Source organism: Pantoea sp. Sc1 (assembly GCF_000255315.1).
Lineage (GTDB): Bacteria > Pseudomonadota > Gammaproteobacteria > Enterobacterales > Enterobacteriaceae > Pantoea > Pantoea anthophila.
On record NZ_AJFP01000001.1, the window covers coordinates 2,415,130 to 2,472,800 of the forward strand.

General features: G+C 53.4%; 52 protein-coding genes and 4 pseudogenes (2 of these 56 only partly in view). 11 read left to right on the plus strand and 45 right to left on the minus strand.

The features are described 5' to 3' along the window. The 3 genes in view from prmC to hemA are tightly spaced (at most 42 nt apart) and all read right to left on the minus strand, a layout consistent with a single transcriptional unit that may run on beyond the window. Positions 1–521, minus strand: the 5' portion of a protein-coding gene (prmC, locus tag S7A_RS11150; protein WP_009090626.1) for a peptide chain release factor N(5)-glutamine methyltransferase. The gene continues 313 nt to the left of window position 1, outside the view; only the first 521 of its 834 coding nucleotides appear in the window; its start codon is at positions 519–521; its stop codon lies beyond the left edge, outside the window. Further along, complete coding sequence (prfA, locus tag S7A_RS11155; protein ID WP_009090629.1) at positions 521–1,603, minus strand: peptide chain release factor 1; 1,083 nt, start codon at positions 1,601–1,603, stop codon at positions 521–523. Before prfA ends, prmC begins: the two co-directional genes overlap by 1 nt. A 42-nt stretch (positions 1,604–1,645) precedes the next feature. Then, entirely contained in the window at positions 1,646–2,902 is a 1,257-nt protein-coding gene (hemA, locus tag S7A_RS11160; protein WP_009090632.1) for a glutamyl-tRNA reductase, read from the minus strand. A 216-nt stretch (positions 2,903–3,118) separates the two neighbouring features. Here hemA and lolB point away from each other — a divergent pair, with 216 nt between their 5' ends. The 4 genes from lolB to S7A_RS11180 all read left to right on the plus strand — a co-directional run bounded on the left by lolB (position 3,119) and on the right by S7A_RS11180 (position 7,045). Then, positions 3,119–3,742 (plus strand): lipoprotein insertase outer membrane protein LolB, encoded by a 624-nt coding sequence (gene lolB / locus S7A_RS11165; protein WP_009090634.1) that lies wholly within the window; start codon positions 3,119–3,121, stop codon positions 3,740–3,742. After that, complete coding sequence (gene ispE, locus S7A_RS11170) at positions 3,739–4,596, plus strand: 4-(cytidine 5'-diphospho)-2-C-methyl-D-erythritol kinase (RefSeq protein WP_009090636.1); 858 nt, start codon at positions 3,739–3,741, stop codon at positions 4,594–4,596. The genes lolB and ispE overlap by 4 nt, the downstream gene beginning before the upstream one ends. Positions 4,597–4,732: 136 nt before the next feature. Further along, entirely contained in the window at positions 4,733–5,680 is a 948-nt protein-coding gene (gene prs, locus S7A_RS11175; RefSeq protein ID WP_009090638.1) for a ribose-phosphate diphosphokinase, read from the plus strand. Between the two features lie 213 nt (positions 5,681–5,893). Continuing rightward, on the plus strand, positions 5,894–7,045 hold the full coding sequence (locus tag S7A_RS11180; protein ID WP_009090640.1) for a GGDEF domain-containing protein: 1,152 nt from the start codon (positions 5,894–5,896) through the stop codon (positions 7,043–7,045). Here S7A_RS11180 and ychH read toward each other — a convergent pair. Further along, positions 7,042–7,317, minus strand: a complete 276-nt coding sequence (ychH, locus tag S7A_RS11185; RefSeq protein WP_009090642.1) for a stress-induced protein YchH — start codon at positions 7,315–7,317, stop codon at positions 7,042–7,044. The two genes, S7A_RS11180 and ychH, sit on opposite strands and share 4 nt — an antisense overlap. Positions 7,318–7,572: 255 nt before the next feature. On the opposite strand from ychH, the gene pth reads away from it, so the two are divergent. The 3 genes and pseudogenes from pth to S7A_RS11200 form a co-directional block, all read left to right on the plus strand. Beyond that, the gene (gene pth / locus S7A_RS11190) at positions 7,573–8,160 is read left to right on the plus strand and encodes an aminoacyl-tRNA hydrolase (protein ID WP_009090644.1); all 588 of its coding nucleotides are present in this window, start codon (positions 7,573–7,575) and stop codon (positions 8,158–8,160) included. A 108-nt stretch (positions 8,161–8,268) separates the two neighbouring features. Further along, positions 8,269–9,360 carry a redox-regulated ATPase YchF gene (ychF, locus tag S7A_RS11195; protein WP_009090646.1) on the plus strand — a complete coding sequence of 364 codons (1,092 nt, stop codon included), beginning with the start codon at positions 8,269–8,271 and terminating at the stop codon, positions 9,358–9,360. A gap of 223 nt (positions 9,361–9,583) precedes the next feature. Beyond that, positions 9,584–10,765, plus strand: a pseudogene (locus tag S7A_RS11200) (tyrosine-type recombinase/integrase); the annotation flags it as partial. A gap of 117 nt (positions 10,766–10,882) precedes the next feature. Here the strand turns inward: S7A_RS11200 and S7A_RS11205 are convergent. From S7A_RS11205 to S7A_RS20825, 3 genes are all read right to left on the minus strand, one after another. Then, on the minus strand, positions 10,883–11,065 hold the full coding sequence (locus S7A_RS11205) for a hypothetical protein (RefSeq protein WP_009090650.1): 183 nt from the start codon (positions 11,063–11,065) through the stop codon (positions 10,883–10,885). 209 nt (positions 11,066–11,274) lie between these two features. Beyond that, a complete protein-coding gene (locus S7A_RS11210; protein ID WP_009090651.1) occupies positions 11,275–11,607 on the minus strand; it encodes a hypothetical protein in 333 nt (110 codons plus the stop codon). A 203-nt stretch (positions 11,608–11,810) separates the two neighbouring features. Beyond that, positions 11,811–12,440: a Shedu anti-phage system protein SduA domain-containing protein gene (locus S7A_RS20825; protein WP_141629816.1), complete on the minus strand. Its 630-nt coding sequence runs from the start codon at positions 12,438–12,440 to the stop codon at positions 11,811–11,813. 670 nt (positions 12,441–13,110) lie between these two features. Here S7A_RS20825 and S7A_RS11220 point away from each other — a divergent pair. From S7A_RS11220 to S7A_RS20835, 3 genes and pseudogenes are all read left to right on the plus strand, one after another. Beyond that, a pseudogene (locus S7A_RS11220) lies at positions 13,111–14,243 on the plus strand (IS3 family transposase). A gap of 111 nt (positions 14,244–14,354) precedes the next feature. Further along, positions 14,355–14,612 (plus strand): hypothetical protein, encoded by a 258-nt coding sequence (locus S7A_RS21265; RefSeq protein WP_141629817.1) that lies wholly within the window; start codon positions 14,355–14,357, stop codon positions 14,610–14,612. Positions 14,613–14,798: 186 nt separating this feature from the next. After that, complete coding sequence (locus tag S7A_RS20835) at positions 14,799–15,743, plus strand: BsuBI/PstI family type II restriction endonuclease (RefSeq protein ID WP_237712312.1); 945 nt, start codon at positions 14,799–14,801, stop codon at positions 15,741–15,743. A 98-nt stretch (positions 15,744–15,841) separates the two neighbouring features. On the opposite strand, the gene S7A_RS21630 is transcribed toward S7A_RS20835, so the two are convergent. The 6 genes from S7A_RS21630 to S7A_RS21510 form a co-directional block, all read right to left on the minus strand. Beyond that, positions 15,842–16,582: a hypothetical protein gene (locus S7A_RS21630; RefSeq protein ID WP_237712313.1), complete on the minus strand. Its 741-nt coding sequence runs from the start codon at positions 16,580–16,582 to the stop codon at positions 15,842–15,844. A 156-nt stretch (positions 16,583–16,738) separates the two neighbouring features. Beyond that, positions 16,739–17,383 (minus strand): hypothetical protein, encoded by a 645-nt coding sequence (locus S7A_RS21635; protein WP_237712314.1) that lies wholly within the window; start codon positions 17,381–17,383, stop codon positions 16,739–16,741. A 245-nt stretch (positions 17,384–17,628) separates the two neighbouring features. Further along, positions 17,629–19,317, minus strand: coding sequence for a DUF4365 domain-containing protein (locus tag S7A_RS20840; protein ID WP_083837633.1), 1,689 nt, complete (start codon positions 19,315–19,317; stop codon positions 17,629–17,631). A 167-nt stretch (positions 19,318–19,484) separates the two neighbouring features. Next, positions 19,485–20,666 carry a hypothetical protein gene (locus tag S7A_RS21640; protein WP_009090661.1) on the minus strand — a complete coding sequence of 394 codons (1,182 nt, stop codon included), beginning with the start codon at positions 20,664–20,666 and terminating at the stop codon, positions 19,485–19,487. A 960-nt stretch (positions 20,667–21,626) separates the two neighbouring features. Continuing rightward, positions 21,627–21,875 carry a hypothetical protein gene (locus S7A_RS21505; RefSeq protein ID WP_050544656.1) on the minus strand — a complete coding sequence of 83 codons (249 nt, stop codon included), beginning with the start codon at positions 21,873–21,875 and terminating at the stop codon, positions 21,627–21,629. 5 nt (positions 21,876–21,880) lie between these two features. Next, entirely contained in the window at positions 21,881–22,387 is a 507-nt protein-coding gene (locus S7A_RS21510) for a hypothetical protein (protein ID WP_009090665.1), read from the minus strand. 193 nt (positions 22,388–22,580) lie between these two features. On the opposite strand from S7A_RS21510, the pseudogene istA reads away from it, so the two are divergent. Then, positions 22,581–23,390 (plus strand): annotated as a pseudogene (gene istA, locus S7A_RS11250) (IS21 family transposase); the annotation flags it as partial. A gap of 213 nt (positions 23,391–23,603) precedes the next feature. On the opposite strand, the gene S7A_RS11260 reads toward istA, so the two are convergent. The 32 genes and pseudogenes from S7A_RS11260 to dgcN form a co-directional block, all read right to left on the minus strand. Continuing rightward, the gene (locus tag S7A_RS11260) at positions 23,604–24,923 is read right to left on the minus strand and encodes a hypothetical protein (protein ID WP_009090668.1); all 1,320 of its coding nucleotides are present in this window, start codon (positions 24,921–24,923) and stop codon (positions 23,604–23,606) included. Then, positions 24,916–26,718, minus strand: a complete 1,803-nt coding sequence (locus tag S7A_RS11265) for an acyl-CoA dehydrogenase (protein WP_009090669.1) — start codon at positions 26,716–26,718, stop codon at positions 24,916–24,918. The genes S7A_RS11260 and S7A_RS11265 overlap by 8 nt, the downstream gene beginning before the upstream one ends. After that, the gene (locus tag S7A_RS11270) at positions 26,711–27,688 is read right to left on the minus strand and encodes a hypothetical protein (protein ID WP_009090670.1); all 978 of its coding nucleotides are present in this window, start codon (positions 27,686–27,688) and stop codon (positions 26,711–26,713) included. Before S7A_RS11270 ends, S7A_RS11265 begins: the two co-directional genes overlap by 8 nt. Beyond that, the gene (locus tag S7A_RS11275) at positions 27,681–28,202 is read right to left on the minus strand and encodes a hypothetical protein (protein WP_009090671.1); all 522 of its coding nucleotides are present in this window, start codon (positions 28,200–28,202) and stop codon (positions 27,681–27,683) included. Before S7A_RS11275 ends, S7A_RS11270 begins: the two co-directional genes overlap by 8 nt. Then, on the minus strand, positions 28,199–29,026 hold the full coding sequence (locus S7A_RS11280) for a hypothetical protein (protein WP_009090672.1): 828 nt from the start codon (positions 29,024–29,026) through the stop codon (positions 28,199–28,201). The genes S7A_RS11275 and S7A_RS11280 overlap by 4 nt, the downstream gene beginning before the upstream one ends. Then, a complete protein-coding gene (locus S7A_RS11285) occupies positions 29,019–30,083 on the minus strand; it encodes a hypothetical protein (protein WP_009090673.1) in 1,065 nt (354 codons plus the stop codon). Before S7A_RS11285 ends, S7A_RS11280 begins: the two co-directional genes overlap by 8 nt. Further along, on the minus strand, positions 30,070–31,218 hold the full coding sequence (locus S7A_RS11290) for a hypothetical protein (protein WP_071987808.1): 1,149 nt from the start codon (positions 31,216–31,218) through the stop codon (positions 30,070–30,072). The genes S7A_RS11285 and S7A_RS11290 overlap by 14 nt, the downstream gene beginning before the upstream one ends. Before the next feature lie 22 nt (positions 31,219–31,240). Beyond that, positions 31,241–32,716: a class I adenylate-forming enzyme family protein gene (locus tag S7A_RS11295; protein WP_083837635.1), complete on the minus strand. Its 1,476-nt coding sequence runs from the start codon at positions 32,714–32,716 to the stop codon at positions 31,241–31,243. A gap of 42 nt (positions 32,717–32,758) precedes the next feature. Next, the gene (locus tag S7A_RS11300; protein WP_141629819.1) at positions 32,759–33,655 is read right to left on the minus strand and encodes a hypothetical protein; all 897 of its coding nucleotides are present in this window, start codon (positions 33,653–33,655) and stop codon (positions 32,759–32,761) included. A gap of 276 nt (positions 33,656–33,931) precedes the next feature. Then, entirely contained in the window at positions 33,932–34,843 is a 912-nt protein-coding gene (locus tag S7A_RS11305; protein ID WP_158000252.1) for an alpha/beta fold hydrolase, read from the minus strand. A 5-nt stretch (positions 34,844–34,848) separates the two neighbouring features. Continuing rightward, complete coding sequence (locus S7A_RS11310; protein ID WP_009090678.1) at positions 34,849–35,625, minus strand: outer membrane lipoprotein-sorting protein; 777 nt, start codon at positions 35,623–35,625, stop codon at positions 34,849–34,851. Continuing rightward, positions 35,618–36,781 (minus strand): ABC transporter permease, encoded by a 1,164-nt coding sequence (locus tag S7A_RS11315; protein ID WP_158000253.1) that lies wholly within the window; start codon positions 36,779–36,781, stop codon positions 35,618–35,620. Before S7A_RS11315 ends, S7A_RS11310 begins: the two co-directional genes overlap by 8 nt. 59 nt (positions 36,782–36,840) lie before the next feature. Beyond that, positions 36,841–37,740: an alpha/beta fold hydrolase gene (locus S7A_RS11320; RefSeq protein WP_009090681.1), complete on the minus strand. Its 900-nt coding sequence runs from the start codon at positions 37,738–37,740 to the stop codon at positions 36,841–36,843. A gap of 50 nt (positions 37,741–37,790) precedes the next feature. After that, positions 37,791–38,468: a hypothetical protein gene (locus S7A_RS11325; protein WP_141629820.1), complete on the minus strand. Its 678-nt coding sequence runs from the start codon at positions 38,466–38,468 to the stop codon at positions 37,791–37,793. After that, complete coding sequence (locus tag S7A_RS11330) at positions 38,461–39,147, minus strand: ABC transporter ATP-binding protein (RefSeq protein ID WP_009090685.1); 687 nt, start codon at positions 39,145–39,147, stop codon at positions 38,461–38,463. The genes S7A_RS11325 and S7A_RS11330 overlap by 8 nt, the downstream gene beginning before the upstream one ends. Continuing rightward, positions 39,140–39,886: a hypothetical protein gene (locus tag S7A_RS11335; protein WP_158000254.1), complete on the minus strand. Its 747-nt coding sequence runs from the start codon at positions 39,884–39,886 to the stop codon at positions 39,140–39,142. The genes S7A_RS11330 and S7A_RS11335 overlap by 8 nt, the downstream gene beginning before the upstream one ends. Before the next feature lie 16 nt (positions 39,887–39,902). Further along, positions 39,903–40,145 carry an acyl carrier protein gene (locus S7A_RS11340; RefSeq protein ID WP_009090691.1) on the minus strand — a complete coding sequence of 81 codons (243 nt, stop codon included), beginning with the start codon at positions 40,143–40,145 and terminating at the stop codon, positions 39,903–39,905. Between the two features lie 13 nt (positions 40,146–40,158). After that, entirely contained in the window at positions 40,159–40,437 is a 279-nt protein-coding gene (locus tag S7A_RS21810; RefSeq protein ID WP_009090692.1) for a 2TM domain-containing protein, read from the minus strand. 32 nt (positions 40,438–40,469) lie between these two features. Continuing rightward, positions 40,470–41,018, minus strand: a complete 549-nt coding sequence (locus tag S7A_RS20845; protein WP_141629821.1) for an isoprenylcysteine carboxylmethyltransferase family protein — start codon at positions 41,016–41,018, stop codon at positions 40,470–40,472. A 325-nt stretch (positions 41,019–41,343) separates the two neighbouring features. After that, positions 41,344–42,705 (minus strand): annotated as a pseudogene (locus S7A_RS11355) (IS66 family transposase); the annotation flags it as partial. Between the two features lie 153 nt (positions 42,706–42,858). Beyond that, on the minus strand, positions 42,859–44,016 hold the full coding sequence (locus S7A_RS11360; RefSeq protein ID WP_009090697.1) for a transporter substrate-binding domain-containing protein: 1,158 nt from the start codon (positions 44,014–44,016) through the stop codon (positions 42,859–42,861). Between the two features lie 43 nt (positions 44,017–44,059). Next, positions 44,060–45,766: a nitrilase-related carbon-nitrogen hydrolase gene (locus S7A_RS11365; RefSeq protein ID WP_009090698.1), complete on the minus strand. Its 1,707-nt coding sequence runs from the start codon at positions 45,764–45,766 to the stop codon at positions 44,060–44,062. Next, on the minus strand, positions 45,766–47,259 hold the full coding sequence (locus S7A_RS11370; RefSeq protein ID WP_009090700.1) for a cytosine permease: 1,494 nt from the start codon (positions 47,257–47,259) through the stop codon (positions 45,766–45,768). The genes S7A_RS11365 and S7A_RS11370 overlap by 1 nt, the downstream gene beginning before the upstream one ends. A gap of 310 nt (positions 47,260–47,569) precedes the next feature. Further along, the gene (locus tag S7A_RS11380; protein WP_009090702.1) at positions 47,570–48,478 is read right to left on the minus strand and encodes a LysR family transcriptional regulator; all 909 of its coding nucleotides are present in this window, start codon (positions 48,476–48,478) and stop codon (positions 47,570–47,572) included. Positions 48,479–48,648: 170 nt separating this feature from the next. Beyond that, complete coding sequence (locus tag S7A_RS11385; protein ID WP_009090703.1) at positions 48,649–49,470, minus strand: M55 family metallopeptidase; 822 nt, start codon at positions 49,468–49,470, stop codon at positions 48,649–48,651. Beyond that, positions 49,467–50,510, minus strand: a complete 1,044-nt coding sequence (locus tag S7A_RS11390) for a P1 family peptidase (RefSeq protein WP_009090706.1) — start codon at positions 50,508–50,510, stop codon at positions 49,467–49,469. The genes S7A_RS11385 and S7A_RS11390 overlap by 4 nt, the downstream gene beginning before the upstream one ends. A gap of 2 nt (positions 50,511–50,512) precedes the next feature. Then, the gene (locus S7A_RS11395; protein WP_009090707.1) at positions 50,513–51,397 is read right to left on the minus strand and encodes an ABC transporter permease subunit; all 885 of its coding nucleotides are present in this window, start codon (positions 51,395–51,397) and stop codon (positions 50,513–50,515) included. After that, complete coding sequence (locus S7A_RS11400; protein ID WP_009090709.1) at positions 51,394–52,326, minus strand: ABC transporter permease; 933 nt, start codon at positions 52,324–52,326, stop codon at positions 51,394–51,396. Before S7A_RS11400 ends, S7A_RS11395 begins: the two co-directional genes overlap by 4 nt. Before the next feature lie 84 nt (positions 52,327–52,410). Continuing rightward, complete coding sequence (locus S7A_RS11405; RefSeq protein ID WP_009090711.1) at positions 52,411–53,952, minus strand: glutathione ABC transporter substrate-binding protein; 1,542 nt, start codon at positions 53,950–53,952, stop codon at positions 52,411–52,413. Positions 53,953–53,974: 22 nt separating this feature from the next. Further along, complete coding sequence (locus S7A_RS11410; RefSeq protein WP_009090713.1) at positions 53,975–55,840, minus strand: ABC transporter ATP-binding protein; 1,866 nt, start codon at positions 55,838–55,840, stop codon at positions 53,975–53,977. Between the two features lie 15 nt (positions 55,841–55,855). Then, positions 55,856–56,821, minus strand: coding sequence for an N-acetyl-D-Glu racemase DgcA (gene dgcA / locus S7A_RS11415; protein WP_009090715.1), 966 nt, complete (start codon positions 56,819–56,821; stop codon positions 55,856–55,858). A 1-nt stretch (position 56,822) separates the two neighbouring features. After that, on the minus strand, positions 56,823–57,671 hold the 3' portion of the coding sequence (gene dgcN / locus S7A_RS11420) for an N-acetyltransferase DgcN (RefSeq protein ID WP_009090716.1). Its footprint extends 159 nt past the window's final position; the window shows 849 of its 1,008 coding nt (coding positions 160–1,008); its start codon lies beyond the right edge, outside the window; the stop codon is at positions 56,823–56,825.

Sequence of the window (57,671 nt, forward strand, 5' to 3'; positions counted from 1 at the left end):
GGCGGCAGTGAGCGAAACCAGTGACTGAGCAGAAAGGTGGTATTGGTGAGGTTAAGCGCCTGCGCATTCGTGCGGGCCAGTGCGACGGCGGCGTCAATCCGGTCCACGCCCGTCACCTGGCAGTCGGGACGCTCGCTGGCCAGCGCCAGTGCAATCGCCCCGGTGCCGGTGCCCATATCCAGAATCGCCGCCGGGGTGGCAGGCAGACGCGTCAGTGCCTGCTCCACCAGCAGTTCAGTATCAGGACGCGGGATCAGCGTGGCGTCATTGACGCGCAGAGGCAGCGACCAGAACTCCCGTTCGCCCACCAGATGCGCCACCGGTTCGCCCCGGGCACGACGTGCCAGCAGGCTATCCAGCTGCGTGCGCTGTGCTTCCGTGAGCACGGTCTCATCGAAGGCGATCAGCCAGCTGCGCGATTTACCGGTCACGAAACCTAACAGGATCTCCGCGTCACGCTTCGGGCTGTCGCCACCACACAGCGTGGCGGTCGCCTGTTTCAGCCAGTGACGAATATCCATTAATCCTGACCAGCCAGCGCCGCCAGCTGATCCGCCTGGTACTCCTGCACAATCGGTTCGATCAGGCTGTCGATTTTACCTTCCATCACTTCATCCAGACGGTAGATGGTCAGGTTGATGCGGTGGTCGGTCACGCGCCCCTGCGGGAAGTTATAGGTACGGATGCGGTCGGAACGATCGCCACTGCCCAGCAGGTTGCGGCGGGTGCTGGCTTCCGCCGCGTGACGGCGGGCCATTTCGGCGGCGTGAATGCGCGCGCCCAGCACGGCCAGCGCTTTGGCTTTGTTTTTATGCTGTGAACGTTCGTCCTGACACTCCACCACGATGCCGGTTGGCAGGTGGGTAATACGAATCGCGGAGTCGGTGGTGTTGACGTGCTGACCGCCTGCGCCCGATGAGCGGAAGGTGTCAATCTTCAGATCGCCGGCATTGATCTCCGGCAGTTCCGCTTCCGGGATCTCCGGCATTACGGCGACCGTACAGGCCGAGGTGTGGATACGACCCTGCGATTCCGTTTCCGGTACGCGCTGCACGCGGTGTCCGCCAGATTCAAATTTCATGCGGCCATAGGCACCCTCTCCGGTCACCCGGGCAATCACCTCTTTGTATCCGCCGTGCTCACCGTCGTTGGCACTGACGATCTCCACACGCCAGCGGCGGCCTTCAGCATAGCGGCTGTACATGCGGAACAGATCGCCCGCGAAGATCGCCGCTTCATCACCGCCGGTGCCGGCGCGCACTTCAACGAAACAGGCGCGTTCATCATCGGGATCTTTTGGCAGCAACAGCACCTGCAGCTGCTGCTCCAGGGTTTCGCCCTTCTCGCGCGCCGCCTGTAACTCCTCCTGCGCCATGTCGCGCATTTCGGGGTCATCGAGCATCTGCTGCGCGGTTTCGATATCTTCCTGCACCTGCTGCCAGTCGCGGAAGCAACGGGTTACATCGGTCAGCTGAGCATATTCGCGTGACAGCGCACGGAAACGCTCCTGATCGGCAATCACGCCAGCATCCCCCAGCATCGCTTCCACTTCTTCGTGGCGCTCCTGCAGGGCTTCCAGCTTGGCAACTATAGAGGTCTTCATTAAATGTGGGATTCCCGTAAACAGGTGGCGACAGCAGTGTGCCTAATCGAGACCCAGGCTGTCGCGTAAAATCTGCAGGCGTTCATTATCGCCGTCGCGGGCGGCCTGCTGAAGTGATTTGGTTGGGGCATGTATTAAACGGTTGGTCAGCTTGTGCGCCAGTTCCTGCAGAACTTTCTGCGGATCGGTGCCCTGCTGCAGCGCCTGCAGCGCACGGCCTTCCAGCTCAGCGCGGATCTCATCCGCCTGAGAGCGATATTCCCGGATGGTGTTCACCGCGCCCTGCGAGCGCAGCCACGCCATAAATTCGCTGCTTTCCTGCACCACGATGCTTTCGGCCTGCACTGCCGCCGCTTTGCGCTGCGCCAGGTTCTGCTCGATAATCGCCTGCAGATCGTCCACGCTGTAGAGATAGGCATTAGGCAGATCGCCCACTTCCGGCTCGACGTCGCGCGGCACGGCAATATCCACCAGCAGCATCGGCTTATTACGACGCGCTTTCAGGGCGCGCTCCATCATCCCCTTACCGATAATCGGTAACGGACTGGCGGTAGAGGAGATGATAATGTCCGCCTCCGCCAGACGGGCGTCGATCTCCGCCAGGGTAATCACCTCGGCACCCACTTCCGATGCCAGCGTTTCGGCGCGCTCGCGGGTGCGGTTGGCGATGATCAGATTTTTGACCTGGTGTTCGCGCAGGTGGCGGGCCACCAGCTCGATGGTCTCACCGGCGCCGACCAGCATGACATTGACGGTGGAGAGTGATTCAAAGATCTGACGGGCCAGCGTACAGGCCGCGAACGCCACCGAGACGGCATTGGCACCGATGTCGGTTTCCGTGCGCACGCGTTTCGCCACCGAGAAGGTTTTCTGGAACATGCGCTCCAGTTCGCTGCTCAGCGCCTGACCGCGTGAGGAGTCGGCAAACGCTTTTTTCACCTGACCGAGGATCTGGGGTTCGCCCAGCACCAGGGAATCGAGTCCGCTGGCGACCCGCATCAGGTGGCTGACCGCCTCATTATCCTGATGCCAGTAGAGGCTGTTACGCACATCCTCTTCATTCAGCTGATGATAATTGCACAGCCAGCTCACCAGACGCGCCTGTAAATCCGCCTGCTGCTCTACACTCAGGTAGAGCTCAGTCCGGTTACAGGTGGACAGCACCACACCGCTCTGCACCATTGGCTGTGACAACAGGCTGTTTAAGGCCTGCTCAAGCGTCTCCGGCCCGAACGTAACACGTTCGCGCAGAGCAATGGGGGCGGTCTTGTGGTTGATTCCGAGAGCGAGCAGCGTCATGGTGATTTTGGTTGGGATGTCCCAATAATGTCAGGGTTTTGTGAGGCGCATTCTACAAGATGCGACAGATCAAGAAAAGCCATACAAAGGCTATGACTGTAATAAGATTAACCTGATCATGCGCAATTTGCTGCATAACAGCATTGACGGTTAAAACCGTGACGGTTAGCGTTATCCGTTGCCAATAATAAATGTGTCCGAGGAGATGACCACTTGATGCTTACTTCACCACGCAATCTGTTGCGCCTTTTGCCCCTTGCCAGCGTGCTGCTGGCGGCCTGTAGCGTCAACAAACCGCAGGGTCCGGGCCCCAGCGTCACCGCGCCGCAGTGGCAACAGCATCAGCAGGCGGTCTCAAAGGTCACGCATTATCAGACCCGCGGCGCCTTTGCCTACCTCTCCGATAAACAGAAAGTGTATGCCCGCTTCAACTGGCAGCAGACCGCGCCTGACCGCTATCGCCTGCTGCTGACCAATCCGCTGGGCAGCACCGAGCTGCAGCTGGATGCGCAGGGCTCGGTCGTGCAGATTGTCGATAACAAGGGCAAGCGTTACGTCAGCAACGATGCACAGAAGATGATTTCTCAGCTAACCGGCATGGACATCCCGCTGGCTAATCTGCGTCAGTGGATGATGGGTCTGCCAGGCGATGCCAGCGACTATCAGCTCAACGAGAGTTATCAGCTGCGCAGCCTGAACTACAGCCGCGACGGTCAGACCTGGCAGGTCTCCATCGCCGGTTACGACAGCAAAGTGACTCCGCCACTCCCTTCCAGCCTGGAGCTGAAAGAGGGTGACCAGCGGATTAAACTGCGCATGGACAGCTGGACCGTTCAATGATCACCCACTGGCCCGCCCCGGCAAAACTGAATCTTTTTCTCTACATTACCGGCCGTCGTCCCGACGGCTACCACAACCTGCAGACGCTGTTTCAGTTTCTCGATTATGGTGACGAGTTGCAGATTCATGCTGACCAGAGCGGTCGCATTCAGCTGCTGACGCCGCTGGCGGGTGTGGCAGACGAGGACAACCTGATTGTGCGCGCCGCGAACCTGCTGAAACAGGCGGCGCTGCAGAGTAATCGCCTCTCTGCCAGCGCGGGTGCGCAGATTGCTATCGAGAAGAGACTGCCCATGGGGGGCGGCATCGGCGGCGGCTCGTCTGATGCCGCTACCGTGCTGGTGGCGCTGAATCATCTGTGGCAGACCGGCTTTTCGACAGAAGAACTGGCGGCGATGGGTGTGACGCTCGGTGCCGATGTCCCGGTGTTTGTCCACGGCTTCGCGGCGTTTGCGCAGGGCGTGGGCGAAGAGCTTCAGCCTGCCGACCCGGCTGAAAAATGGTACCTGGTTGCGCACCCTGGCGTGCATATCAGCACCCCGGTGGTGTTCGGCGATCCCGACCTGACGCGTGACACCCCAGCGCGCAGTTTATCGACACTTTTAGCCTCCCCCTTCGCCAACGATTGTGAAGCAGTGGTAAGAAAACGTTTTCGCGAGGTTGATGAGCTTGTTTCCTGGCTGCTAGAATACGCGCCGTCACGCCTGACTGGCACGGGCGCTTGTGTGTTTGCGGAATTTGACACCGAGTCTGCTGCCCGCCAGGTGCTGGAGCTTGCCCCGAATGGGGTGCGCGGATTTGTAGCCCGGGGCGTTAACGTGTCGCCGCTACAGCGTACCCTGCGAGGCGATTAGCAAAAGCGTGACAGTGTCACCACGTTCCGGACACTGCACCTTTTGCATCAACACACCCGTGTGAACGCCCATGACCGTGCACGCCGGTTACGGTCATGTCGTTCATTCTCTGGACGCAAAGCCTGAGGTTCTTCTCGTGCCTGATATGAAGCTATTTGCTGGTAACGCCACCCCGGAACTAGCACAACGTATTGCCAACCGCCTTTACACCAGTCTGGGAGACGCCGCTGTCGGACGTTTCAGCGATGGTGAAGTGAGCGTACAGATTAACGAAAATGTACGCGGTGGTGATATTTTCATCATCCAGTCCACCTGTGCCCCCACCAACGATAATCTGATGGAACTGGTTGTGATGGTCGACGCGCTGCGTCGTGCTTCTGCTGGTCGTATTACCGCAGTCATCCCCTACTTTGGCTATGCCCGTCAGGATCGCCGCGTGCGCTCTGCGCGTGTGCCGATCACCGCTAAAGTTGTGGCTGACTTCCTTTCCAGCGTCGGTGTTGACCGTGTTCTGACGGTTGACCTGCACGCCGAGCAGATCCAGGGCTTCTTCGACGTCCCGGTTGATAACGTATTTGGCAGCCCGATCCTGCTGGAAGATATGATGCAGATCGGACTGGAAAACCCGATTGTTGTTTCTCCCGATATTGGTGGCGTAGTACGTGCCCGTGCTATCGCTAAACTGCTGAACGACACCGATATGGCTATCATCGATAAACGTCGCCCGCGCGCGAACGTCTCTCAGGTGATGCACATTATTGGTGACGTTGCTGGCCGCGACTGCGTGCTGGTCGACGACATGATCGACACCGGCGGCACGTTGTGCAAAGCGGCTGAAGCGCTGAAAGAGCGTGGTGCCAAACGCGTGTTTGCTTATGCAACCCACCCAATCTTCTCCGGCAACGCGGTTGAAAACCTGCGTAAATCGGTGCTCGATCAGGTGATTGTCTGTGACACCATCCCTCTCTCTGAAGAGATCAGGGCGCTGCCGAACGTGCGCACACTGACCCTCTCAGGCATGCTGGCTGAAGCCATTCGCCGCATCAGTAACGAAGAGTCCATCTCGGCGATGTTCGAGCATTAATCTTCGCGGAAACCGGGCCCTGTGCCCGGTTTTTTTATGCCTGTTTCTGCCCGCTTAACTCTCTTCTTTTTCTGAGATTAGCGCGATAAATTTTCCCGTTCGCCCCGGTTTGCAACGCCACGCACTCTTTTCATCAATGGCCTCGTTTCCCGCTTCTGCCCGCTGCCGTTAAATGGTAATTTGCTGCCCATTTCTCATCAGAACCCGGCCATCATGACTCTCGATATCTATACCCTGTTTATTTGCGAGCTCTATGTGCTGGGCTTTTTAAGCCTGATCATGATTTTTGCCTGGGTCGGATCGCAGTACGATCGCGTGCTGGGCTTTACCCTGCTGTCGCTGGTCCTGACGCTGGTGGCGGTCTTTTTAAGCAGCCTGCGCAGCAGCGGCTTCCATTTTCTGCCGGTGGCCGTCGGGAACGTGCTGGTGATGCTGGCCTATGGCGGGTTGCTGAATGCCTTTCGCCGCTTCTGTGACAAACCCATCGGCAGCCACTGGCTGCTGGGTGCCCTGCTCTGGGCGCTGCTTTGCTGTTTCCCGGCATTTTACGACAGCCTGCCGAAACGGGTAGTGGTGCTCTGTCTTGCCTGCGTCGCCTATACCGCCGCCCTGATCCAGCTGGTCTGGCTGGCTCGTGACACGCTGAAAGCCACCTTCTGGCCGGCCCAGCTGCTGCTCTGGATCCATCTGCTGTTCCATCTGGCCCGGCTGTTTCTGGATAGCGCCGTTGCCAGCGGGCTGCCAGGCGCGATTGGCGGGTCGGCTTTCTCGGTTTACGTTATCCTGGAGTCGATTCTGTTTGTTATTGGCCTCACCTTCACCATTCTGGCGATGGTGAATGAACGGATGCAGCAGACCCTGAAACATGCTTCCCTGCACGACCCGCTGACCCGCGTCTGGAACCGCCGCGCCCTGTTCAGCGAAGCAGAGAACATTGCGGCGCGTTGCCATCGCCAGAACCGGCCCTTCAGCGCCATCCTGTTCGACCTGGACCATTTCAAAAGCATCAACGATCGCTACGGGCATCAGCAGGGCGACCAGATTCTGATCCACTTTTGCGAGGTGGTGAGCGCACTGATTCCGGCGGGAGGACGTTTTGCGCGACTGGGCGGAGAGGAATTTGCGGCCATCATTCCGGCGACGGCACAGGAGACAGAAGCGTGGTGTGAGACAATCCGGCTGGCGGTCTGTGCATCACAACATAATGCGATTGCCTATTCGGTCAGCATCGGCTTTGCTACGGCCACACATCATCAGCAGGGTTTTGAAGCGTTACTGGTGCAGGCGGATGCGGCGCTCTACCACGCCAAGGCCAGCGGCCGGAACCGCACCGCGCAGCATCCGCTGCCTGCTGCCATTATTTAGTGGTGTGAGTTATGTGACCGGCGGCAGCGCTGGTCATAGTGACGCACCCAGTAATAACGATCTTCAATCTTTTCCCGGCCACTGACCCGGGCGCCCACCAGCCAGAGCAGCGCACCAATAAAGATGCTGAAGATAGCGCCCTGCGCCAGAGACTGGGGCAGATCGAGCGCGGGCAGCTGGTTCATAATAGAGAAACCGACGCCCAGAACCATGGTAACTAATCCCAGTACCATTAGCGTGTTACCCGCTACACGGCAGTGATGATGTTTCATAATGCACCTCCATCCATAAGAGCCAATAACCGCACACAATGTTAAGTGTCATAAGTTTAGGCAATGGCTCAGCCCCGCGATGCGGGCTGGATCACACATCAACCATAAAGCTTCGCCTGGTCCTGATTGCAGACTGTTGATTCCGATAGAAAATGATTAATCACGCTGATGAACCATTTGACTGCTTCTGCTTTGTCATCTCGCCTGTCGCGAAGTAAACTAACGCCCTTTCGCGATAACAGCAGGATAATCATTGTGAGCAGCATTAAACTGATTGTGGGACTGGCCAATCCTGGCGCTGAATATGCCGCCACGCGCCATAATGCGGGTGCCTGGTATCTGGATTTACTGGCGGAACGCCACAATCAGTCTCTGAAAGAGGAAGGCAAATTCTATGGCTACACCGCCCGTCTGGCGATAGCCGGAGAGGATGTCCGCCTGCTGGTGCCGACCACCTTTATGAACCTGAGCGGTAAAGCGGTGGCGGCGATGGCGACCTTTTATCGCATCGCGCCTGAAGAGATTCTGGTGGCGCATGATGAACTCGATTTACCGCCCGGCGTCGCGAAATTTAAGCAGGGTGGCGGACACGGCGGCCATAACGGTCTGAAAGACATCATCAGCAAACTGGGCAACAACAACAATTTCCACCGCCTGCGCATCGGTATCGGCCATCCCGGCGATCGCAATAAGGTGACCGGATTTGTGCTGGGTAAACCGCCCGTCAGCGAGCAGAAGCTGATTGATGAAGCCATTGATGAGGCGGCGCGCTGCACTGAGCTGTGGCTCAAAGAGGATCGCATCAAAGCCATGAACCGGCTGCACGCCTTCAAACCTGCTTAAACGCCCGAATCGTCGCGATTCCGTGTATAATGCGCGGAATTTTTCAATTCTTCTCCGACAGCTCGCCATCGGGCGCACTGTCCATCCAGTTATAAAGGGTATCAAACCATGGGATTCAAATGCGGTATCGTGGGCCTGCCGAACGTCGGTAAATCCACTCTGTTTAACGCGCTGACCAAAGCGGGTATCGAAGCGGCTAACTTCCCCTTCTGCACCATTGAGCCTAACACGGGCGTGGTGCCCATGCCTGACCTGCGTCTCGACCAGCTCTCTGAGATTGTTAAGCCGCAGCGCGTGGTGCCGACTACCATGGAATTCGTCGATATCGCGGGTCTGGTGAAAGGCGCGTCTAAGGGTGAAGGCCTGGGTAACCAGTTCCTGACCAACATCCGTGAAACCGAAGCGATCGGTCACGTGGTGCGCTGCTTTGAAAATGACAACATCATCCACGTCGCGGGTAAAGTAAACCCGGCGGAAGATATCGACGTGATTAACACTGAGCTGGCACTTTCTGACCTTGATACCTGTGAGCGTGCGATTCAGCGTGTGCAGAAGAAAGCCAAAGGCGGCGACAAAGATGCGAAAGCCGAGCTGGCTGCGCTGGAAAAATGCCTGCCGCACCTTTCTGAAGCGGGCATGCTGCGCTCTCTGAATCTGGATGCCGATGAGAAAGCGGCGATTCGCTATCTGAGCTTCCTGACCCTGAAACCGACCATGTACATTGCTAACGTTAATGAAGACGGTTTTGAGAACAACCCCTATCTGGATCAGGTTCGCGCTATCGCAGCATCGGAAGGTTCAGTGGTGGTACCGGTGTGTGCCGCAGTGGAATCTGATATCGCCGAGCTGGAAGATGAAGAGCGTGACGAGTTCATGGCGGAGCTGGGACTGGAAGAGCCGGGCCTGAACCGCGTGATCCGCGCCGGTTACGCCCTGCTGAATCTGCAGACCTATTTCACCGCAGGCGTGAAAGAAGTGCGTGCCTGGACTATCCCGGTGGGCGCGACTGCCCCTCAGGCTGCCGGTAAAATTCACACCGACTTCGAAAAAGGCTTTATCCGCGCGCAGACCATTGCATTTGATGACTTTATCGCCTGCAAGGGTGAACAGGGTGCGAAAGAAGCTGGAAAGATGCGTTCAGAAGGGAAAGAGTACATCGTGAAAGATGGCGATGTGATGAACTTCCTGTTTAACGTCTGATTAAAATCTGCTGTTTCATGGGGTTTGATTGAGTCTCATGAGCGCCGGAAAAAACTTTAAATCCACGCAATTGCGTGGATTTTTCATTTAACAGTGTCTCGAATCATCTCTTCGCAACGCAGTTAAAAACGAGTAGGTTGATGAGTGCGATTTTCTTCCATTTTCATTTAAGTGAGTACAATAACGGCATAATGAATAAACATGGCCCCGTTATGCTCACCATACCCAATGCCGCGCTGCCAGACCGAAAGAAAAACTCCATCGACTCGAAGATTTAAATGGTCTCTACCTCGAAGTGAAACCCAATGGCAAAAAGGCCTGCCGCTATCGGTTTCCACTCAACGGCAAATCCAGCATGTTCGCGTTGGGTGAGTGCCCGAAGGTCAAATGTGCCAAAGCTCGCGAGAAATGTGAGCAAGCGCGTAAACAAGTCGCGAATGGAGTTAGCCCGATACAGACTCGCTAATTAGATAAGATCCGTAAGGTCAACGACGCATCCAACACCTTTGAGTTAATAGCCAAAGAGTGGTTGCAGATGAAAGACTGGGCCGAAATCACCAAAACACGCCGACTGGATATGCTTGAACGTGTGGTTTTCCCCGCAATCGGTAAGCTCCCTGTCAGAGATATCACCCCACACCACATTCTTAAGATTCTTCAGGAAACCGCTAAACGCGGCGCTCCGACTGTTACCGCTGAAGCCCGACGTACCATTTCATCGGTTTTCGAGTTGGCAGTAGCAACGCTTAGAGCTGACAGCGATCCTGTCTGGCCTGTACGCAAGGCGCTTCCGGCGAATAAGACACAGCACAAACAGGCATTGAACCCACAGCAAATCGGGAAGCTATTAAGCTGTTTTGATAACAGTCGCGGCTCATATCAGGTTAACTATTGCATGTGGCTAATGTGGTGGACGCTGGCGCGGCCAGCCGAAGCCACCGAGGCTGAATGGGCAGAATTCGATCTCGATAATGCGCTATGGACCATTCCGGCGACGCGCATGAAAGCTCGTAGGGAACATGTTATTCCCCTCCCCTCTCAAGCCGTCAACATGCTCAAAACGCTACAGGGATTAACCGGGCACCGACAGCACCTTTTTCCGGGACGAGATAACCCACGTGGCCCGATGACATCACACTCGCTGCGTCAGCTACTTAAAAGCCTCGGCTGGAGCGGAACTTATAGTCCACATGCAACCAGAACTACAGGAAGTACCCGTTTAAACGAGATGGGCTATCGGCCTGATGCTATCGAGGCTCAGCTTGCGCACGCTGATACCAACAATGTTCGCCGCACTTACAACCATGCCACTTACATTGATGAGCGGAAAGCGATGATGCAGGAATGGGCGGATAAACTTGATGGATGGGTAGGCAGTACTGATAGCAGCGTTGATGTTTCATAAACGATGATGCATTGGTGTTTCATCATTGATTAATATAATTAATTTGTGATTATTCAAAATAACCTATAATTCTACCTACATTACGTGTAGAGCATAAATAACCGATGTTGATTAACCTCAATTAAGCGTCACTATCAAGCCACCGAAATTTTCACATGCCCTGGCTTCATATAGCTGACAGGAGATACCCAGGCGCTGCGCGGCGATCTGCGTTGTCAGGTGCCGATCGACAACACCCTGAATGATTTTAAGTCGGATAACTTCATTCAAGGAAAAAAACTCAGCTGCATGAGCCATCATCAGAATCCCTCGATGGTGAGTCTACGTGACGAACACTTTAACTTAGCCCAGAGCGGACATTATAGCTTTGCTGTTACATTGATAGTCAAAGCTCAGTGAAAATGTCTAATCACTGGCTCGTCAGAAATGTCCATATATCGAAAAGGCCGCTGCGGAAAACCTTACCGCGGCAGCCTCTTTAGCATAACGTCATTGTGCTAACCATATTATTAATATGGAGGATGTCCAACTTTATTCCAATATTGTTGCTTAAGCTTTTGTATTTCCTGATGAAAATGATTCTGTAAAAAATGAAACCCTGGTGCTTCATCATTATAATATAAATTATATCCGTTAAAATTAGCCTCAAAAAAATAACTTGTATCGTTGAATAAAGTAATAATGACAGATTGCCACCCTAAAAAATCTACATTTATCACATCATAAATTGCATTTTGAATGGTATTTCCAGCATCTATTTTAGATAGGGCTGGTACAATTATAGAATTTTTTTCATATGCGGTTTGATAAGTTACGTTAAAAAACTGTGCTTTATCAGCCATTTGCTTTACTCCTGCCATATATTGTTAATATATGGTGACTTTGGGAAGGTTGTGATCGATGGCTTTAACATTATAACTAATATAACTATTGCTATGATGTTTGTTTTTATCAGTATCATCGTGCAGCGACTGGTTTATTCTATATGTTGTTGGTGTCATCCATGTGAATATTCCGTCATCAACATAACTTTCTGACAATATATCTATATAATTATTTGTTTTTTAGCAACGTATAATTTCTTATGGTCATTTATATTAACAGCTAAGTTATCATATGATATAATTTTAAAATCCTCTCGCTCCATGCTTCTTATTTTACCTTTCCTTAATTCATTACCTTCATATTCAGCCCTGCGGCCATGAACAAGCAAATACTTAACATTCAACGGGTTGCGTTGCATTTGTGAAGGAACTAAAACACTTGACAATGAATTTTGTTTTAAGGATTCTAAATTTGCAGGAGTATCAACCCATGCTCTCCAATCATTCATTTGCTGATAGGCTTTAAGAAAATCCCCATGAAATTCTGTAGTGTTGCCAACAAAATATTTTGATGAGGGTTTTTCGATTTCAATTAAAACAACATTCCAGTTATCACTGCTTTTAGCTAGATATAAAAAATCAGGTTTATAGTCACTTGATAAAGGATACTTTCTAAAAACCATTGCTAAATGTAATCCATGGTTTTGAATGAATTCCCTTGGAATAAATTCCGTATTACCCTCTAAATACTCTTGATAAACTTGTTCTTTTTCATTTTTATCTAGCAAAGATAAAAATTCAGTGCGTTTGGCTTCGGCTTCTGTTGGGGTTAAATATATAGAAGGTGACATTTTATACCTTTATAAAACATTAATTCAAAACCCCCATGCTGTACTACGTGGGTAGCCTGTCTAACTTTGCTATATGGTGTAGATTTTGATCACAAAGCAGTTCGGGGTTCTGTGACATCCGAGCTTCACCCAGGTTCCCCGGCGCTTTACTTTGTATATCATATCATTGAAGCTATTTCTTATACCAAAAATTTCGCCAGAACGTGACTGCAATGCATTCAACGCATCTATGTTGATGCAGCCGACGTGTTGCATTGCGTGAGTAATGCAGCACACCCGCCCCCCTGGAGATGATCTTATTCCAATAATCAATTAGCTGATGGCAGTCATAAGACCGCCATCATGCCGGTTCAACCCCGACGCTTACGCTTCGGCCGTAGTTGTTCGCGCCTTGTTAATCGCCGGGAATCACGTTTCCTGTTCCGCTTTGATTCGACAAACTGGCTTACAGCCATCTCTTTCTTCGTTGCTTTCTCAGGCTTCAAATCTGCGATTGCTGTACCCAGTACAGCAACACAAGAAGGCCAGTAAGCCCAGACTTCATTCTTGTTGAATAGCTCCGTTTCATACGTTACCAGCGTCCTTTTTAACCTTCGCGACATACGGTTGTTTGGACTGCCCCCACCCCGGTAGACGATCCTGCCCTATAGTTTGAGCATCGGAGAAGCGTATGGGCACACCACGATTTACACCTGAATTTAAGGAAGAAGCCGTCCGACAGATAACGGAACGCGGTTATTCCGTTGCTGAAGTATCTGACCGTCTAGGCGTTTCCGCATACAGGCTCTATAAGTGGTTACGGGCTATCAAGCCTGATAACAGCGAACAGCATGCCCGGGATTTACTGGAAGCCAAAAGCGAGATCCTGAAACTACGAGCGCAGCTAAAACGCACCGAAGAAGAACTGGATATCCTGAAAAAGGCCGCGCGGTACTTTGCTAGGGAGCCCTACTGAAGTACCGCTTTATCAATGAACACCGCACTGTATGGGGTGTGATGACGATGTGTCGGGTACTGAATGTCGCCCGGGCCAAGTTCTACGCGTGGCTGCACAACCCGGTCTCGGCGCGTGATAAAGATAACCAGCGTCTGTTGATGCTTATCCGTGACTCATCACTGAACGGAGGCGTATACGGTTACCGGCGGGTTCATGGCGAGCTGAACGAAATCGGGGAAACTTGCGGCAAAAACCGGGTGGGTCGTATTATGCAACAGAACCGGATCAAAGCCGTGCGCGGCTATAAAGCACCAGGCCGTATCGCCGGCAGACCTTCCGTTGTTGCCCCTAATCGCGTGCAGCGGCAGTTTACTGTTACCCGGGCCAGTCAGGTCTGGGTAACCGATATTATTTATATCCGCACCTGGCAGGGATGTTTGTATCTGGCGGTGGTTATCGATCTCTTCGCCCGTAACGTGGTTGGCTGGTCGATGAAGCCCACTCTCTCACGCGAACTGGCGCTGGACGCATTGATGATGGCCGTATAGCGTCGAAAACCGGATGGCGAGGTTATCGTACATAGCGATCAGGGCAGTCAGTACGGCAGCGACGACTGGCAACGGTTCTGTCGGGCCAATAATCTGGCACCCAGTATGAGCCGGCATGGCAACTGCTGGGATAATGCGGTGGCCGAATCGTTCTTCAGTTCACTGAAAAAAGAACGGATCAGGAAAAGAATATACAAAACCCGGGATCGGGCCCGGGCCGATATCTTCGATTACATTGAAGTGTCCTACAACCGGGCCCGGCGTCACAGTCATCTCGGTGGCGTCAGTCCGGAGGCCTTCGAACAGACCTCGTCGTGAGGATAGAATTTGTCTATTGTCGTGGGGCCAGTCCATCCATAAAAATGAGTTCCTGAATTAGTCGAGTTGTTGATAAGATCAATACTCATCATAGAAGATTGGAATCAGCTCATGGACAAACAAGCTTGGAAACAAAAGGCGTATAACGTTGTAGTAAACGTAGCCAGGACAAATCAAGAGTTTACACCTGACGAAATCTGGGCGGCTGGCCTCGAAAAACCAGTGGAAGCCAGAGCTTTAGGTGGAGTGATGGGCCGCGCCAGAAAAGAAGGATTGATTGAAAAAACAGGTCGTGTCAGACCGACTACTCAGCCTGAGAGTCATGCAACTGATGTAACTATCTGGAAATCAAATATTTTTGAAGTTTAATCTACACTAGATTTACCAACCGCCAGCAAAGTCTGTATCACAACAATGCAGCTATCTAGTGATATAGATAGCTGTCGTATCAATTAAGCTAATAATGCATGGGCAAGTAAACATAGATTTAAGTTGCCGCTCTTACTCGATAGTTAGCCCATTGCTTGGCTTAAGTTAATTTTGAGGGATTAAGACGTGGGTATAGAGGATGATGCGATTGCTCGTCGCAAAGAAGCTCAGGAGAAAGGGGCGAAGATTGTTCCTGATTGCTATCAAGGCGTAACGAAACAACGAGTAAGTGACGTGCTGGCGGTAATAGATCGATGCACAGATAACATGATTGATGTTGTCTTCTCGCTTCTTTGTGATGAGCCAAGTTGGTATAAAAAAGCTGCTAAAAATGGGTACAGATTTTGCGATGGTGCATCGGTCGCACATATAGGTACACACGTTGGAATTCTTCAACGTGGAGGAAACTTGAAGCTAGACCGTGAAGGGCGAGACTATTGGCTAAAACCCCTTTGGGAAATCGGTGCAATAGAAAAGGTATACCTTGACTCTAAAGATGGAATATTTAGACCGGGCCATCCTATAGCAAAATCTTCAAATTCAGCTTATCGTCTTGCAACAGATTTCATGGTTATCCTTCAAGCTCCTGATAATCAATGGAAGGAACTCGCTCAAGGTTGGGTGCAAATTGATATGCAACGTGAACGACTTGCGCTACAAGCTGCTCAAGCTCTAGCAACAGCTAATACTGTTGAAAGCGCGCATTCCCGATTAATTAAGGCGAGTTATGAAATATATGCCACTCGTTTTTTACCTGGTTACGAAGTTATCTATATTGATGATGGTGACGGTGATCGTATCACAAGCGAACAACAAAATGTACTGACTGATGCAGGTGTTACTATTGCTATACATGATTCAATGCCAGATATTCTTCTATTGAATCGCAAAAATAACAGTCTCTGGGTTATCGAAGCAGTAACAAGCGATGGTGAAGTAGATATACATAAAATAGAAAGCATGCGAGCATTTGCTTTAAGGAATGGGAAAGCAGATATTGGTTTTACTACAACTTATCCAACATGGAAAAAAGCAGCAGAACGTCAATCATTATTAAAAAAACCTTGCTGATAGCTCGTATGTGTGGATATTAGAAGATCCGTCAAGAAACATACAAATTAATCAGACAATATAGATCAAAAGCCGAGTATTAATACTCGGCTTTTCTTCTAATTAGATACTCTTAAGTCAGCAACGAGCTCATCAAAAAGTTGTTGATCGAACTGCTGGGCTTGTTTACCTATACTAATTAACTGCTCACGGTTTGGATAACGAAGTGTATACAAATCAGTAGCATTAACTTGTGTATGACCATTGAACTGACGAAAATACTGATCAAAAATATGGCTATTCAAATACACCCATAATCCTTTGGCAATATCCATCTCTAAAGGCTGACCATTGGAATGTAAGTAATTTGTTTTGTTCTCAAATCCAACCACAGCCACATTTGCTAAGTCTTTTGTATATAGCACTGCGACAATGCGGCGTTTTTCTTCTTTAGATGTCAACCGCTTAATCAAAATGTAAGTTCCATTAGGAACCAATAGTTTCTCAGTTTCTTTATTTAAGACAATCGCATTAGGTTTTTTTTTGCTTATAACCGGATATTCAATCAACCCATTATTGAAATGCATTGGATAAATAAGTGGCACTGTATTCTCTTCTGGATTATCTCGAAGGTTTTGCTTTGTCCTAAAATCAACTGCTTTTCCAGTGCTCACTTCAATGCCAAGATCTGCTAATGAACATGGCATTCCCCCAATACGACTTGCAATATCAGCTTGTTCATCATTTGTAACAATATGAATAAATCTCTCAGGGTTATTTTCATTAACGACTTCATTAAAATCAGCTATGCGAACAGCGGGATTGGGATCGTTAGCACATGTACTCGAAATAATCTCCACTAACCCTGCTGTTCATTCTTTATTATATGAAAGATAACATTTTCCTGAAGAACCTTATCGCCTTTAAAGGCACTAGTTCGGCTCTCAAATATGTGAAGTTTATTTAAATTGTTTCCAGCAAGAATGAATCGACGAAAATCACTAAAGTATGGACCATTACAGAAACTGCGTGGAGTTATCGCAACAAGCTCCCCCCCCACTATCCAAGAGCATTAACGCTAGCGCAACAAAACAGGAATATAAATTTCCAGTTTCGACACCAACGCTCCGCAACAGTTTACGCTCTACACTTGATGCTGAAATTTTTAAATAAGGAGGATTTAGAATAGCCTTATTAGATAAAAAAACTTTTTGACCAAGATTTCTCTGTTTAATTAAAGTTACCGCATGGCTTATAAAGTCGACACAATTAACATTTGAATGCCAAGTGACCTCAGATTCAACAGCCGCCTGCTCACATAACTTCAAAGAGTCATTTAGATTTTTAACCAATACATTTTCAAGTTCCCATACATTCGCATTTATGGCGGTTGGTGAGAAATCATTCAAAGCCCTTTCAACTAATGCCGTAGTTAAAGAGCCGACACCAGCTCCAGCATCAATAATGCTTAACTCACCATTTAAATGACGAAATTTTGTAGCAAGAATACGAGCAGCTGAAGCGGGTGTCATAAACTGCCCTTTCTGACCACGCGTATCTTCATCTAAATGGCTATTGGCCTGTATCCGACATTTATCAACAGCATCAAGAAGCCCATATAGCGCATTATTCTTCGTTTCTAAAGTTGCATTTTCAACCATACCCACCTAACTGTATATAAAAACAGTATATCAACTTTTTTATTTTTTTCAATTCATATTAGCATACTACACAGTGTTATATAAATGGTGTATTTACATAAACACTAGCTATTCCACTTAGTTGTCAAGATATATTTCCCCAAAAAACTTGAGTATTTTCATTGTATTATATCCCTTATTAACCTTGATATTTGAAAAAGATAAATACTCATCAAAAATTAAACAGATAGAATTTATATAGTTCATCAAAAAAAACCTGTAGAAATATAACATGAAGGGTTCAATGAAATATTAATAGATAATATACTCCGCCCATCACAATCAAAAACTATAACATCTACTTGATACTGAACACCCGTATCTTCCAAAAGAACACTCAGTTTACTCAAAATAAAATCATTATTATAAACCTCAATAAACTCACCATCAATTTCAAACAATTTCTGAAATGAAACCGACCTTCCGCTATGATCTAAAGGCATCCCACTTATATAATTAAATGGTTCTATCATAACTTTCTCTGGAAGGTTTTTATCATCAACACCAAAGAAACCATATATGAAATCATCTATTATATAATTTCCTTTTTCACCGGGCAGTACATTAATAACTCCAGAATCTTGCAGCATACTTTCAACCTTTCCTTTTTCAAAGGTTTTCCATTCATTATTGTTTGGATATATGCCTATCTCTGGTAAAAACATTGAATCACATATAATTCCGAAAATAGAATCCTCTTCATAACTTTTTAGCTCTATCTCTTTGAACCCTAACGCAATATCATTTAATATATCATTTAGTTTCTCTACATCAGTTTTTAAGCATTTCCATGAGATAAAATTCCCTGATATTTGATTGCGCTGTTGTTTTAAATACTCTCTGAATACTGGAGTTGTAGGAATTGAAGAATAAACCTGGACAGCTATATCGAACTCAGGCTCAATTGAATAATTCTTACCCCAGCTTGCTGCCTTTGCTGCGATTTGATTTATAAACCCTTCGGGAACTTTAAAGGAATAGTCGAAGTCATAAAAACAACTTCCATTTATCTTAGAAAAACTAATCCAGTCTGTTAATTCTTTACGCCAATTTGAATCAACCTTTTTATTAGAATCATATAACTTCACAGGAGATACAATAAATGATATCCATTCATTATCACTTAATGGGAACTCTATATTAAGAAAAAAATCCTTCAATTTATTATAAAATTCTTCTATACTTTCCAGATCACAAGTAACATACCATCCATTTAGATACTGCCCATTCAAACTCTTTATTGCTGTTAACCATGATGGTAACTTTTCATAATCCATCGATTTAAAGTCAAAGTATACACCATCAAATTCTGAATTAATAAAAGAAAAATCACATAAAGGAATAGAATAATAAAATGGCATAATTACAGGTACAACATGACATGATAAGGATGGCGAATTAATCATTAAAATCTTTGAATAATACTGGCTTATTGATTTTTCTAATAAGTTCTTCGTGAGCTGCAAATCGTTTTCATCAACAAAAAGGGATATTGTGGCACTTTTTGCATTTAGAACTTTAGCTCTCACCTGATTATTTATATGTGTCCAATAAACCTTATCTGCTAGATTATCATAGACAGCAAGAATTATCGGATAATAGCATTCACTCCAGAATAAACATAATCCGACATCTAATGATACGCTATACCCCCCTGATTTTAACTTTCTCACTTGGCCATCTTTACTATAGAAAGATTTAACCTGACATCTAAAGTTAAGTGCGGTTCTGGAATTATTAACAAATATATCGATTGATATATCCTCGCCATAATCACTTTGAACAATATCTGCCGTCCACCCCCACTTTTTAAATATAAGCGCGGCTGTTGATTGACCGACATCACCGACAATATGGTTTTTAGGTCTTAATGGCATTCTTGGTTCTTTTCCCATGTATATACAGCCCTTACAAATTTTTAACAATTCTAGAGCAGCTACGTTATAAATAGCCACGAATTTAAATAATAGGTCGGTGTGATCTTTAAACTAGCACCGCTGCATTCGCTCACTTTCAAAAGTTCGATATTGCCAAAATTGTCTGTAACTATTTACTATCTAACTTAATAATATTTGCAATGCTTTATTTTAATCAAAAGGTATGGGTGGCACCAGTCAATTACCTCTTCGTAGGTCACAAATCCATCGTGCTCCAGTGCGCAAACACCCTTGTGACTGATGACGTAATCGTATACGGCCTGGCTTTCCAGACCCTGTAACATGTGCGACAGCAGTTTACGTCGCATCACATCCAACTTCCAACGTTTACGCGCTACCATATCTTTGTAAGTGATATTGAAGGGTTGCCCTACCGCGTTGGTAACGCATTTGCCATAACGATTGGTTTTAGCTTTGCCTTCATAATGATCTAACAGTAAAGCCAGATCTTGCCGTAGAGGTTCCAGAAGGTGCTTCCAGCGTTCCAGTACTCGCTTTGCTTCTGTCTTACCTAGCTCACGATTCAACAAGCGCCGTGTACTGGATTTAAAAGAAAGTGTAACGAACCCAGCATTGAATACACTGGAAAACCTAAATTGCTTCACCAGCTCCTCAGCGACACGCAATAATCGGCAGATATATTGAGTTTCCAGTACTTCCAGCGACTTGGCTGAAATGCCAATACTCAACAGCTCATGTCGTAGTATCTCAAGCTGGCATCCCTTGATGTCATAATTATGCCCTCGCGCCAAACACGCCCACTTCATGCCAGAAGGTAGACTTTGAAAGCCAGTGCCAATCTCAAAGGATCGCCCGCCCATGTACGCAGTCTTATAAGATTGCCTGTAAGATACCGTCAACGGTGATTCCTTCACCAAATTCACGCCTGTTTCCGCCAGTCGCGACAGGAAGTTGAAAATGAATATTTTGTTCTTCTTGGTAGGGTTCTCGTTATAGTAATCCAGCAGTGCATCCAGATTGATTTCCAGCGGTTCAAGGCTGTTCCAGACCCTCACTACCCGTTCCCTGAAGGCAACGTTTGGGATATCGCGTTTCGACTGTTTATGTTTGGCACGCTGCCCACGATCAATGGCAATCCCAATTAGTTCATCAAATGAGTAACTTTTACGCTTGGTGAAAATGTCAGTCAGATAATGGTAACGATCCTGACGGCTAAGGTATGCCTCGCGGTTGTTGCCAAATAACTTACGCAGAAAACGCTGAGAAATAGAATATTCCCGGCATGAGCGTCGAGCATTGGAATACCCGGTTAGTTTGATAATTCCCGCGCTTGCCAGTGCCTCCATTGCACGTTCATTGGTCGGCCCACTTTTCTTGAATACTCCAGGGAGTTTCGCCCTACCCAGCTCAAAGGGTACTGGCACAGAATAAGACCATTTTTTATTCGCCTTAATATTTGCTTTTTTCTTTTTTTACGACTATAGGTCAACACACAAATAACATGCTGAAGGAATACTGCTATATTACGAAAAAATGGACGTCGCAGACTTAGCACACCATTATTAGGAATACTGAAAACAACTTCTTTGAAATAATCCAGCGTTGAATCTGTCACAAGAATATTTTTATGGGTAATGTATGGTTTCATAATCCACCTGTATATTGAGGTCAAAGCACCATGCCCTGACCCCGTTTATTTGCAACTGAATTACTCAAATCATATGTGAACCCAACAAGGTTCAGATGCTAGATAATGACCATATATATTGGAGGCTGGAGCCTCATGATAGCTGATGCTAGATAATGGCTATAGTATGTAATGACACATATACAATAACATAGAGATAGAGTGTATACAGAGCATAATAGACACGTGTATATACCCTGTAGAGGCAAGTAGCGAATAAATATCAGCTTAGCCAGAATGGGATTAGCGGATACGTAAAACGTTACCGGTTATTAGGCGGTGTAACTCTCTCCCGGTAATATTCAACAGCGGTTTTAGCCACATGTTATTTTATGAATTTAATTCTTTTGAAACCTCAACTTTCATAAAAACGCAGCTACTTGCCAATGTCAGAATCAGGGAAAGCCATCGCCGATTTTGCACTACCATTGTACGAGATGTCGATTTCAGGTTAAACCGTACCTGTAGTTAGCAGGTCAGCCACAGCAAAATCCGACAACGCTGGACGGTCAAAAGACGGTCATTTCCCAGATTTAATTTTCTCCTGACCTTTTAGGCTTGCCGTTGAACAACTCACAGATTAGGATGCAGCATCCCTGCCGCAACGCCATGGCGCTTATTACCCGCGAGATTTAAGCCATTTTTTACGGATGTCAGGTTGCCAATACTGCGGCTGTCCCAAAATACCCAGCTTCTCGACAACCAGTGGAAGTTTATGCCAGATAGCCTCTGCATCAAACAAGTCCACCAGATACCTTTTCATCACCTTATCTACTCGTTTTTTAGCTGCCTCTTTGCTCGGACTAACAGCCCTGCCATTCAACCCACTGGCCGGACGGAACGTTTTACGAACACGGGTGACAGTCATACGTTTCAAAGTTTGGCAAAGTCTGGATCCAGCTTGCGATCCCTGATTAACTTACGGTCATAGAATGCCAAACGTGACACCAGATTCTCCATTTGCGACAGGTTACTCAGCATCAGTTTCTGCTTACCTGGAGACAGACGCAGCTCCAGACGTAAAAAACACTCATGTTGGCTTTCATCCAGTGTTAGCTGAGCTGTTGCCCGACGTTCTTCAAGGCTCAACTCAGGGGCGTTCACTTTCTCGTATATCGAAGCTACGACGGTGGTAGTCCCTAGCCGCATACCTTCCTGCTTGCCATAAGGATCATTGAAATCACCATCATGAACTTTGGCAAGACCAATCAGAAAGTCATGCAGCTTCATCCCCATCACATCCAGCGCGTAATGGATGGTCGTGACCCATGAGTTACGCAATCCCTGGTACAGGTATTTACCAATACGGCCTTTACGCCCCAACCAAATGACTAAGTCGCTCATCTGTTCAGCTAGATAGTGTTGGGGGCTTAATTCCATTCGCACGGCACCGCGTATCCTGTTTGTTGGCCCAAAGTAGACCATCAGTAGAACTGGGTGATGTTTAGACTTGTTTGCCAGGCGGATTTCAACTACCCAGCGGTAGATATTACCAACGGTGCAAAACTGATCCACCCCAGCGGTTGAAAATTGATCCGGGGGTTAATCTGCTCCTCTGAATACAGGGGAGCTTATGATCACTTTTGAGATTCGTATGGAAATTAAAGTCCTGCACAAGCGGGGAATGAGTATCCGGGCCATCGCAAGGGAGCTGGGTATTTCGCGCAATACTGTCCGCAGCCACCTGAAAGCCAAATCTGAAAAGCCTCAGTATTCACCACGCCCGGCACCATCATCACTGCTCGATGAATACCGTGATTACATCTCTAAGCGGATCAGCGATGCGCATCCCTACAAAATCCCGGCGACCGTTATTGCCAAGGAAATCATGGAGCTGGGCTATCGTGGAGGGCTGACTATCCTGAGAGAGTTCATCCGCAAACAGACCCTGCCAGCACAGGCAGAACCGGTCGTTCGCTTCGAAACCGAGCCAGGGCGGCAGATGCAGGTTGACTGGGGAACCATGCGAAACGGCAAGTCCCCCCTGCATGTGTTCGTCGCCGTTCTGGGATACAGCAGGATGCTGTACATTGAGTTCACTGACAACATGCGCTACGACACCCTGGAAGCCTGTCACCGCAATGCGTTCAGCTTCTTCGGCGGTGAACCGCGGGAAGTCCTGTACGACAATATGAAAAAGGTGGTGCTGCAGCTTGATGCTTACCAGACAGGGCAGCACCGGTTCCATCCTTCCCTGTGGTAGTTCGGCAAAGAGATGGGCTTCTCTCCCCGCCTGTGCCGTCCCTTCAGGGCGCAGACTAAGGGCAAGGTGGAGAGGATGGTGCAGTACACCCGCAACAGCTTCTATATCCCGTTAATGACACGCCTGCGTCCGATGGGGATCACCGTCGATGTTGAAACCGCAAACCGTTACGGCCTGCGCTGACTGTACGATGTGGCCAATCAACGTAAGCATGAAACTACCCTGGCGCGTAGCACTGCCAACGGAATAACACATCCCCGTCAATACGGTTCTCGCTGGACGCTTACCATTAACGCAACGGCGTGGATTTTTGTTTTTATCACGCGCAAGCCCTCGCACAGGGTGACATCAGTGCGGATGAATAGCCGCAGGCCAATCCGGCAAGGCCACCCTCTAAAAATCAAAATCATAGCTAAAATTTATGCCGACCATCGAACGCACCGGCGAGATTGCACCCTCTCCCTGAGAGGTGGTTTGTAGCAAAATAAACGGTTTCGCAGTGATGTGCGTACTTAATGGATAACGGCCTTCAGTCCAGAGCGACACGCTATTATCCTCGAGACCGTAAATCAGGTTAACTTCCACACCCCCCTGGGTAAAACGCTCAATGCTGTCGAAACGCACGGAAGCGTAGTAACGGCGCAGGTAAAAGTTCTGCATCAGCTGTGCTGAACTGCCTAAGGTGCCGACCCACGGATTACCCTGACCCAGCACCTGCTGCAAACGCGGATTTGTCAGCGTCCGGGCAGATGAGTGCTGGACATCAACCCATTGATTCCATTCATCACGGTTCATCCCATGCCCGTTATAATAAAAGCTGCCCTCCAGACTGCCCCCTTTCTGCAATGTGTAGCGTAGCGTTAATAACATCTTTTGCCAGTTATGCTGCCGGGGATCCTGACGGTTACGATATAACGCGGGTAATTGCGCCTCTTCGTCAATCGGAATCGCCGGGCTAACCTGTGTCAGCTGAGGAATATCACGATCGCCACTGAGCAGGTATTCACTATAAAGCGTCCACTGCTCTCCGATGCCCTGACTCAGTGTCGCCCCCCAGCGCGGTCGTTTACTGCTGGTTTTTTCTGCGAGCAGGCTACCTTCGATGTCATCGAGCTGCCACAGACCGCGCAGTGCTGCCTGTTGAGCGTTACCCCACCCCTGCTCATCTTCGGCTTTGGCCAGCACGAGGTCGAAATCGCCGCTGTCACTGCTCGCCTGCCAGCGGAGCATCGGCGCGCCCTCACGCTGGAAATCATCCATGCGGTTAACGCCCAGTGTACTTTTCGGCTGCGTGTAGCGACCGAAAATATCGATCGGATGGTAAACGCTGTCCTGGCTCCAGCGCAGATAGACTTTACCCGCTGTGAGGCGCTGAGTCTGTTCGGTGTTCATCAGGGTGACGCCCCCTTCCAGCAGCCGGGTGAGCCTGTTATCCGTGTGGTTTTCATGCTCCCAGCCCGAGGCAACGCCGATAAACCCCTGTAAATTATCCTGATAAAAGAACTGAGAGGAAAACATCACATCCGTGTCAACGCCTGCCCGCGTCGCGGGGCTGTAGCGGTTAGGTGAGAGCGGAGATGCGTCGTTATATTCCTTTACTCCATAGCGTCCCTGCGCAGAGAAGTGCGACTGCCAGTCGATCGTCTCACTGGCAGCACAGGCAGACGACAGGCAGAGTACAAACGCCGTCTGATAAATTCCCGCTTTACGCATCCTCAGTAAACACCGGATTAAACACACTTTCTGACTGCATCAGATAACGCACTTTTGCCGCTTTTGCTAGCGTCAACGGCAGTGTGACGCCCGCGAAATAGTGCGCCGTCGCATATTTTCCTTCCCACAGGATCTGATTATCTGATGCCTGCGCGATGTCCGCCGCTTCAATAAGGCACCAGCCGATAATCACTTCAGCGACAATCTCCATCATGATATTGGCGCAGGCTGGCACGGCGAGCATCTGCCCCTTGCGAACATAGTCGCCCATCTCCAGCAACGTTGATTTCATGACGGATTGCGCCTGCCCCAGCTTATCGGCCATCGCGGACAACGCCGGCTGTTTTCTGGCCTGAGTGATAAACGCGGAAATCCGCTGATTCAGCTCCTGGAGCCCGTGCGTGTCACGCAGTCCCATTCCGAGCTTGTCCCGCAGCAGAAACTGCGCCTGAATGTGGTTAGTCCCTTCCCATATCGATAAAATTTTGCAGTCTCGTGCATACTGCTCAACCGGAAATGCAGAAAGATAACCGTTGCCGCCCAGTACCTGAATGGCATTTTCAGCCACCGTCCAGGCGTTATTGGAACAATAGGCTTTCACCAGCGGTGTCAGTAGTTCAAAAAAGGCCAGCTCCTGCCGGGCCTCCTGCTCTTCTTCACGCGCTTTCGCTATCAGATAACGTGTCTCCGCCATGCCTAATTTGCCAAGCAGAGCACGGCAGCCTTCCGTGAGCATCTTCATTTCACTCAGCATACGCTGCACATCCGGATGAGAAACAATCGGCAATGAAGGTGCCTGGGCGCTCATTGCCCGATCAAACTGTTTGCCCTGAATGCGCCGGCAGGCATAGTTCAGTGCGTTGAGATAGGCACTGGAAGCCATTCCAAGCGCGTAGATTCCGGTGCTGATACGCGCTGGCGTCATCATGCTCAGAAGCTGCACCAGTCCGATATTCTCCCGCTCACCCATCAGATAACCGTAACAGGGCCCCTGTTCACCAAACCGGAGATGTGTATTGGCGCACCCTTTTAACCCCATCTTTCGCACCACTTCACTGCATCGCACCTGATTGTCTTTCCCGCCGTCAAAACGCGGAACAATAAAACAGGAGAGTCCCAGCACGCCGGATGGCCCATCTTTAATGCGCGCCAGCACAAACCAAACCATATTCTCGGTGAGTGAGTGCATACCGGCAGAGATAAAGCGTTTTTCACCTCTGATCAGATAACGCCCATCCTCCTGCCGTTCTGCCTGAGCTGTGATACGGCTGAGGTCGCTGCCCGCCTCCGCTTCGGTAATGCACAGTGACGAAGTCCAGCGGTATTCAGCCAAGGGAGGCCCGTAGCGTTCCAGCTGCTGCGCCGTGCCGAAACGCGTAAGCAATTGCAGGGCCGGCCCGTTGAAACCGACATAGGTCATAAAGGCTGGATGCGCCCCCATAAACATTTCCAGCACCGCATACTGAATCAGCGGGGGAAGCCCCAGGCCGCCCTGCTCGTAGGGCTTGAGACGCACGCCCCACTCTTCGCGGAACCTTACCAGCAGCGCCCGATAGCATTCAGGCACCTGTACCTCTCCCGCCGCGTCCAGGAAGCACTCCTGACGATCGGCTTCCTGATAGCTGGCTGACAACACGTTGCTGGCGAAACTCGCCGCCTCTTCTAATAACGTATCTACCCGCTCACGGGTTAACCAAGGGTAGTCACTTTTCAGGCAGGTTTCTGTCTGATTTTGCAGCCAGATCACAAAGCGAATATCGTCCAGCGGCGCCAGATAAATCGGTAAATTATTCATAGTCATTCCATGTACGTGAACACTGAGAATGCAACGTCATTTCAGTGAGAAAGTATTGATTATCGACATAACGGTATTGGGGATCGCAGTAATCAGGAGGCGTGCCGGGCAGCATACGGCTTGCCGGAACCGGCACAGTATGGGGCTTGTCCCGCGGCACCACACCGGGCACGGATTTAGCGGTTCGCACCACCACGCAGCCAATGCGCCCGCCTGCCGCCAGCGTCGTCATAAACAGCGCACCGGAACGGCACTGCGCAACGTTGCGATGCAGTTCATGCAGTGGCTTGATGGCCAGCAGATGAAGAGTGTCGGTTTCCATACTGGGCAACCGCGTCAACTGCCCCATCAACTGCGGAAACCAGTGTAATAAACCGGCCAGCAGCTGATCTGACCAGCCCGTGGCAATCGCGAACGAGACCCAGCCAGCTGCCCGATCATCGCCCAGACCGGCGGCCAGCCAGGCACCATAGCGTTTGATCAACTGTTCAGTGCCTCTGAGTCCCGCAGGTTTGGCGAACAGCGCACAGGCCTCAAGCACCACCTCACCGGGCTTTGCCTGGCACTTTTGCAGCACCATTCTGGCGATGCCTGGCTGGACGGTCAGTCCCTCTCCGCCATGGCCCAGCCCGGCACAGTCAAGCCGTTCCTGAATAAAGGACGCCGGGCTTTCGATAACCCAGATTTCGACGTGATGACAGGGACTACGCTCAAACTCAAGCAGTGCCGCATACCAGCTCGCACAGGCCAGGGAAACAAAAGCCCGACGCGGTGACGGCTGGCAAAACGTCTGTTGCTGCGACCAGGCTGCAATATCCTGTTGCTGCATGACGCCCAGTTCGCCTGAGCTGCAAAACAGGATGAGATCCAGCGCCTTTGCGCCTTCTCCCGGCGCGGGTAGCGCATCCGGCAGCTCGCCCTGCGAGGAGAGTGGAAAAATGTGTAAATCGCGCAGCACAATGTCACTCATCAATGGCCACAATGTTCAACTGATGAAGAAATCTGACCAGCACATCCCACCCATCCTGACACTGAAAGGAATGCTGTGGAAACCAGCGAAGCCGGAGGTGATTACGACCACTTTCCAGCGGGTGGCGAATAATCGACTCTTCAATAGCCAGCACGCTAAAGCCGTCGAGAAAGAGCCGCTTTGCTTCCTGGTCAACCTGATGAAGCAGAAAAATGTCATCCTGTAGAAGCCGCGCAGGGAGGCGAAGACCCCCCGGCATCATTGCCGTCATAACACAGCGATTAAGCGGTTGCAGATGCAAAAATGCCGCATTAACGATCTCTTCAAGCAGATCATATTTTTCCTGAAACCCACAGAATACAGGTGACTGAACTGCCGGTTTCTCAATACGTCCCAGTGAGGCGTAATCCTCTGGCGTGGTCATCGGCAGCACCCGAGCATTGGCACGATAAGCGCGAAAGGCATAAGGCGAGCGGTTCAGTTGCCCGTTAAAAAGATGATTGCACTGCATCATTTCGCCTCCCGCCAGTTAAAGATTCCATCGGCGGCCAGCGTAATATCGGCCATTGTCCAGTAGCCGTTCAGGGCGACCGACGTCGCCAGAAAACGCTGACCGGATGAGGCATGTGGAGCTTGTTCTATCAGAGAAATCCACGGATCGGCCCCAAAACAGTGGCCAAAGCGCGGATGCAGATCCGGTAGCATGTCGGCATCCGGTAACAGACGCTGGAATAGCTGGGTGACGGCCTGAGGAAAAAAGGGGAGCGCCAGCTTGTAGTCAGGCTTATCAGCCAGTGCGTTGCGCACGGCAATGCTGAACTCAGCGATAAAATTGCTGGTTTTCGCCACATTGACCGTGACACATTGATGCGCATTGGTCTCCGCACGAAACAGCAGCGTGACGATGCCGAAACCTGAGTTGCCCCAGTTGGGATTGGCACGCCAGAAGGCGAGATCCATCAGGTTGAGATCGACAATCGTGCACATCACATAGGGTGACGTACGCGGATGACTCAACGCCTGGCGCAAACTGTAGCCCCAGCTGGCGCACTCATAGGCATTGATCAGCATATCCGGCACGGCATCGGTGTATTGCGCTATCTGCTCCACCAGCGTCGGCCAGTTCACCAGCTGGCGGGAAAAAGCCAAATCCATAATCGTCGAACAGACAAAATGGCGATCCGGTATCGGCCCCTGCCATCCCTGCAAAGCATACGCAATCTGTTCACCCACCGCTTTAGCCAGTACCGGAGAGAGATTTTCCAGCCTGTCGTCTACCGACAGCAGCGATTGCGGGTAGCGGATAAACTCAGCGCGAACCAGCTCAAGCTCAGACATAGTGACCTACCCGATGCCGCTGGCAAATTTCCATCAGGCAACGATAAGAACTGCCTTCCATTTTTGTGAATCCCAGTAAATCGCGCTGATCGCTCAGTAATCGGACGCGCTGCTGTTCAACCAGGTCAAACAGCAAGGCATTAGAGGCAAATTTCAGTGCCATCACCTCATCTTCTGAATAACGATTAAACACCTGCTGAGCAGAGAGCGTGCGCGTTACGCTGAGCAAATATTCACGCGCTTCATCGTGCTGGCTGTCAGGTGTCAGACGTTTTTGTTGCATCAGCCAGTGCAGATGATGCATCAGCGAGGCGACAAAACGCGGACGAACATAGGTCAGAAACTGTTTAACCGCGATTAATCCGCCACGGCGTAGTGCCCAGTCGTGGCTACCCGGGAAGACGCCGTGACAGTTGCCCAGTTGAACATGGCCATCCAGCCAGCCAGACCCCACTCGCTTTCGCTGCCACTGCGCGCAGGTTTCGGGCGGTATCAGCCAGGCCTGAGGCACCATCTGACCCGGGCGTGAAAGGATAACAATGGCGAACGCGCAGGTTAATGCCCCGATGCCCCACTCTTTATCGAGCGTAATCTGCAACGCGCCCTGCGCATCACTCACTACTTGGGAACGCCACTGATGCAGCGATGGCCCACCGCTGTCGGTCATCAGGAAAGCCCCCGTGCCGCCGGCACTCACCCACTGCGCCACCTGCTCTTGCTGCCGGTCGCTCCCGGAAAGCTGCAACATAATATGGCCAAAAAGACCGATAATAAGGTTGAAGTAAGGCCCCAGCCCCTCCTCGCGCACCGCCACTACGTAGCGATCAAGTAAAGGCAGGCAGTCTATCGCCGGTAACGGGAATGAGGTGGCAGACGCCGCCAGCGGTTTCAGGGGCGTCAGCGAATCCTCAATAATCATGCGTGAGTCAAGATGACGCAAAACGCTGCGGAAAATCATCTGGCGCACCGATTCCGGCATCGGTTGATAGCCTTCAAGATGGCGGGTAATCAACTCGCCCAGATGCAACATATCCGGAACCGTTTCAGGAGAAAACATACTGAGCCGCCTCCTTTAATCCGAGAAAGCGATTCACGGTATAGGTGCTGTAGTAAGCGCCGCAGTAATCAAACAGCAGGATATCCCCTGGCTGAATATCTTCACCGGCATAGTGGCCAATCACGTCGTCACGACTACAGGTAGAGCCGACTAAAATCGTCTTCTGATTGCTATCTACGTCAGGCTGGAGGCGATCGTTCAGCCGCACCCGATAAGGCTGGCGCATTTTACGAAAGCTGTTTTCAGTCTGGCACAACAGGAAGCTCTGATTCATGCCGCCGTTGCAAATGGCGTAATGTTGATCGGCAATGCGTTTGGTTGCCACCACCGTAGTCATAAAAACGCCGCAGGAAGAGAACGCTGCGCGACCGGCTTCGTGTACCAGCGAGATATGTGCCGGGAAACGTGCCAGCCATTCACGATAAGCAGGGAACAGCGATTGATGCTCCCACCACTGTTCGCTAAAACCACCGCCCAGGTTAATCAGCTCAATGGCTCCACCGTAAGCTGCTTCAATATGGGGCAGTAACGCCAGTGCTGCCTCGGCAATCACATTGGCGAAGCGATGAAAGGTGTGGGAACCGCCAAACAGATGAAATCCTTTAAGCTGAACTTTTTCATGGTTCCGGATGAAATGCGCCGTTTCGAGCAGACTCACCAGATCCATGCCAAAATGATCTTTACGAATAGCAGGCGCGTCGGGCACCAACGCTGCCACGACGCCGACGTTACAGCGTAGAATGACTGGCTGAAGCGGACGATTTCCGGAAAGCGCAATCAGCTGCTGAAGCTGTTGCGGGCTGTCAATAATAAAAAAAGCCTTTGCGGCAATGCCGGCACGCATCAGATTTTTATCCATTGACGGATTATTAATATATATTTTTTCGCTATTCGCTACCAGATTCAGCTCATTCAGCGAAGCGACTTCAACCCCAGCATTACGATCGGTCAGGCGCAGATTAAGATCGGTGCCGGGGTTCGCTTTAACAGAGAGAATAACCGGCGTCCCTGTGCTCTCTTCCAGCGCATTAATATTATTTCGTAGCTGCTCAGGATCGTAAATATAGCAGGGAGAGTCAAAGACGAATTTCCCTGCCACTAATCCCTCTTCAATTCGGCTAATCGTGGTTGTCATGTCAGTCTCAAATTTTTGAACGTTAAAGAAAATTCACCAGCTCTTTTTTATTAATTTTTCCATTCTGATTCACCGGCCAGTTTTCAATGAATTCAATCCGTGCTGGCAGCCAGGGGGAATCAAAGTGCTCGCTAAGCCAGCTGACCAGTAACGGTTTATCCAGAGTGGCAGCGGATCTGACAAACAGGCAGGCCTGTTCATTGCCGTCCTCGTCGTGAATACCAATGACGGCACAATCCGTCACCTGCGGATGCTTTTCGACGATTGCTTCAATAGTGCGCGGATAGAGACAAAACCCCGCCTGCTTGATTAACTCTTTTGCACGTCCCCGGAAATAGAAATCACCCTCTCCGTCGTAGCTGAAGAGATCACCGGTGGCCAGCCAGTTATCATCGCGATAGTTTCCAGTAATAATCTGCGCCCCTGCACTGCTCTCCGGATGGGTATATCCCTGCATTACTGATGCGCCACGCACATACAGCTCGCCGATTTCGCCAGGTTTACATTCATGAAATACCTGTTTTTCGCTATCTCCTGACGCAATAAACACTTTGGCTTCCAGGCCCGGCATGGGTTTGCCCACAGAGTCCGGCTTGCGTTCTGCCTGACTGACAGGCAGAAACATCGCCCGTTTTGACTCCGTCAGCCCATACATCAACATCACGCCCGCAGCCGGGAACAGGGATTTCAGATCGCGCACGACCTTTTCCGGCATGTGGCCGCCAGTATTAGTGATCAATCGCACGCAATCCGCCTGACGTTTCAGGGCATTACCCAGTTTCGCCAGGCCTGCACCCAGTGCCGGAACCAGCGGCAGCACGGTGGGTTGCTCCTGTGAGATGAGTTTCAGCAGCTGCATCGGATTACAGGCGGCAGGCGCAAGGATGACGCGGCAACCCACATAAAATCCGAACAGAACCTGATAAAGTCCATAATCGAAGTGCAGCGGTGGAACGGATAGCAGCGTATCCTGCGGCCGCAGTTGCAGATAACCGGTGACGGATCGCAGCGCTGACAACACATTGGCATGAGACAGCATGATCCCTTTGGGTAAGCCAGTGCTGCCTGAACTGTAAATAATCAGCGCCAGATCGCTTCCGGTGACGCGCGGCGCCGTAAGGTAGATAAACGAGGCGGGCTTATCCGGCGCCGCACCCGACTGCCAGCGCTGCGTAGCCGCATCCAGGATCGCCTTTGCGCCGCAATCCTCTGCGATAATGCGTAACGGCGCTTCGCGGGTCTGCGGGGGCAGCGGACAGATGACGATGCCGAGATGCCAGGCCGCGACCATAACAGCGATGCTCTCAGCACCGGGGGTCGTCAGCAGCAGTAATCGATCGCCGTGCTGCAATCCCTTCTCTTTAAGAAGAACGCACCAGTACTCAATGCGCGCCAGGTTTAAAGGTTCCCCCCCTGCCATCCTGATATCAGGAAGGGGATGCCCTGCCGATAATTCAGCGTAAATATCCGCAAGTGAATGCAACATATATCCGGTCATAGTTCCCTCTATTATTTAGCGTAATAAAAATGGGCAAATGGATTACTGTGGCAGGCGATGATGAAATCGCTCAAGATAATTAAGTGATGTCATGGCACAAATCAGGCTGCTCAGCCTGTGATCCTGCTGTTTTTCGTTACGCCGGAATACTTTCCCGGGTGAAAAGTCGACAAGCTGATTAATAAATGTCGCGCTCATATTTAGTTGCACGGCACGACAATAAAGATTTGCCGCTTCCGGTGAGTCTGATGAAAAATTTTCATTATTTAATTTTACGCCCATATTTTCTTCATCAATGCGGGGGCAATGATAATAGTTGACGGCTTGCTGATAGGCCGTCGCCACCTGCTGAATAACACGCTGCCTTTCACTGATTATCAGGTGCCTGATCCATTCACCGTCAAAAGCCGTCTCCGGCGGCGAAAACCAGCCGGCAATTTCCGGGTAACGAACCTCGTTCCAGTAGTGTTGCAACGATCGCTGCGCCGCGCGTCTGATCCAAGGCTGTTTAAAACGCGTCGCTGCCCGCAGCGTCTCCGGGTCAAGATCGTAGCCGAGATGAACATGGCAGGGTGCGGACCGCTGGCAACCTAAACGAAGCAGTAATCTGAGTAATCCTGGATCACCATGGGCTTCGCCGGTCAGGGCTGCAAGCTGCGGAATGACATTGATCAGCATGGCATTATCGGAAAGCTGGGGCTGCGCCGGAATGTTACCCGCCCGGCCGCTGAAGCTGACACCGATCGTTTGCGGTGACGGCGCGGCAGAGGCTGAACAGGTGTACTCCAGCCTAGCGTCGCCATAACGCCAGACAATAGCGGCTCCGGGCGCTAACTGATAAATCCCCTGATAAGGCGTGCGTGGCGCAGCAACAAAACCGACCACGATAAGGTCAGCAACACAGCGCGGATCAAAACGGGTCTTGTCCGTTCCGCACATCTTAAGCAGCTCTGGCAGGCGCGTGGAAAAGAGAATGCGCTGCTCATCGGCTGCGTAATAGACCGATTTCCGGCTGTCCGCCGCCTGTTGCAGCGTGAGCGTTTTCTCATCTGCAACCCACTGAATCGTCAGTTCACGGCTGTTTTCAGCCGTAGAAGATCTCGCGACAATGCCCCCGGCAGGCGTTCCATCGGCCCAGCGTAATGCCGTTGCCTGCGCTGGAAAGGCGAAAGAGAAATAGCCACAGCCGCCGCTCTCAATGTCCATATTATTCCCTTATTGCATTCCGGCTTGCGGCGTAACTGTAGCCCGAAGCCAGTGTCCCATCAGCGTGGCCGCCATCGCCAGGATACTGAAATGTCCCATTCGCGCCAGACAGCGGCTCTCCCGCAGCAAGCCCGGTGCCAGGTGCCAGTTCAGCAGCGTGAACACCGCATCCGGCAGCATTACCTCATCTTCCTGCCCGACCATCAGCCACACCGGCACCCTGATTCGCTCCAGGCTCTGTGTCAGGTCACGACAGCGATAGCTTTGCAAAAAACGAAAGCTATAGTTGCGCCAGGGCTGTCCGGCATCACGCCGCACCTGTAAAACCCGGATGTGTTGCAGCGCGCTAAACGTTCTTCCCAGGCCATGGCGCAGCAGAGAGTAACGGAACTCCTGATTCATCCTGAGCTGCGACGCCGGATGTGGAGCAGGTTTACGGTGGTATCGACCGTAATAGATAAACGGGTAAGCGCGCTGGAGTTCGCGGTCATACTCCATATGACCAAAAAACACCGGCGCCAGCAGATATAACGCCACCACCATCGGATCTGGCCGCGTTGCCAGGTAGTTGATGGCCAGAGAACTGCTCCCCGAATGGGCGGCCAGTACCACCGGCAAACCGGGATGATTCTGCTGCAACGCAGCGATCATATCGCTCAGGTCGTCCTGTAACTGCCCGATGTAAGCCACATCGCCCTCCCCCCCCTGAGACTGGCCCTGTCCACGCAGATCAGGGCTGTAGACTGTCACCGCACTCGATTTCGCCAGGTGCTGACAGCATGAGACATAATCTTCACTGGTTAAGCCAAATCCAGGCAGCAGCAGCATCACGCTTTGCGCCGTGGTCATGCTGTAGTGACGGTAATGGAGTCTGCAACCATCACGCATCAGAAAAGCCGCGTCATGGCGGTCATGTTTCATCGCCATCACTCCCGGATAACCGCATTCAGCAGGTTTTCTTTTTTGAAAATCCCTGCCGGGAAGGTTCTGGCAGTAAACTGGCTTAATTGCATGATGGTGTAACGGTCTGGCTGCACCGGGTTAATCAACCGCAGCCGCTCTACGCGCGGTTTGCCTGCGGTAGTAACATAGTTTTCATAATGAATCTCTTTGATCAGTTTTTGCGATGCCGTGTAGTGAAGACTGATGCTTGGCAGCGAACTCAGCGGATCGATCAGGTACACTACGCGCTGATAGCTTTGCCGACTGTTAGTCGCCACCAGCGTCAGCGCGATATAGCGTTTTCCGTCCCGCTCGACATCCTGCTGCTGTTGCAACTGGTAGTCTGCAAAATTGGTATTAATCACATCGCCGTTACTGGCTTCGCCCAGTAATCGCTGGCTCGGCGAGACACGCAGCACACGTTTTGATGAGGGCAGTGTTAACCACATGTTATCTCCCTCAACCAGGATACGGCGACCTGCGGAATTTTGCGGCTGCCGGAACAAAATCAGGATTTGCTGATGCGACTGAAACAGCACCTCAAGCTGACTCTGCGCCTCCGCTACCTCATTGCGATAAGACGTCACCTGTAATGAAAAGCTGAAGCTGCCAGACAGCCCGCGCAGGTCGCTAATCTCTCTGAACCATTCGCTGGCACCTTTCTGTACCGCCATGGCAGGGGCGCTGATCAGCATCAGCGCAATCAGGCACGCCAGCCATTTGCGTAATAAAAAAGAGGACGCCAATAAAATGTTATGCATGATTAAGTGCTCTTGTAATAACGAGTCTGCCCGCCCGCAGCGCAGGTAACAGACTGCAAAGCAGGGATACCAGCACACTGACCACAAAGGCGGTCAGACACTGATGTACCGTCAGCAGGATGCGTAAAGGGTACGTCACCGTATTGCCCGGCGGCGTTGGCATCATCAGACCGGAGTGGTTGAGCAGCAGGGCGAGGATCCACGCTAGCAGTAATCCCGCGAGGCCCCCGATAATCCCTAACAGTCCGCCTTCCATCACGAACAGGGCAACCACATCGCCTCTGCTGGCGCCAATGGCCCGGATAACCCCGATTTCACGGGTTCGCTCCACCACATTCATGGATAAAACATGAGAAATAGCAAAGGCCGCGACCGCCAGCAAAATGACATTCACAAAGGTGAAAATGGCGGAAAACAGGGCAACAACCTGGTGATAGTAGGTCGCCAGCTGTGACCAGCTGCGGACTTCTATCCGGTCGGCATCTTCTGTCAGCTCACGGGTGAGTCGCTGCATGACCCGATCGGTTTGCTGCGTATCTTTCAATAACACCACGATGCGTGTGGCTCCCCGTGTCAGCAGGAACGTCTGCACCAGAGCAAGATTAGCGTAAGCTGTCCGCAGATCCCGCTCTTCGACGCCGGTGGTGACAATACCGGCCACGGTGACATCCATCGCATTGATGGTCTGATTAGACGCGGTGCCTAACAGCGTCAGAGAGTCGCCCGGGTGCACGTTAAGCGCTTTTGCCAGTGCGCCACCCAGCAGAATACCGTCACGCTGTTCAGGGAAAAGATTGTTGCCTGACTGCAACTGAATGGCTGAGCTCAGCGTCGATTCTTTATCAGGATCGATGCCAATAAGGTGTGATGACATCTGCGCATCGCCATTGGTGATCAAAATGTCGGTTTCCAGCCTTTCCGTAATGATGACCGCTTCCGGCTGTCGCGCCGCCTGTGCCATGATCTGTTTCTTCAGCGGTTCAGGCAGCAGCATGCTGGCGTCGCTTAACGCACCAAATTGATTAAATCCTTTACTGAAAAACTGAATATGCCCCAGTTGCGAACGGATCATGCTTTCCCGCAGCCCCTGATACATCGATTCACAAAAGCCGGAAAAGAGTAAAATAGCCGCCAGAGCCAGGGCAAGATTGGTCACAGAGACCGTGGTCCTCCTTTTGTTACGCAACAGATTACGTACGGCGAGTTTGCAGCGGATCATCGCATCGCCTGCCCTGTCAGCGACAGATGCTGACGTATAGCCTGACTGGCAAAGAACAGACAATCGAGATGCGTGCTGTTTGCAATGACACCGAAGCGCAGCGCTTCGTTGCCATGTTTTTCAGCGAACTCACGCATCGCATCTGCGCTGAACAGCTCATCTTTTTCAGCAGCCAGCAGTAAAACCGGTAACGGCAAGGCCGCCAGCTGTTTAGCCGGATAGCGTGGTGTCAGCGCATTGGCCATGTTCACACTGTAATGCTGAACAAAATCTGGCTCAGAGGCTTTAACGTCTGGCGGAAAATTCAGCGCCACGGCCGGATAGTTGCCAAAAAGCAAGCCACCGCTTAACGCATTAATGACGAAAGGCCACTGGCGCACTTCAGCAAATGGAACCGTCACCCCGCTACGCCGGACTTCGCTTGCGAAAGGCCCGAGTTCTGGTGCTATTAATATCAGGCTATTTGCAGGAGATTGCGGACGATGGCGGGTGAAATAATTAATTAACATTCCGCCACCGCTGGAATGCCCCAGCAGGTGAAGACGCGCCTGAGGGAAAAACGCGCGCAGGCTTGTCAGCAAGGTATCCACATCACGCCAGATGCGGTCAGGGCGGGCAACCTGACCTTTAGCGCCGAGGGAACCTCCGTGACCGCGAATATCCACCAGGCAGACAGCTGTGGTGTCATCATGTAGTTGACGGGCAAGAATGTCATATCCGGCATCCAGATGAACGCCGCCCCCGTGATAAACGATAATCACGTCCTGCGTAGCATGCCGGGGCGGGTAAAGCCGGTAGCGCAGCCCATCCATCCGCGCGGTATTCACGCGTTCCGACTGAGGTAGCGTCGCGTCAAGCCGATCCGCCTGCTGGTTGAACTGGTCAAAATCAATCACGATAAGCGTTCCCTGTGAAGTATGCCTGCCGGTAAAGCGCTCTGCGGCAGTTACAAATGCTTTTTAGCTCGTTCACTCCATTCTCCTCCCGCCAGGGCAGCCGCACGCTGCCACAGTAAGGTCGCCTGGGAGGGATCATCGGAAACCACGACTTCGCCCAACTGATAAAGCACCATGGCACGCAGCGACTGCGTCTCTTCCGTCGCCGGAATGGTCTCTATCAGCCAGTGGTAGTCCTGCCGTGCCAGCGCGCCTTTGCCTAAAAAAGCCGGGGTGCGGCTGGCGGTGATAGCACGCTGTAAACGCGGCCCGATATTCTCAGGCTCTTTGAGCACGGCGCGATCGAGCTGGCGAAATCCGCGATTGACCAGCGCCATTGCCTGCATGCCGTCGATTTTGCTGTTGCCCGCCTGGATACAGTAAAGACTGCCCTCAATCGCCATCAGCAACGCATCATCCGGTAACGCGTGTCGGGCCTGCTCAATCGTCAATGCGGTCTGTTCCTGCTGTGGCGCGTCTGCCGTGGTGGTCAGCGCGATGCTGACCAGCGCCAGCTGACGCCACTGCTGCTCACTGCGTTGTTCAGCCGGTATCTGTACCAGCTGCTGCTGCATCACCCGTTGCTCACTCTCGCCAGCCGGTATCGCAGGAGGATATTGCAATGCGGGCTGAGCATGGGCAGACAGAGCCGTCAGCAGAAATAGAACGCCGGCAATAATATTATTCATGCGTCACCTGCTCTTTACCGTCCTGCATCACCAGCAGTTTATCCGCCCATGGCGTCAGCGACCGATCGTGCGTCACCAGCACCACCGCCACCTGATGCTGCTGGCAAAGGTTTTTCAGCAGTGCCATCACGCTCTCTTTATTTTTGCTATCAAGATTGGCCGTAGGTTCATCTGCCACAATCAGCGTGGGATTACCGGCCAGCGCACGAGCGATTGCTACCCGCTGCATCTGACCGCCTGATAATTCATTCACTTTGGCATCACGCTGATCGGCCAGTCCCACAGCGGCTAACAACGCCCCGGCTTTTTCCGTTGCCTTCTCCACCTTGCGCAGATCAAGGGCATAGCGCACATTTTCTATGGCGGTCAGCACTGGAATAAGGTGGAAGTCCTGAAAAATAAAGCCGATATGCTGCTTACGTAGCGCGGACAGCTGACCGTCACTTAGCTGACTGACATCAGCGCCAAACAGCGTCAGCTGGCCTGAATCGGGAATATCCAGCGCGCCGCACAAATTCAGCAAGGTACTTTTTCCGCTTCCGCTTTCCCCGGTGATAATTAAAAACTCCCCGCGACTGAGCGTAAACGAAACCGATTTCAGCGCCTGAACAGACTGCTCCCCACGCAGGTAAGATTTTCCAGCCGCCTTCGCACAGATGATCTCATCGATATCAGCCATGCTCAGGCAACTCTTTCATCTCTTGTTCCAAGACATCGCTTTCCTGCTGAAGCCATGCCGGATGGAAACCAATCTGCTGATACGCCTGCCACGCCATTCTGGCGTTAGCCTGGGCCGAGGCCTGACTTTCTTCATCGCCTTCATCAGCAAGATAGAGCGAGAGACGCGTCAGGCCGAGCCAGGCGGACGCAGCCAGCGGCTGCGGGATACCATGACGGTTAAGAACCGGCGTTATACGGTGTGAAATAATCTGTGCATTGGCTGCGCTATCGCTGATATCGGGAACCGAAGCAAAAGCCCATAGTGCAAGAAGCTGAACGTCAAACTGCTCTGGCACCTTATCTGACACGCTCTTTAACTGTGTCAGCGCCTGTTTTAACTGCCACAGCTTACGCTGACCAAACAACAGATCGAGACGCGCACCTGCCTGTTTGACTTCAATCGCTGCCGCCAGCGCGGTCAGAGAGTCACTTGCGCCCTGTTCTGCGCGGGCCTGCTCAACCATTGCAGCTGCCTCATCGAGGCGATTGTGCAGGAAGTAGATCATCGCAATGCTCTGGGCATCTTTATCTGTCGCGCTGGACGTTGCGCCATCAGCTATCAGCGACTGTTCTGCGGTGCTAAACGGAATTTCAGCAAATTTTATGGGCGCAGCACCGGAAATCCAGGCAATAACGTTGCCAATCACAAAGGTGATTAATGTTACGCGCAATGCGATAAAAAGCGGTTTCTTATTCATGATATTCATAAGATGGCTATACCTGCAGACTACTTTCCAGCATGCACACATCGATCTCACGCAGCGTAGAGTTTTCATCAAAGAGCAAATCATCAAAATCCATCACATTAGGGTAAATCATCTGGCAGGCCAGGATTAACTCCACCACATTTAATGAATCAATGCCTAACTGGCCCAGGGGGCAATCCGCATCAACGCTGTCAGTTTTAAGAATTTTAGCCACTTCTTCACACAGTTGTTCAAGCGATAATGATGTCATAGCAGGTATATCCTTATCTTTTTTCGTTATTTCGTTTAATTAATTTTAATTCTCTCTGGAACATCTTACTCCGTAGAGAATCAGGCCACTGATAATAGGTTATCATTGCATGAATGAACAACCCGATAAGCCACCCCAGCAAAGGATAATAGAACCAAAGTTTATTATCATTGAGTATATTAATAGTGAACAGCAAGCTATTTACCATTACGTAAACAATACAATGGCACCAGAAGGAAATTTTCTTTCTGACTCGCCTTGACGCACTTCTGTAATCCCTGTCAGCGTGCAATTTTCATCCTGTTGTCTATATAAGGAAGGGGATCAACCGCCAGCTTTTTTTTGATAGGCCGGGTATTCATGCGGAAATGCGTGACTCAGCATCTGCTCTTCAAGGCGAATACGCCACAGAAAAACAAACAGTACTGGCGTCAACATAATGAGACATGACAACAGGTTACCTAATGCCAGCCCCATTCCAGCAAAAGCAATAATCACCCCCAGATAAGCAGGATGACGAATAAAGCGATAGATGCCGGTGGTCATTAACTCGTGATCGTTGAGGATAGCGATATTAACCGTAAAGAATTTCTTCAGACGATATATTGCATGCAAACGAATAGCGATCCCTATTAATACAATCACCAGACCAGCCCAAGTGATAATATCTCCCTGCCTCGCAAAGCGTAAATATTTTGACTGTGCTACGGCGAATCCCAAAATAAGAGATGAGTAGGTGAAAAAATTTAATATCATCTCAGAATGACGATCCGAGATATCGGATGATTTCCTATTGGCTCGTTTTACCGAAGCGATAATCGACTCACAAATAACCCAGGAAAGCCCAACAGCAATAAATAAATAGCTGAACAAAATTTTCACCTCGCGAAATAAGCATCCTGCTTAATTAATAATACAACCCCTGAAAGGCGTAAAAAGATGTCAGGCAGTGATGAAATGTAAAATATATTGAAACATTAACACCTGCGAATTTTTTTAACAAGTGCGTAGCACTAATAATATTAACTATTCTTAAAATAATCACATTATGTGATGGAGGTCACACTTTCCATAGAGAATCATGTAAGTGGTCATACCTCTGGCTATTCAGACCCATCAATGTTGTCATTAATTAAGTATATATTCTTCAGACAAAAGGTAAGCGTCCAGCGAGAACCATATTGACGGGGATGTGTTATTATGTTGGCAGTGCTATGCGCCAGGGGAGCAGTTCACTCACCCGATTGACCGGCCAGTCAGCTATGACGTCAAGGACATGGCACAGATAGCTTTCTGGGTCCATGTCGTTCAGTTTGCACGTCCCTATCAGACTGTACAGCAACGCTCCTCACTTTCCTCCGTGGTCTGAGCCGAAGAACAGCCAGTTCTTTCTTCCCAGACTGACCATCCGCAGCGCATTTTCAGCGATGTTATTGTCCGCCTCAGCCCAGCCATCATCTGCATAGTACGTCAGTGCCGGCCACTGGTTCAGGGCGTATGCGAACGCTTTCGCCAGTTCTGAGTGTCGCGACAGGGTTTTCATCTTTTCACGTAGCCAGCTTTCCAGGGATTTCAGCAGCGGTTTCGTTTTCAACTGACGTTCGGCAAGGCGCTGCTCCGTCGGTATTCCCCTTATCTCCGCCTCTATGGCGTACAGGTCGCTGATCCGTCTCAGGGCTTCTTCCGTCAGTACTGACGGGGTACGGACGTGCACATCGTGGATTTTACGGCGGGCGTGAGCCCAGCAGGCGGCTTCCGTTATCCGGCCATCCCGGTACAGCTCGTTGAACCCGGCGTATGCATCCGCCTGCAGCACACCGCTGAACCCCGCAAGATGGGTCTGCGGATGGATACCTTTTCTGTACGGGCTGTAGGCGAACCAGACCGCCGGCGCCAGCGCTGACCCGGCGTTGCGGTCGTCACGAACGTACGTCCACAACCGCCTGGTCTTCGTCTTCTTATTACCCGGCAGCAGCACCTGGACCGGGGTATCATCGGCATGGAGCTTGCCGCCGGTCAGGACATAGCTCTGAAGCTCCTCTTCCAGCGGAGACAGCAGCCGGCAGCATGCGTCCACCCAACCCGACAGCAGTGAACGGCTCAGCTCCACACCCTGGCGGCTGTATATTTCTGACTGGCGGTACAGCGGGGTATGCTCTGCATACTTTGAGCTCAGCACACGGGCCAGTAGCCCCGGTCCTGCGATACCCCGTTCGATGGGCCGTGAAGGCGCGGGGGCCTGCACTATGCCATCGCACTGAGTACAGGCATGCTTTTCACGTACGGTCCGGATAACCCGGAAGGCGCTGCGCATCAGCTCCAGCTGTTCGGCAGTATCTTCGCCCAGATAGCTCAGCGCGCCACCGCAGTCCGGGCAGCATGGCTCTGCCGGCAGCAGCCGTTTTTCGTCACGGGGGAGTGAGTCGGGGAACGGCTTACGGGTGCGGGTCTAGCGTAAAGGTCGTTGCACAGCCGGGTCATCCACCCGGCCAGTCAGCGTATCGCTTTCTGTCTGCAGCCGGTTCAGATCGGCTTCCATCTGCGCGATACGGCGGGAGACGCTGGTCAGCCAGCTGGCTCTCGTCCGGAAAGACCGTACAGAAAAGGCCCTCAATGCCTATGCGGCTGAACTGCTGCGCCAGATGGTGGTTATCACGGTCGGAACAGCCGATCACACACACTTTTAATCCGCGCATCTGTACGTTTTTTCGGCTCATTCGTCACCTCCGCGCGGCATGAGGCTCGCGAGATCCACCCTGGCCAGCCAGGGATCGGGTTTCACCGCCGCCTCCGCCTGCCAGAAACTCTCCAGCCTGCCGTTGTGACATCGCGCCAGATGCGGCGTCAGCCAGCAGTGATTATTGTCAGCGTCGAGGCGGATCCGTCCGGCGGGCGAATCCATCTCATCCTGCAATACCGCATTGCGCACACCGTCCACATCTGCATTGCCGTGGCGCGCAATGGCTCTCGCCAGCAAATGTCCGGCGAGCCAGGCACTCTCGCTGTCCACTGAGGGCGAAACCTGCTCACCAAAGCGCTGATGATAGCTGCTCAGAAAACGGTGGTTGGCGGCGCTGTCAATCGACTGAAACCAGCTGGCAGAAACCAGATACCCCTCTAACGCCTCTGCACCAATCAACTGCACTTCCGGTTCACACAGCGTCAGGCTGAGCTTCAGCACCTCATTTAGCCAAGGCTGCTGCTGGCAGGCCTGGTGCCAGGCGCGATAGAAACTGTAGGCGCTTTTACCGACCATGGTATTCAGGAGGACTTTCGGGCGGCAGGCGATAATATCCGCGATTAACGCCTCCACGTGTTCGTCCCCCATCGGCAGTAATTTACTCTGCAATACGCTGCCGCCCGCGGGGATGACGGCTTCACGGGTAAGGCGATCCATCTCCCATGACCAGACATAGTTAGAACCAATGTGATAGATCTCTGCTGCCTGCTGCTGTAACAGCCAGCTGAGCATCGGCAGGATATGCTGGTTGGGACTGGCCCCCAGGTAAATCACGCTATTGCTGCTCTCAAACCCCTCATAGCGCGCGGAATGCCACAACAGCGCGTTGGCACCTTCGATTAGTGGCAGAATGGTCTTCCGCGCCGCAGACGTGTAGCAGCCAATCACATGACGCACCCCGTGGCGATAGAGTAAGTCGTGGCAATATTCGTAATAGAGATCCAGCGACCCCTGCGGATCGCGGATTACGGGCGCCAGGGTAAACGGATGGGCGGGATTGGCGTTTATCTCCTCAATCGCCAGCAGGATGCCGTTGAGCATCTCGCGCCCGATCACCGCATAATCGCCTGACACTGAATAGAGAATACCGACCGGAATAACGGGTTTCGGCAGCGGCTGAGTGGCAGTCATAATAGCTCCTGAATCAACGCGGCCCGCAGGCCGCGTCTGTGGCTCATTTCGGTGATGGAGCAATCAGCGCAGTGTAGAAATGCGGCTGACGCATCAGCACCAGGTCTTTACGCCTTACCACATGATTGGGATAAGGATCGCCGGCTGACCCCGTGGAGATATCCAGCAGCGCCAGCTCCTTCGCACCGGTCGCTTTCGCTTCCCTGCGTGGAAAGGCAAAGGTATCCGGGCCGTATATCCCGCTCAGGCCAAAGCTTTCGCCTGCGGCGGCGGGCCAGTTGGCAAAAGCCAGCCAGACGTTATTCTCTCCCGCCCGAACGCGCGGCAGCAGCCAGTGGTAAGGATCGGCGCCGCGCGGGATCGGCCAGACATGCGGTATCGCCGTGCCCGGGTGCGCCATGGGCAGAGGTGAATGAAGCTGCGCCGGGCAGGCGATGATGTCGCAGCCTTCCAGCGCCAGGATGCGGGCCGCTTCCGGCACCAGCAGATCCTCCCCCAGCAGAATACCGACACGCCCGCACGGCAGATCGCACGTCACCCACTGATCCCCTGCGCAGGCCCAGTGCCGATCCTGGTCGCTGAGGTGAATCTGGCGATAGTACGCGTTGACTCCTTCACTGCTCACCAGCATCGCGCTGTTGTAGCACTGCTCCCCTTCCCGCTCGGCGAACCCTGCAAGCAGCGCGATATCCAGCTCCATCGCGAGCGCGACCAGCGCCTGTACAGGCGCATCCTCCCGCGACAGCGCGCAATGGCTGCCCTCCCCGCCGGTCAGCGCGCGCTCCGGCAGGATCAGCAGTTCCGCGCCCTCTGATTTCGCCTGTCCGGCCCAGTGCCGAATCTGTGCCAGATTGGCATTCACCTCGTCTTGCGGGCGAAACTGCGCCACCGCAATACGGGACGCTTTGCCCTCAGGCAGGGGATCACGCCCATATAAGCCAAAAAAGTCCGCCGGATTCCAGAGGAAAGTATTGGTCATCAGCCGCTGATAGAGCTCAGGCCGGCGCTTGTTCAGCTGTGGATTCTCCGCCGGAAGAGGTAACTCAGCGCTGAGTATCCGATCGCCGCTGTCGCAGCTGGCCAGCACATTTCCCTGGCTATCCACAATGCAGCTGCCGCCGCTGAACTGCACGCCCCGCTCCCATCCCCAGCGGTTACTTTCAATCAGCGCACAGCCATTCTCCCAGGCGCGCGTGAGCCAGTAAGGCGCAGGAGTGCGTTCAGCCAGCCAGTTACTGATGTGGCAGATAATCTGTGCGCCCCCCAGCGCAGCCAGCCGGGCAGTTTCAATGAAGTGAATATCCATACAGACCAGCAGCGCAATATTGCCGATCTCAGTCTGAAAGACCTGATGCCCGCCATCACCGTTAGCCGCCCATTTCGGTTCCGAAATATAGGGATGTGTTTTACGGTGGACGCCAATCACGCCCTGCGGGCCGACCAGAATGGCGCTGTTATAGTAGAGGTCGGTTACCCTGTCCCGCTCCGGCATGCCAAAAACCAGAAAGCAGTTAAACTCACGCGCAATCGCAGCGAATGCCTGACTGGTGGGGCCATCCGCCGTTTCTGTGTAGGGGGCGACCTCCGCACGATCCTGCCAGCAGTAGCCGGTAGTGGCCATTTCCGGCATCACGATTAAGCGTGCGCCGTCACGTGCCGCCTGAGTGGCTAATGCCAGCAGCCGGGCGACGTTTTCCTCTTTTCTGAACTGCGTGGGTTCAAACTGAATGGTTGCAACGTTGATGCGCATTATTCGGCCTCCTTGCTCAGTAAGGGTTTAAACACCGGTTTCGGCCCCTGGTAAGCATCAGAGGGTTTCCAGCTGGTTTGCATATCTTCCGGGAAGGTTTTGAAGTAGTAGCTGCCGCGGGTCGCCACGCTGATAGCGACATGCAGCACAGGGCCAACCAGCATGGCAATAAATGAGGCGTACACCATCGGATAGAGGCCCAGCACGCCTGCCGCGCCTGTTGCCACCGCGACGCACAACGCAATGACGCCAGACGGATTCCACATCCGCAGATACGCTTTGCGATACTCCACGAAATCGGAAGGCGCAAGGTGCAGCACTTTGCGGCAGATAAAGTAATCCGCAAGGATAATAAAGACCCAGGTGTTGGTGAGAATGCCGGTAATGGAGAGGAACGTGCCGGTATACTGCAGGATATTGCAGATATAGAACAGCACGCCGAGCAACCAGACCAGCAGCATCCACCACTGGCGTCCCGGGCGATAGTTAAACGCCATATCCATGGTGTTCGACAGGGCAATCGAACCTGAGTAGAGATTCAGGACGTTGATACGAATCTGGGTGATCACCGCAAATAACACGCCGGTCAGCCCCATAATCAGCGGGAAGACGAAGCCCGGATCGAGCGCCAGCGACCAGACATCCTCGCCCTGAATATGCGGCATCAGGGTGTAGGCCATAAAAGCACCAAACAGCATGACGACAACAATCGGGATCAGCATCCCCAGCATGATCGTTGCGGTGCCTTTATGCGTGATCCCCGGACGGGCAAAACGACCGTAGTCAGTGGCCATCAGTCCCTGAAAAACAATCTGCCCGTTGGCCATATTCATCACCAGCCACAGGGCGTTACTGTCCGCCTCCCCTTTCGGCTGCCAGCCGCTGAAGCTGACAGCCGGATAGTGGTGCGTTAACTGCCAGATACAGAAGCCAAACAGCACAATGAAAATGGGAACGCCCCAGGTTTGCAGGAACTGCATGGATGACATGCCCTTCCAGACAAACCAGATGGCGGCCAGCCCCATCAGCGCAAAGATAGCGATGCCGGTCAGGGAGTTGACCGGCACGCCCGCATAGTTGGCGATGGCGTGAGACACAATGGTGCCTTCAAACAGGAAATAGAAGATGAAGTTGACGGCGTAAATCAGCGAGGTGAAGGCGGAGCCCATATAGCCAAACCCCAGGCCGCGCGTCATCAGATTGAGTGAGAGCCCCTCTTTACTCGCCATCTTCATAATGCACGAGCCAATCAGGGTGGCGAACACCACCATATAACCGATCGGCAGCAGCAGCATTGGCCAGCCGACCTGGTAGCTCATGTCTGCCCCGAGGCTGAACCAGAACATCGCGGTAGAGTTGCCCAGCAGCACCAGAATAATGGCCGGAATGGGCCAGCGATAGTGCGCCGGCACACGGCCCACCGCGTAATCCTCGACGGCCTCTGCTTCGGTAATATCCTGCGGCCCCTGAAACCATGCTTTTAACTTACTCATAGATTTGCTCCAAAAAAAAGCCCTGCCGGCAGCATTGCCGGCAGGGCTTCTTCGCCTGAAATCGATGTTGTGGAGTGGCGGCTCGCCACAGGCCGCTTACCAGGCTACGGTGCCTGTTCCTGCCCGGCAGGATGCGGTAACGATAAGGAAGCAATTAATGCGCCAACTGTTAAAAGTGGCGCAGAAAGGCGGTAGAGAGGCGGATGGCAGGCGAGAGACGCATAATGCCGGTGCAGCGCGCACCATGGTGATCCAGATTTCGTGAGCCATCCGGGTTAATGATGGCGGAGAACGGAACTGCGACGCAGGTTCAGGCAACGATAAACTGCGTTTCACACTGCCGGGCAATCTCCCACAGTCGGTTGCGGATCACCTGCTTGAGCTGCAGCGTGGACTGCGACTGAGGCAGGTCGCGCCGGCTGATCAGCATCACTTCAAACGGCAGGGGCTGGGCCACGGGCAGCAATTTCAGCTGGTCGGCATAGCGGCAGGCGGTGAAGAGATCCACGACGCCCACGCCGCCGCCCGCCAGCACCATATCTGCGATGACCGAGTAGGTTTTAATCGATAACGACACGGCGGGGTTCAGTTTTTTATCGCGCAGCGCACGATGGAGTACGCGTCCTAAAGGGTCCTGGGCCTGCATCATCAACAGATTGTTGTCGCATAACCACGCCAGCGTAACGGGATCAGCCTGGGGATGATGACGTGGCAGCAGCGCCACCATGGAGGAGTGAAACAGGGGTTCAGCCAGCAGAGCCGCGTCGACCTGCTGACCGAAAACCAGGGCAAAATCGAGCTGATTCTCCAGAATCATCTGGCATAAGGTACTGAAATGCTCGGTCACCAGTTCAACGCTGACAGAGGCCATCTGCTGTCGCCAGGTCACCAGGGCGGGAGCCATCACCATCTGACCAAATGCGTGAGCCGCCCCGACGCGCACTAACTGCCCTTCGCCGCGCCGCAGCTGTTCGGCGAGCTGGGTAATGGATTGCAGGCGCTGACAGAGTTCATCGATTTCCGGCAGCAGGCGCCGCCCCTCTGCTGTCACGCTCATTCCCTGAATACGGCGTTCAAACAGCGCAAACCCCAGCTGCTGCTCAGCGTGATTCAGCACCCGGCTGATGTTCGGCTGCGACACATTCAGCAGGCGCGCCGCTGCGCTGATGCTGCCGGTCTGCACGATGGCCTGAAAGACCTCTATATGGCGGAGCCGCATAATTTTTACCCTGGATGGAATAGCGAATAAAGGCGCCTTCGCCAGGTGGCCTGATCAGGTCCTGGCGGAGGAGAGGCGAATCGTCTCCTCTTGCAAAAACTGTACCGCAAAGCCAGAGAGGAGGCAGTTACCCGCCTCACAGACAGGGTTACATCTACGGGGTAATGTCGCTACGACTGCGTCGTCGCCAGATAAGAGAAAGCACTGAGCAGGCTGATTAACGTCGCCATTTTCTCCGCCCGATAGCCGACGGTGACACCATCAAGACGCGTGACGCCGGGGATCAGGCAGAACAGATCGGCCAGCACCGGCCTGCTGGCCTGCAGCCGCATCGCGTAGGGTGCCGTCAGGCGGGTCGTGCTCACCTGAGGCTGATGCTGCAATGCGGTGCGTGCCGCGGCAGCAATCGCACGCTGCGCGGCGTGAGGGCTGATCGATTCCGCGCAGGTGTGAGAAATGGCGCGTTTGACACAGACGTAATCGACCGTCGGGTAGTGTTCCGCTATCCAGCCCTGCAGCTGATCGTCGCCCGTCACCAGCAGCAGTGGCGTGCCCTGCTCAGCCGCGGCGGCGGCGTAGATATCGGTTTCGCCCATCACCAGACCATTGATATGGATACGCCAGAATGCCCGGCCGTTGATGGTATGCGCCAGCACGCCGGGTTCACCCGCGGCGCTGTGATAGCCCACCAGAAATAAGCCGTCGAACTGCTGCTGTTCAATGCCTTCCACCATCGACAGCCCGCGAGGTTTGCCCTGCACCAGCCGGGCACGGGAATCGATATGTTCCGCCCGCAGGTTGGTCATCCGGGCATGGCTGTCTGCAACCACCACGTCCGTGGCGCCGCCCGCGAAAGCGCCCTCAATCGCAGCATTGACTTCCTGCTCCATCAGCCCCCGGGCCAGCTGGTACTCCGGGTTGCCTGGGGTGCACTGCTCCGGGCACATAACGCCCGCGATGCCTTCGATATCGGCAGAGATAAAAATTTTCATGAGGTTAACCTGTCCAGTATCTGAGTCAGTGAGGGCCGATGATGACCCCGAAAGCCGGTCACGGCCTCCGCGCTCAACAGGGCGTCCAGTACAGCCTGTTCGGTGGCATCGGCCGCGGCGGCAAGCAGCGGCTCCAGCTGCTCCTCCTGTGGCGGTTGCGGCAGCGGTTGCGTTGAAAACGCCACCGCAATGTCGCCCGAGCCGTGGCCCCAGTGGCTGCCCAGCCGTCCCAGGCCGGCACCGGCGCGCTTCGCCAGGCGCTTTAACTGTCGCGCCTCCAGCGGTGCATCCGTTGCCATGATGATGATGACAGAACCGGCATCGCGCTGCGGCGTGTGGCCTGGCAGCAGCGGCACAATCATCTCACCGGCCCGCACGCCATCGAGCGTCAGGGCCTCCAGTGCGCCAAAATTGGCCAGCACCAGCACGCCAAGCGTGGCGCTGAGCGAGGGGATCAGCCGCGAGGCGGTGCCGATCCCCCCTTTCAGGCTGAAACAGCTCATGCCGCGTCCGGCCCCGACGCTGCCGCGTGCGAAGTCGGCTGAGGCGGTCTGCAGGGCCGTCTGCGCCATCGCCTCGCTGACAGCCAGTGCCTGAATATCATTGAGCCAGCCATCGTTGCACTCCAGCGCCAGGGGATTGACCGTTGGCAGCGTTCGCCCCAGCTCCGGGTTGCGACGGATGGCATCCCGTACCAGCGTGGTAAACAGCGTGCCGACCGCCAGCGTGTTGCTGAGCAGAATCGGCGTCTGCAGCACGCCAAGCTCCTCGATCTGAACCAGCCCGACCGGTTTGGCAAACCCGTTCAGGACCTCTGCCCCGCACGGCAGCGGCGTCAGAAACAGATTGTCGCCCGGCGGCACGATAGCGGTGACGCCTGTCTGCGTCTCGCCTGCATTCAGCGTAGAGTGGCCCACCCGCACGCCCGCCACATCGCTGATGCGATTAGCAGGTCCGCAGGCGCTGCGCGGCTGACCCAGCTGACGCGTCTCACGCCAGCGCTCCAGCAGCAGTGTGCGCTGCACATGTTGAAAATCCATCGTCAGCCCTTGAGTTTGGGATCGAGGGTGTCGCGCAGCGCATCCCCAAGCAGGTTAAAGGCCAGCACGGTCAGAAAGATCGCCAGCCCCGGAAAGACGCTCATGTGCCAGGCCCCGGCCATCATCATGCTGCGGCTCATCGCCAGAATATTGCCCCATTCAGGCACGTCAGGTTCCGGGCCCAGTCCGATAAAGCTCAGGCCCGCCGCCGTAAGAATACTGGTGCCAATGCGCATGGTGAAATAGACAATCACACTGGAGAGCGTGCCGGGCAGAATATGCCGCAGAATAATCACCCGGTCTGGCGCACCGGCGCAGCGCACCGCCTCAACATACGCCGCCTGTCGCAGTGAAAGCGTCGAAGCACGCACGATGCGGGCAAAGACCGGTACGCTGAACACCGCGACCGCGATAATGACATTGTTCAGGCCCGTTCCCAGCAGCGCCACCACCGCGATGGCCAGCAGCATGCCGGGAAAGGCGAACAGCACGTCGGCGCCGCGCATAATCAGCATATCGATCCAGCGGCCATAGTAGCCGGCCAGTAAACCCAGTATCACCCCGACGATCATGCCCAGCGTGACCGACAGCACCCCGACATAGAGCGAGATGCGGGCGCCGTAAATAATCCGGCTCAGCAGGTCACGCCCCAGCTCGTCGGTCCCCATCCAGTGGGCGGCCGTCGGCGGCGACGATAACGCCATCCAGTCCGGTGCCATCGGGTCCCAGGGGGCCAGCCAGGGCGCAAAGAGGGCGACCACAATCAGCAGCAGCACAAATCCGCCCGACACCAGCGCCAGGGGATTACGCACAAAGGCGTGCAGGAAGTCGCGCCAGGGTGAACGAATGATCTGTGGCGGATTTTCAGTCAGTGTTGACGAACTCATCTCGGCTCCTGTCGCAGACGAATGGCCGGATTGACGACTGCATAGAGCAGATCGACCAGCAGGTTAATCACGATAAATTCAAACACGAACAGCATCACCAGCGCCTGAATGACCGGCTGGTCCTGCGCCTTGATTGACTCAATCAGTAACCAGCCCAGACCAGGCCAGTTGAAGACGCTCTCCACGACGATAGAGCCCCCCAGCAGAAAACCGAACTGCAGGCCCAGCATGGTGATCACCGGGATGAGTGCGTTGCGCATCACATGTTTCCACGTCACCAGCCGTTTTCGCAGCCCTTTCGCTTTTGCGGTGCGCACGTAATCTTCCTGCGCCACTTCAAGAAAGGCCGAACGGGTAAAGCGCGCCATCACGGCCGCCACCGACGATCCCAGGGTGATGGCAGGCAGGACAATATCGCTGGCCCTGTTAAAGCCGCTGACTGAAAAGAGCCCAAACGGCATCGCGACGAACTGGATCAGCAGCAGCCCCAGCCAGAAGGCGGGCATGGAGATGCCGCCGACGGCCACGCTCATCAATGTCCAGTCCTGCCATTTCCCCCGTTTCAGCGCCGCCAGAACGCCGAAGAGCAGGCCGAGGATCACGGACCAGGTAAACCCTGCGAGGGCGAGCCACAGTGTCGGCATGAATCCCTGCGCGATCACCTGCCGCACCGGTTGCTGCGTGCGGTAGGTGATGCCGAGATCGCCCTGCAGCAGGCTGCCGACCCAGTGGAGATACTGCTGCGGCAGCGGATCGTTCAGCCCGAGATGCTGACGTGCCGCCTCTACCGCCTCGATGGGCGCATCCGGTCCGGCATAGATGCGCGCCGGATCGCCCGGCAGCAGCTTGATAAAGCCGAAAACCAGCAGCGAGACCACCAGCAAAACCGGGATCATCTCGAGCAATCGGCGAAGGATGTATGCAAACATGCGATTCCCTGAAACAGAGGTGCGACGGGCCTTTCCACGCCCCCTCTCCCGCATGGGGTCAGGGGCGTGGAGGAAGAAATCGTCTTATTTAAAGGACGCCTGAGTGAAGATGAAATTGCCATCAGGCAGCATTGAAACGCCGCTCAGGTTGCTGCGCTTGCCCACCAGGTTGTCTGGCGTGCCAAGAAAGGCTACCGGTGCCGCTTTCCATAGCGCCGTCTGGGCCTGCGCATAGGCGATGCCACGCTTCGCCGCATCGGCCGTCACCAGCCCGGCGGCGATCGCTTTGTCCACTTCCGGGTTGCTGAAGTAAGAGACATTATAGGAGGTCGGCACCCAGGACTCGGTGGCAAACAGCGGGCGCAGCGCCCAGTCCGCATCGCCGGTAGAGGTCGACCAGCCGCCATAATAGAGGTCAAACTCCGCCATTTTCGGATCCTTCACGCCCCACAATTTCGCATTGCGCGTTCCCGAATCCATCGGGGTAACCGTGGCACGAATACCCACCGCAGCCAGCTGTGCTTTCAGCACCTGACCGGCTCGCACGGCGGCCGTGGCATTGGTGACCCAGAGCTTAAGATCCAGCCCCTGCGGATAGCCTGCCGCTTTCAGCAGGGCTTTGGCCTTATCGGGTGCATAGTGGTAATCGGGGTCGGTTTGTTTCTGATAGAACTGCACCCCTTCCGGCATAGCCGAGGTGGCCGGTTTGCCCAGACCGGCAAAGGCCACTTTCAGCCACAGATTACGGTCAATCGCATAGTTGATGGCCTGACGCACGCGAACATCCGCCAGCGGCTTGTGCTGCGTGTTCATCGCCATGTAATAGAGATAGATGCTCGGGTCGCGCTGCACCGTCAGATGGCTGTCCTGCTGCACCGCCGCAATGAGGTCGGACGGCAGTGGCCAGATGGCATCCACCTGCCCCGATTTTAAAGCCGCAACGCGTGTCGCATCTTCCGGGCTTGGCGAGAAGATCACCTGGTCGACTTTCGGCCACCCCGCCTGCCAGTAACCCGCATACTTCGCCATCGTCACGGCTTTGCCCGGTTTCCAGTCGACAAATTTAAACGGACCGGTTCCTACCGGATGCAGCCGGAGCTGGGCTTCGTCCGGGTATTGCTTCAGGATCGCCGGGCTCCACATCACCGCCGAGGGGTGCGCCAGCGTGTTAATAAAAGCCCCGAACGACTGATTCAGGTCGATTCTGACCTGGTCGGGTGCCAGCACCGTCACCCTGTCGATCATTTTGTAGAGGCTGTTGCGCTTCAGCCCTTTTTTCTGGTCAGCCAGACGACCGAGGTTGGCTTTGACGGCTTCCGCGTCAAAAGGGGTGCCATCCTGGAAGGTCACGCCCTTGCGCAGCGTCAGGGTAAATTCGGTCGCGCTCTCATTGGCGGTATAACCGGTCGCCAGCCAGGGTTGCAGCTTCATCTGTGGATCAAACTGGAACAGGCGTTCAAAGATACCGCTCTGTACGGAGTAGCTGATGTTATCCGAGGTGTCGTGCGGGTCCAGCCCCGTGATATCGGCATACATGGAGATACGCAGATCCTGCGCCTGCGCAGCAGAGACCAGCATCGTCGTCAGGGCGAAGGCGAGTGAGGTACGGCGAAAAATGGGTTTCATGAAATCTCCTGGTCGTTGAGGATTATCGCAATGCAATGCCGTCAGCGACCCAGTGCAGAGGCGCAACCTGTCGATAACGGGGCTTAGTGACCGTTTGGCCCACCTTACGTAACGGCGAAGGGATTTCGCTGTCATCGACAAGGCGGGGCTGACGGTTCTCAGGATCGGCTACCGGCACGGAGGCCAGCAGACGCTGGGTATAGGGGTGCTGCGGGTGATTAAATACCGACTGGCGCGGTCCCAGTTCCACAATCTGGCCGAGGTACATCACCGCCACGCGATTCGCAATGCGCTCTACCACCGCCATATCGTGAGAGATGAAGATCCACGCCACGCCGGTCTGCTGCTGGAGGTCCATCATCAGATTGACCACCTGCGCCTGAATCGAGACGTCGAGGGCTGAGACCGCCTCGTCGGCGATAATGACTTTCGGCTTCAGTGCCATGGCGCGGGCGATGGCAATCCGCTGACGCTGCCCGCCCGAAAATTCATGCGGATAGCGACGCGCATGCTCCGGCAGCAGGCCGACGCTCTTCAGCAGCGCATCAATCTGCGGCGAAGCCTCCTCCAGCGATTTCACAATACCGTGCAGGAGCAACGGCTCGGCGATGGTGAAACCCACGGTCAGGCGGGGATTCAGTGAGGCGTAGGGATCCTGAAAGACCATCTGAATTTCACGGCGGAGCGGCTGGAATGCCGCCTCTTTCAGGTCGGAGATCTCTCTTCCCTCAAAGTGAATGCTTTCGGCCTCACTGCTGATGAGCCGCATCAGTGCGCGTCCGGTGGTCGATTTGCCGCAGCCGCTTTCACCCACGATGGCCAGGGTTTCACCGGGCCACAGCGTGAAATCAATCTGCTCCACCGCATGCACATGGTGCGTCAGGCTTGATAAGATGCCGCTGCGGATCGGGTAGTAGACTTTCAACCCGCGCACATCGAGCAGCGGCGCCACGTCGTAACGCGCGGTCTGCTGTTCGCGTTGCACCGCGTCGCGGGCACCCGGCAGAGGAAAACGTTGCGGCCAGTTGTGCTCCCGCATATCACCGAGTCTGGGCACGGCCGCCAGTAATGCTTTGGTATAAGCGTGCTGCGGAGCGGCAAAAATCTGAGAGACGGTGCCCTGCTCGATGACTTCGCCGCGCAGCATCACCACCACCCGATCGGCGATTTCTGCCACCACGCCCATATCATGAGTGATAAACAGCACCGCCATCTGTTTCTCGCGTTGCAGTTCCCGCAGGATGTGCAGAATACGCGCCTGCACGGTAACATCCAGCGCTGTAGTCGGCTCGTCGGCGATCAGGAGCTGCGGGTCACAGGCCAGCGCCTGCGCAATCATGACACGCTGCCGCATGCCGCCGGACAGCGAGTGCGGATAGCTTTTCATGACGCGATCCACATCGGCGATACGCACCTGTCGCAGCAGTTCACGCACGCGCGCCTGCGCCTCTTTTCTGCTGCACTGCTGGTGATCGCGTAACGCTTCGGTAAGCTGATCGTCAATGCGCAGCACCGGATTCAGCGAGGTCATGGGCTCCTGAAAGATCATCGCCATTTCACGGCCCCGCAACGCGCGACGCTGATTCTCATCCAGCGTTTCCAGCGCATGCACGTTTCCACTGCGATCGCGAAACTGCATGCTGCCGCGATCGACACGGCCGCCGCTTGCCAGTAAGCCCATCACCGCCAGCGACGTGACAGATTTACCGGAGCCGCTTTCACCCACCACGGCGACAATCTCACCCGGATTGATAGCAAAACTGATCCCCCTGAGAGCCTGATTCTCACCGCTGCGTCCCCGAAACGAGACGCTGAGATCCTGAATCGCCAGTACGGGAGAGGCAGAGGCTGTGCGCGCTGCAGAAGAGGTAAGTCGTGTGTCCGTCATCGTCGCCTCGCAAAGTTATAGCCAGATGCGGCCCTGGGAGTAGCTCAAAAAAGGAGAACTGTCGGCGGCCAGCCAGATGGGGCCATCCAGGTCGATGAACTCCGCATTGACCGCGACGGGTAAGGCGGCCTCCATCGCCAGTGACGAACCCAGCATGCAGCCAACCATAACGCGCATATTCTGCGCCCGGGCCGCCTCCATCATCGCCAGCGCTTCGGTCAGGCCCCCGCACTTGTCGAGTTTGATGTTGACCATCTCGTAACGATCGCGCAGTTCCGCAATATCCGCCCGCGTATGACAACTCTCATCGGCACAGACCGGGATGGGATGCTTAAAGCGTTGCAGGTCATGATCCTGTCCGGCGGGCAGCGGTTGCTCCACCATCGCGATGCTGAAGGCCTTCAGTGCCACCAGCAGGCTCTCCAGGTCCAGCCCCGACCAGGCTTCATTGGCATCGATAATAAGCGTGGCGCGCGGTGCCGCCGCACGGATCGCGGCCACCTTTTCCAGAACCGCATCGCGGTCGAGCTTAATTTTGAGCAGGATGGCCCCGCGTGAGACGGCCTCTGCCGCCGCGAGCGCCATATTTTCCTGCGTGTCGAGGCTGAGGGTTTCGGCCGTCACCACCGACGGTGGCTGAGAACACCGGCTCTTCTGCCACAGCGTCTGATGCGTCCGTGCGGCGTCGAGTCGCCATAGCGCACAGTCCAGCACGTTGCGTGCGGCGCCTGCGGGTAAGCGCTGTTGCAGATCGTCATGGCTCAGGCCCGCCTCCACGTCAGCACGCACGGCTTCAAGCATCGCCTGCACGCTTTCCGGCGTCTCACCGTAGCGGGCCGTCGGAGTGCATTCGCCCTGCCCGATGAACCCGTTTTGCTCCAGGGTGACCCGGATGACCGTCACGGCGGTCCGGATTCCACGTGAGATGGCAAAGGGGCGCGCCAGCGGCAGCTCCACCACATCGATCTGCAATGTTCTCATTTCAGCCACGCTCCTGAAGCAGCGCGGCGATCCCGTCGATACCAAAACGCACAGGATCGGTGGCCGGCAGCCCAAACTCAGCGGTGATTTCAGCGCAATACGCGAGCGCCTCTTCTTCGCTGTAATTTGAGGTGTTAATCGCAAAGCCTGCGAGCTGCACCGACTCACTGGTCACCTGCGCAGCGCGCAGATTGGCTTCAACGCACTCCTTCAGGCTGACCATCGGCTGGTGGGGCAAATGACGCATATGCGGGCGTCCCATTTCATGACACATGACCAGCCAGTGCGGTTGCGCGCCGTGCATCAGCCCCATACTCACGCCTGCATAAGAGGGATGGAACAGTGAGCCCTGCCCTTCGACGATGTCCCAGTGGTCCGCGTCATTCGCGGGTGACAGCGCTTCAGCAGCGCCGGCAATAAAATCCGCGATGACCGCATCCACAGCAATGCCCTCACCCGCGACCAGAATGCCGGTCTGGCCCGTGGCACGAAAATCCGCTTTCATGCCGCGTGCACGCATCGCCGCTTCCAGCGCCAGGGAGGTGTACATCTTGCCCACTGAGCAGTCCGTGCCCACTGTCAGGATGCGCTTACCTGAACGCTTCTTGCCGCTGCCAACATTAAGCGCCGGGCGCATATGGCGCAGGTCAAACAGCTCAACGTCCGACGCCTGCGCAAGCGCGACCAGTTCCGGCTCATCCACCAGCCGATGATGCAGACCACTGGCCACATTCATGCCTGCTTTGATGGCACTTTTGATGGTTTCCAGCCAGTGCGCTGGCAGATAGCCCCCTGCGTTGGCGGTACCCAGCACCAGGGTTTTTGCGCCACGCGCTTTGGCAGCGGGAAT

What these genes read in the sequence shown, in the direction of transcription:
- prfA (WP_009090629.1), bottom strand. Translation starts at nt 1,603, where the DNA reads ATGAAGACCTCTATAGTTGCCAAGCTGGAAGCCCTGCAGGAGCGCCAC.
- hemA (WP_009090632.1), bottom strand. Translation starts at nt 2,902, where the DNA reads ATGACGCTGCTCGCTCTCGGAATCAACCACAAGACCGCCCCCATTGCT.
- lolB (WP_009090634.1), top strand. Translation starts at nt 3,119, where the DNA reads ATGCTTACTTCACCACGCAATCTGTTGCGCCTTTTGCCCCTTGCCAGC.
- ispE (WP_009090636.1), top strand. Translation starts at nt 3,739, where the DNA reads ATGATCACCCACTGGCCCGCCCCGGCAAAACTGAATCTTTTTCTCTAC.
- S7A_RS11180 (WP_009090640.1), top strand. Translation starts at nt 5,894, where the DNA reads ATGACTCTCGATATCTATACCCTGTTTATTTGCGAGCTCTATGTGCTG.
- ychH (WP_009090642.1), bottom strand. Translation starts at nt 7,317, where the DNA reads ATGAAACATCATCACTGCCGTGTAGCGGGTAACACGCTAATGGTACTG.
- ychF (WP_009090646.1), top strand. Translation starts at nt 8,269, where the DNA reads ATGGGATTCAAATGCGGTATCGTGGGCCTGCCGAACGTCGGTAAATCC.
- S7A_RS11205 (WP_009090650.1), bottom strand. Translation starts at nt 11,065, where the DNA reads ATGATGGCTCATGCAGCTGAGTTTTTTTCCTTGAATGAAGTTATCCGA.
- S7A_RS11210 (WP_009090651.1), bottom strand. Translation starts at nt 11,607, where the DNA reads ATGGCTGATAAAGCACAGTTTTTTAACGTAACTTATCAAACCGCATAT.
- S7A_RS20825 (WP_141629816.1), bottom strand. Translation starts at nt 12,440, where the DNA reads ATGTCACCTTCTATATATTTAACCCCAACAGAAGCCGAAGCCAAACGC.
- S7A_RS21265 (WP_141629817.1), top strand. Translation starts at nt 14,355, where the DNA reads ATGGACAAACAAGCTTGGAAACAAAAGGCGTATAACGTTGTAGTAAAC.
- S7A_RS21635 (WP_237712314.1), bottom strand. Translation starts at nt 17,383, where the DNA reads ATGGTTGAAAATGCAACTTTAGAAACGAAGAATAATGCGCTATATGGG.
- S7A_RS20840 (WP_083837633.1), bottom strand. Translation starts at nt 19,317, where the DNA reads ATGGGAAAAGAACCAAGAATGCCATTAAGACCTAAAAACCATATTGTC.
- S7A_RS21640 (WP_009090661.1), bottom strand. Translation starts at nt 20,666, where the DNA reads ATGGAGGCACTGGCAAGCGCGGGAATTATCAAACTAACCGGGTATTCC.
- S7A_RS21505 (WP_050544656.1), bottom strand. Translation starts at nt 21,875, where the DNA reads ATGACTGTCACCCGTGTTCGTAAAACGTTCCGTCCGGCCAGTGGGTTG.
- S7A_RS21510 (WP_009090665.1), bottom strand. Translation starts at nt 22,387, where the DNA reads ATGGAATTAAGCCCCCAACACTATCTAGCTGAACAGATGAGCGACTTA.
- S7A_RS11260 (WP_009090668.1), bottom strand. Translation starts at nt 24,923, where the DNA reads ATGCGTAAAGCGGGAATTTATCAGACGGCGTTTGTACTCTGCCTGTCG.
- S7A_RS11265 (WP_009090669.1), bottom strand. Translation starts at nt 26,718, where the DNA reads ATGAATAATTTACCGATTTATCTGGCGCCGCTGGACGATATTCGCTTT.
- S7A_RS11270 (WP_009090670.1), bottom strand. Translation starts at nt 27,688, where the DNA reads ATGAGTGACATTGTGCTGCGCGATTTACACATTTTTCCACTCTCCTCG.
- S7A_RS11275 (WP_009090671.1), bottom strand. Translation starts at nt 28,202, where the DNA reads ATGATGCAGTGCAATCATCTTTTTAACGGGCAACTGAACCGCTCGCCT.
- S7A_RS11280 (WP_009090672.1), bottom strand. Translation starts at nt 29,026, where the DNA reads ATGTCTGAGCTTGAGCTGGTTCGCGCTGAGTTTATCCGCTACCCGCAA.
- S7A_RS11285 (WP_009090673.1), bottom strand. Translation starts at nt 30,083, where the DNA reads ATGTTTTCTCCTGAAACGGTTCCGGATATGTTGCATCTGGGCGAGTTG.
- S7A_RS11290 (WP_071987808.1), bottom strand. Translation starts at nt 31,218, where the DNA reads ATGACAACCACGATTAGCCGAATTGAAGAGGGATTAGTGGCAGGGAAA.
- S7A_RS11295 (WP_083837635.1), bottom strand. Translation starts at nt 32,716, where the DNA reads ATGACCGGATATATGTTGCATTCACTTGCGGATATTTACGCTGAATTA.
- S7A_RS11300 (WP_141629819.1), bottom strand. Translation starts at nt 33,655, where the DNA reads ATGTGCGGAACGGACAAGACCCGTTTTGATCCGCGCTGTGTTGCTGAC.
- S7A_RS11305 (WP_158000252.1), bottom strand. Translation starts at nt 34,843, where the DNA reads ATGAAACATGACCGCCATGACGCGGCTTTTCTGATGCGTGATGGTTGC.
- S7A_RS11310 (WP_009090678.1), bottom strand. Translation starts at nt 35,625, where the DNA reads ATGCATAACATTTTATTGGCGTCCTCTTTTTTATTACGCAAATGGCTG.
- S7A_RS11325 (WP_141629820.1), bottom strand. Translation starts at nt 38,468, where the DNA reads ATGAATAATATTATTGCCGGCGTTCTATTTCTGCTGACGGCTCTGTCT.
- S7A_RS11330 (WP_009090685.1), bottom strand. Translation starts at nt 39,147, where the DNA reads ATGGCTGATATCGATGAGATCATCTGTGCGAAGGCGGCTGGAAAATCT.
- S7A_RS11335 (WP_158000254.1), bottom strand. Translation starts at nt 39,886, where the DNA reads ATGAATAAGAAACCGCTTTTTATCGCATTGCGCGTAACATTAATCACC.
- S7A_RS11340 (WP_009090691.1), bottom strand. Translation starts at nt 40,145, where the DNA reads ATGACATCATTATCGCTTGAACAACTGTGTGAAGAAGTGGCTAAAATT.
- S7A_RS11360 (WP_009090697.1), bottom strand. Translation starts at nt 44,016, where the DNA reads ATGACTGCCACTCAGCCGCTGCCGAAACCCGTTATTCCGGTCGGTATT.
- S7A_RS11365 (WP_009090698.1), bottom strand. Translation starts at nt 45,766, where the DNA reads ATGCGCATCAACGTTGCAACCATTCAGTTTGAACCCACGCAGTTCAGA.
- S7A_RS11370 (WP_009090700.1), bottom strand. Translation starts at nt 47,259, where the DNA reads ATGAGTAAGTTAAAAGCATGGTTTCAGGGGCCGCAGGATATTACCGAA.
- S7A_RS11380 (WP_009090702.1), bottom strand. Translation starts at nt 48,478, where the DNA reads ATGCGGCTCCGCCATATAGAGGTCTTTCAGGCCATCGTGCAGACCGGC.
- S7A_RS11385 (WP_009090703.1), bottom strand. Translation starts at nt 49,470, where the DNA reads ATGAAAATTTTTATCTCTGCCGATATCGAAGGCATCGCGGGCGTTATG.
- S7A_RS11390 (WP_009090706.1), bottom strand. Translation starts at nt 50,510, where the DNA reads ATGGATTTTCAACATGTGCAGCGCACACTGCTGCTGGAGCGCTGGCGT.
- S7A_RS11395 (WP_009090707.1), bottom strand. Translation starts at nt 51,397, where the DNA reads ATGAGTTCGTCAACACTGACTGAAAATCCGCCACAGATCATTCGTTCA.
- S7A_RS11400 (WP_009090709.1), bottom strand. Translation starts at nt 52,326, where the DNA reads ATGTTTGCATACATCCTTCGCCGATTGCTCGAGATGATCCCGGTTTTG.
- S7A_RS11405 (WP_009090711.1), bottom strand. Translation starts at nt 53,952, where the DNA reads ATGAAACCCATTTTTCGCCGTACCTCACTCGCCTTCGCCCTGACGACG.
- S7A_RS11410 (WP_009090713.1), bottom strand. Translation starts at nt 55,840, where the DNA reads ATGACGGACACACGACTTACCTCTTCTGCAGCGCGCACAGCCTCTGCC.
- dgcA (WP_009090715.1), bottom strand. Translation starts at nt 56,821, where the DNA reads ATGAGAACATTGCAGATCGATGTGGTGGAGCTGCCGCTGGCGCGCCCC.